The organism is Kitasatospora sp. NBC_01250, from assembly GCF_036226465.1.
Taxonomy (GTDB): Bacteria; Actinomycetota; Actinomycetes; order Streptomycetales; family Streptomycetaceae; genus Kitasatospora.
Genome location: NZ_CP108476.1, coordinates 6,225,242 through 6,282,402, shown reverse-complemented (window position 1 = coordinate 6,282,402; position 57,161 = coordinate 6,225,242). Strand labels below are relative to the sequence as shown.

49 protein-coding genes and 3 tRNA genes (1 of these 52 cut by a window edge) are annotated in these 57,161 nt (G+C 73.3%); 29 read left to right on the top strand and 23 right to left on the bottom strand.

Annotated elements, in window-relative coordinates:
• Positions 1-945, top strand: the 3' portion of a protein-coding gene (locus tag OG500_RS26535; RefSeq protein ID WP_327069373.1) for an alpha/beta hydrolase. Its footprint begins 234 nt before the window's first position; 945 of the gene's 1,179 nt are visible here — the last part of the coding sequence; its start codon lies off the left edge, out of view; it ends in the stop codon at positions 943-945.
• Positions 946-964: 19 nt separating this feature from the next.
• Here the strand turns inward: OG500_RS26535 and OG500_RS26530 are convergent, their stop codons facing one another.
• Together OG500_RS26530 and OG500_RS26525 are read right to left on the bottom strand one after the other, a co-directional pair.
• Complete coding sequence (locus OG500_RS26530) at positions 965-2,008, bottom strand: aldo/keto reductase (RefSeq protein WP_329583873.1); 1,044 nt, start codon at positions 2,006-2,008, stop codon at positions 965-967.
• Positions 2,009-2,013: 5 nt separating this feature from the next.
• Entirely contained in the window at positions 2,014-2,463 is a 450-nt protein-coding gene (locus tag OG500_RS26525) for a MerR family transcriptional regulator (protein WP_327069371.1), read from the bottom strand.
• A 101-nt stretch (positions 2,464-2,564) separates the two neighbouring features.
• Between OG500_RS26525 and OG500_RS26520 the strand changes: the two genes are divergently transcribed.
• On the top strand, positions 2,565-3,398 hold the full coding sequence (locus OG500_RS26520) for a serine hydrolase domain-containing protein (RefSeq protein WP_327069370.1): 834 nt from the start codon (positions 2,565-2,567) through the stop codon (positions 3,396-3,398).
• A 3-nt stretch (positions 3,399-3,401) separates the two neighbouring features.
• On the opposite strand, the gene OG500_RS26515 is transcribed toward OG500_RS26520, so the two are convergent.
• On the bottom strand, positions 3,402-4,175 hold the full coding sequence (locus OG500_RS26515; RefSeq protein WP_327069369.1) for a pirin family protein: 774 nt from the start codon (positions 4,173-4,175) through the stop codon (positions 3,402-3,404).
• A 235-nt stretch (positions 4,176-4,410) separates the two neighbouring features.
• Between OG500_RS26515 and OG500_RS26510 the strand changes: the two genes are divergently transcribed.
• The 5 genes from OG500_RS26510 to fabF all read left to right on the top strand — a co-directional run bounded on the left by OG500_RS26510 (position 4,411) and on the right by fabF (position 9,327).
• Positions 4,411-5,559: a PucR family transcriptional regulator gene (locus OG500_RS26510; protein ID WP_327071699.1), complete on the top strand. Its 1,149-nt coding sequence runs from the start codon at positions 4,411-4,413 to the stop codon at positions 5,557-5,559.
• 95 nt (positions 5,560-5,654) lie between these two features.
• On the top strand, positions 5,655-6,599 hold the full coding sequence (locus OG500_RS26505) for an ACP S-malonyltransferase (protein ID WP_327069368.1): 945 nt from the start codon (positions 5,655-5,657) through the stop codon (positions 6,597-6,599).
• Positions 6,596-7,642 carry a beta-ketoacyl-ACP synthase III gene (locus OG500_RS26500; protein ID WP_327069367.1) on the top strand — a complete coding sequence of 349 codons (1,047 nt, stop codon included), beginning with the start codon at positions 6,596-6,598 and terminating at the stop codon, positions 7,640-7,642. Before OG500_RS26505 ends, OG500_RS26500 begins: the two co-directional genes overlap by 4 nt.
• A gap of 81 nt (positions 7,643-7,723) precedes the next feature.
• Positions 7,724-7,963: an acyl carrier protein gene (locus tag OG500_RS26495; RefSeq protein WP_327069366.1), complete on the top strand. Its 240-nt coding sequence runs from the start codon at positions 7,724-7,726 to the stop codon at positions 7,961-7,963.
• A gap of 95 nt (positions 7,964-8,058) precedes the next feature.
• Complete coding sequence (gene fabF / locus OG500_RS26490) at positions 8,059-9,327, top strand: beta-ketoacyl-ACP synthase II (protein ID WP_327069365.1); 1,269 nt, start codon at positions 8,059-8,061, stop codon at positions 9,325-9,327.
• A 119-nt stretch (positions 9,328-9,446) separates the two neighbouring features.
• Here fabF and OG500_RS26485 read toward each other — a convergent pair whose 3' ends face one another.
• Entirely contained in the window at positions 9,447-9,941 is a 495-nt protein-coding gene (locus OG500_RS26485) for a DUF3145 domain-containing protein (protein ID WP_329583868.1), read from the bottom strand.
• A gap of 400 nt (positions 9,942-10,341) precedes the next feature.
• Complete coding sequence (locus OG500_RS26480) at positions 10,342-11,367, bottom strand: NADP-dependent oxidoreductase (RefSeq protein WP_329583866.1); 1,026 nt, start codon at positions 11,365-11,367, stop codon at positions 10,342-10,344.
• Positions 11,368-11,469: 102 nt separating this feature from the next.
• On the opposite strand from OG500_RS26480, the gene OG500_RS26475 reads away from it, so the two are divergent.
• On the top strand, positions 11,470-11,913 hold the full coding sequence (locus tag OG500_RS26475; RefSeq protein WP_327069362.1) for a MarR family winged helix-turn-helix transcriptional regulator: 444 nt from the start codon (positions 11,470-11,472) through the stop codon (positions 11,911-11,913).
• 24 nt (positions 11,914-11,937) lie between these two features.
• On the opposite strand, the gene OG500_RS26470 is transcribed toward OG500_RS26475, so the two are convergent.
• On the bottom strand, positions 11,938-14,637 hold the full coding sequence (locus OG500_RS26470) for an HAD-IC family P-type ATPase (RefSeq protein WP_329583864.1): 2,700 nt from the start codon (positions 14,635-14,637) through the stop codon (positions 11,938-11,940).
• Complete coding sequence (locus OG500_RS26465) at positions 14,630-15,010, bottom strand: ArsR/SmtB family transcription factor (protein ID WP_327069360.1); 381 nt, start codon at positions 15,008-15,010, stop codon at positions 14,630-14,632. Before OG500_RS26465 ends, OG500_RS26470 begins: the two co-directional genes overlap by 8 nt.
• Before the next feature lie 229 nt (positions 15,011-15,239).
• Between OG500_RS26465 and OG500_RS26460 the strand changes: the two genes are divergently transcribed.
• The 4 genes from OG500_RS26460 to OG500_RS26445 all read left to right on the top strand — a co-directional run bounded on the left by OG500_RS26460 (position 15,240) and on the right by OG500_RS26445 (position 21,146).
• A complete protein-coding gene (locus OG500_RS26460; protein ID WP_329583861.1) occupies positions 15,240-17,252 on the top strand; it encodes an FtsW/RodA/SpoVE family cell cycle protein in 2,013 nt (670 codons plus the stop codon).
• Positions 17,253-17,447: 195 nt separating this feature from the next.
• Complete coding sequence (locus OG500_RS26455) at positions 17,448-18,974, top strand: LCP family protein (protein WP_327069358.1); 1,527 nt, start codon at positions 17,448-17,450, stop codon at positions 18,972-18,974.
• 74 nt (positions 18,975-19,048) lie between these two features.
• The gene (locus OG500_RS26450; protein WP_327069357.1) at positions 19,049-19,330 is read left to right on the top strand and encodes a hypothetical protein; all 282 of its coding nucleotides are present in this window, start codon (positions 19,049-19,051) and stop codon (positions 19,328-19,330) included.
• 94 nt (positions 19,331-19,424) lie between these two features.
• Positions 19,425-21,146: a hypothetical protein gene (locus tag OG500_RS26445; RefSeq protein WP_327069356.1), complete on the top strand. Its 1,722-nt coding sequence runs from the start codon at positions 19,425-19,427 to the stop codon at positions 21,144-21,146.
• A 148-nt stretch (positions 21,147-21,294) separates the two neighbouring features.
• Here OG500_RS26445 and OG500_RS26440 read toward each other — a convergent pair.
• A tRNA-Ile gene (locus OG500_RS26440) sits at positions 21,295-21,368 on the bottom strand.
• 244 nt (positions 21,369-21,612) lie between these two features.
• Here OG500_RS26440 and OG500_RS26435 point away from each other — a divergent pair.
• Positions 21,613-22,473 (top strand): trypsin-like serine peptidase, encoded by an 861-nt coding sequence (locus OG500_RS26435; protein ID WP_327069355.1) that lies wholly within the window; start codon positions 21,613-21,615, stop codon positions 22,471-22,473.
• Between the two features lie 121 nt (positions 22,474-22,594).
• Complete coding sequence (locus OG500_RS26430; protein WP_329583857.1) at positions 22,595-23,362, top strand: trypsin-like serine peptidase; 768 nt, start codon at positions 22,595-22,597, stop codon at positions 23,360-23,362.
• A 113-nt stretch (positions 23,363-23,475) separates the two neighbouring features.
• Here the strand turns inward: OG500_RS26430 and OG500_RS26425 are convergent.
• Positions 23,476-23,548: transfer RNA gene (locus OG500_RS26425), tRNA-Asn, on the bottom strand.
• A gap of 50 nt (positions 23,549-23,598) precedes the next feature.
• Positions 23,599-23,671 (bottom strand) — tRNA-Asn (locus tag OG500_RS26420).
• Between the two features lie 252 nt (positions 23,672-23,923).
• Here OG500_RS26420 and OG500_RS26415 point away from each other — a divergent pair.
• The 4 genes from OG500_RS26415 to OG500_RS26400 all read left to right on the top strand — a co-directional run bounded on the left by OG500_RS26415 (position 23,924) and on the right by OG500_RS26400 (position 30,111).
• Positions 23,924-24,217: a hypothetical protein gene (locus tag OG500_RS26415; RefSeq protein ID WP_327069353.1), complete on the top strand. Its 294-nt coding sequence runs from the start codon at positions 23,924-23,926 to the stop codon at positions 24,215-24,217.
• Positions 24,218-24,373: 156 nt separating this feature from the next.
• Positions 24,374-25,810, top strand: a complete 1,437-nt coding sequence (locus OG500_RS26410) for an FGGY family carbohydrate kinase (protein WP_327069352.1) — start codon at positions 24,374-24,376, stop codon at positions 25,808-25,810.
• A gap of 39 nt (positions 25,811-25,849) precedes the next feature.
• Positions 25,850-27,256 carry a glutamate decarboxylase gene (locus OG500_RS26405; protein WP_327069351.1) on the top strand — a complete coding sequence of 469 codons (1,407 nt, stop codon included), beginning with the start codon at positions 25,850-25,852 and terminating at the stop codon, positions 27,254-27,256.
• Positions 27,257-27,375: 119 nt separating this feature from the next.
• On the top strand, positions 27,376-30,111 hold the full coding sequence (locus tag OG500_RS26400; protein WP_329583855.1) for a GH92 family glycosyl hydrolase: 2,736 nt from the start codon (positions 27,376-27,378) through the stop codon (positions 30,109-30,111).
• A 14-nt stretch (positions 30,112-30,125) separates the two neighbouring features.
• Here the strand turns inward: OG500_RS26400 and OG500_RS26395 are convergent, their stop codons facing one another.
• The 3 genes from OG500_RS26395 to OG500_RS26385 all read right to left on the bottom strand — a co-directional run bounded on the left by OG500_RS26395 (position 30,126) and on the right by OG500_RS26385 (position 34,697).
• On the bottom strand, positions 30,126-31,289 hold the full coding sequence (locus OG500_RS26395; protein ID WP_442907150.1) for an RNA polymerase sigma factor: 1,164 nt from the start codon (positions 31,287-31,289) through the stop codon (positions 30,126-30,128).
• A gap of 146 nt (positions 31,290-31,435) precedes the next feature.
• Positions 31,436-33,334, bottom strand: a complete 1,899-nt coding sequence (dnaG, locus tag OG500_RS26390) for a DNA primase (protein WP_327069348.1) — start codon at positions 33,332-33,334, stop codon at positions 31,436-31,438.
• A 22-nt stretch (positions 33,335-33,356) separates the two neighbouring features.
• Positions 33,357-34,697 carry a deoxyguanosinetriphosphate triphosphohydrolase gene (locus tag OG500_RS26385; protein WP_327069347.1) on the bottom strand — a complete coding sequence of 447 codons (1,341 nt, stop codon included), beginning with the start codon at positions 34,695-34,697 and terminating at the stop codon, positions 33,357-33,359.
• A gap of 119 nt (positions 34,698-34,816) precedes the next feature.
• On the opposite strand from OG500_RS26385, the gene OG500_RS26380 reads away from it, so the two are divergent.
• Positions 34,817-35,467, top strand: coding sequence for an ArsR/SmtB family transcription factor (locus OG500_RS26380; RefSeq protein ID WP_329583850.1), 651 nt, complete (start codon positions 34,817-34,819; stop codon positions 35,465-35,467).
• The gene (locus OG500_RS26375; protein ID WP_329583848.1) at positions 35,464-36,777 is read left to right on the top strand and encodes an MFS transporter; all 1,314 of its coding nucleotides are present in this window, start codon (positions 35,464-35,466) and stop codon (positions 36,775-36,777) included. Before OG500_RS26380 ends, OG500_RS26375 begins: the two co-directional genes overlap by 4 nt.
• Here OG500_RS26375 and OG500_RS26370 read toward each other — a convergent pair.
• Positions 36,729-37,961 carry an MFS transporter gene (locus OG500_RS26370; RefSeq protein WP_327069344.1) on the bottom strand — a complete coding sequence of 411 codons (1,233 nt, stop codon included), beginning with the start codon at positions 37,959-37,961 and terminating at the stop codon, positions 36,729-36,731. The two genes, OG500_RS26375 and OG500_RS26370, sit on opposite strands and share 49 nt — an antisense overlap.
• A 54-nt stretch (positions 37,962-38,015) precedes the next feature.
• On the opposite strand from OG500_RS26370, the gene OG500_RS26365 reads away from it, so the two are divergent.
• Positions 38,016-38,750: an AraC family transcriptional regulator gene (locus OG500_RS26365; RefSeq protein WP_329583846.1), complete on the top strand. Its 735-nt coding sequence runs from the start codon at positions 38,016-38,018 to the stop codon at positions 38,748-38,750.
• A gap of 56 nt (positions 38,751-38,806) precedes the next feature.
• On the opposite strand, the gene OG500_RS26360 is transcribed toward OG500_RS26365, so the two are convergent.
• Together OG500_RS26360 and OG500_RS26355 are read right to left on the bottom strand one after the other, a co-directional pair.
• Positions 38,807-39,793: an SGNH/GDSL hydrolase family protein gene (locus OG500_RS26360; RefSeq protein WP_329583844.1), complete on the bottom strand. Its 987-nt coding sequence runs from the start codon at positions 39,791-39,793 to the stop codon at positions 38,807-38,809.
• A gap of 117 nt (positions 39,794-39,910) precedes the next feature.
• The gene (locus OG500_RS26355) at positions 39,911-40,858 is read right to left on the bottom strand and encodes a PAC2 family protein (protein ID WP_329583842.1); all 948 of its coding nucleotides are present in this window, start codon (positions 40,856-40,858) and stop codon (positions 39,911-39,913) included.
• 718 nt (positions 40,859-41,576) lie between these two features.
• Here OG500_RS26355 and OG500_RS26350 point away from each other — a divergent pair.
• Both OG500_RS26350 and OG500_RS26345 read left to right on the top strand, forming a co-directional pair.
• Positions 41,577-42,320: a GNAT family N-acetyltransferase gene (locus tag OG500_RS26350; RefSeq protein WP_327069340.1), complete on the top strand. Its 744-nt coding sequence runs from the start codon at positions 41,577-41,579 to the stop codon at positions 42,318-42,320.
• 102 nt (positions 42,321-42,422) lie between these two features.
• Complete coding sequence (locus tag OG500_RS26345) at positions 42,423-43,427, top strand: hypothetical protein (protein WP_327069339.1); 1,005 nt, start codon at positions 42,423-42,425, stop codon at positions 43,425-43,427.
• Between the two features lie 6 nt (positions 43,428-43,433).
• On the opposite strand, the gene OG500_RS26340 is transcribed toward OG500_RS26345, so the two are convergent.
• The 6 genes from OG500_RS26340 to OG500_RS26315 form a co-directional block, all read right to left on the bottom strand.
• Positions 43,434-43,859, bottom strand: a complete 426-nt coding sequence (locus OG500_RS26340; protein WP_329583840.1) for a ribonuclease domain-containing protein — start codon at positions 43,857-43,859, stop codon at positions 43,434-43,436.
• A 125-nt stretch (positions 43,860-43,984) separates the two neighbouring features.
• A complete protein-coding gene (gene ppdK / locus OG500_RS26335; RefSeq protein WP_329583838.1) occupies positions 43,985-46,804 on the bottom strand; it encodes a pyruvate, phosphate dikinase in 2,820 nt (939 codons plus the stop codon).
• Between the two features lie 451 nt (positions 46,805-47,255).
• Complete coding sequence (gene dusB, locus OG500_RS26330; protein ID WP_442789364.1) at positions 47,256-48,329, bottom strand: tRNA dihydrouridine synthase DusB; 1,074 nt, start codon at positions 48,327-48,329, stop codon at positions 47,256-47,258.
• Positions 48,330-48,591: 262 nt separating this feature from the next.
• Complete coding sequence (locus tag OG500_RS26325) at positions 48,592-49,398, bottom strand: DUF4097 family beta strand repeat-containing protein (RefSeq protein ID WP_329583835.1); 807 nt, start codon at positions 49,396-49,398, stop codon at positions 48,592-48,594.
• A gap of 2 nt (positions 49,399-49,400) precedes the next feature.
• Positions 49,401-50,045, bottom strand: coding sequence for a response regulator transcription factor (locus OG500_RS26320; RefSeq protein WP_327069334.1), 645 nt, complete (start codon positions 50,043-50,045; stop codon positions 49,401-49,403).
• Complete coding sequence (locus OG500_RS26315; protein ID WP_329583832.1) at positions 50,033-51,373, bottom strand: sensor histidine kinase; 1,341 nt, start codon at positions 51,371-51,373, stop codon at positions 50,033-50,035. Before OG500_RS26315 ends, OG500_RS26320 begins: the two co-directional genes overlap by 13 nt.
• A 225-nt stretch (positions 51,374-51,598) precedes the next feature.
• On the opposite strand from OG500_RS26315, the gene OG500_RS26310 reads away from it, so the two are divergent.
• The 4 genes from OG500_RS26310 to OG500_RS26295 all read left to right on the top strand — a co-directional run bounded on the left by OG500_RS26310 (position 51,599) and on the right by OG500_RS26295 (position 53,964).
• Entirely contained in the window at positions 51,599-52,087 is a 489-nt protein-coding gene (locus OG500_RS26310; protein WP_329583830.1) for a hypothetical protein, read from the top strand.
• Positions 52,088-52,161: 74 nt separating this feature from the next.
• Positions 52,162-52,578 (top strand): hypothetical protein, encoded by a 417-nt coding sequence (locus OG500_RS26305; RefSeq protein ID WP_327069331.1) that lies wholly within the window; start codon positions 52,162-52,164, stop codon positions 52,576-52,578.
• Positions 52,579-52,620: 42 nt separating this feature from the next.
• Complete coding sequence (locus OG500_RS26300; protein ID WP_329583828.1) at positions 52,621-53,322, top strand: hypothetical protein; 702 nt, start codon at positions 52,621-52,623, stop codon at positions 53,320-53,322.
• Between the two features lie 111 nt (positions 53,323-53,433).
• A complete protein-coding gene (locus tag OG500_RS26295) occupies positions 53,434-53,964 on the top strand; it encodes a GNAT family N-acetyltransferase (RefSeq protein WP_329583827.1) in 531 nt (176 codons plus the stop codon).
• Between the two features lie 6 nt (positions 53,965-53,970).
• Here OG500_RS26295 and OG500_RS26290 read toward each other — a convergent pair whose 3' ends face one another.
• A complete protein-coding gene (locus tag OG500_RS26290; protein ID WP_442907063.1) occupies positions 53,971-54,876 on the bottom strand; it encodes a helix-turn-helix transcriptional regulator in 906 nt (301 codons plus the stop codon).
• Between the two features lie 112 nt (positions 54,877-54,988).
• Here OG500_RS26290 and OG500_RS26285 point away from each other — a divergent pair, with 112 nt between their 5' ends.
• On the top strand, positions 54,989-56,443 hold the full coding sequence (locus tag OG500_RS26285; RefSeq protein ID WP_442789232.1) for an MFS transporter: 1,455 nt from the start codon (positions 54,989-54,991) through the stop codon (positions 56,441-56,443).
• A 129-nt stretch (positions 56,444-56,572) separates the two neighbouring features.
• Complete coding sequence (locus tag OG500_RS26280) at positions 56,573-57,151, top strand: NADAR family protein (protein ID WP_329583825.1); 579 nt, start codon at positions 56,573-56,575, stop codon at positions 57,149-57,151.
• Positions 57,152-57,161: the final 10 nt, after the last annotated feature.

Below are 57,161 nucleotides of genomic sequence, written 5' to 3'. Positions count from 1 at the left end.
GCCGCCCAGCAGGACCGCCTGGCGAACGCCTACCCGCTGGTGGTGGGCAATCTGGACGGCGCCCCGCTGCAGCTGCGCTACCGGGCCAACGCACTGGCGCTGGCGGCCGAGGTGGCCCGGGCCAAGGCCCAGGCCGCGGACCGCAGGGTGGACCCCACCACCCACGCGCTCGCCGTCTCCCGGGCCAACGACTGCCAGGCGCTGCTGGCCCCGGGCCGCCAGATCCTGGCCTTCGACCCGCGCGGCCGCGGCCTGGTCACCGAGGTCTTCGGCGACCTGGCGAGCGCCCAGCGCGTCTCGGTGATCGTGCCCGGCTCGGACACCGACCTCGGCCACCACGACCGCGCGGTCGACCCGCTGCGCTCGCCGGCCGGGATGGCCCGCGCGCTGCAGGCCGAGGAGCGCAGCCAGGAGCCGGGCGTGAAGACCGCGGTCATCGCCTGGACCGGCTACGTCACCCCGGTGGGCCTGGGCCCCGACGCGGTCACCTCCCGGCTGGCCGACGCCGGCGCGCCCCGGCTGGCCCGGCTGCTCGACGGCCTGGCCAGGACCAGCTCCCCCGTCGCCCCGCCGACCCTGATCTGCCACTCCTACGGCACCGTGGTCTGCGGCACCGTGGCGCCCGGGCTGCACGGCCGCACCACGGACATGGTGGTGCTGGGCAGCCCCGGCATGGGCGTGCAGAACGTGGACGAGCTGGGCGCCGGGGTCCACCTGTGGGCCACCCGCAACCCGAGCGACTGGATCGGCAACGTCCCCTACCTCCAGGTCGGCGGCCTGGGTCACGGGGCCGACCCGACCAGCGCGGACTTCGGCGCCGAGCAGATCTCCTCGGCCGGCGCCGCGGGCCACGTGGGCTACTTCGACCCCGGGACCACCAGCCTGCACAACTTCGCGGCGATCGCGCTGGGCGACTACCGGTCCGTCGTCTACCGCACGGGCTGACCCACCGCCAGGCGGGCGGCTACTCGCGGGCGGTGGCCGTGAAGGCCATGTCCGGGTAGCGGGTGCCGGCGACCTCGGCGGCCAGCGGCTCCAGCGCGGCGAGTTCGGCCGCGTCGAGCAGCAGGGTGGCGGCGGCGGTGTTCTCGGCCAGCCGGCTGCGCTTGCGGGTGCCGGGGATCGGAACCACCGTCAGGCCGTGCACCGCGGCGCGCTGGTGGACCCAGGCGAGCGCGACCTGAGCCGCCGTCACCCCACGCTCGGCGGCGATCCGCTGGATCGGGGCGATCAGCGCGGCGTTGGCGGCCGCGTTGTCCCCGCTGAAGCGCGGCTGGTGGCGACGGAAGTCGTCCTCGGCCAGCTCGGTGGCGCTGGCGAAGGCGCCGGTCAGGAAGCCCCGGCCGAGCGGCGAGTACGGGACGAAGCCGACCCCGAGCTCGGCGGCGGCCCCGACCACGCTCTGCTCCACGTCGCGGGAGAAGAGCGACCACTCCTGCTGGACGGCCGCGATCGGGTGCACCGCGTGCGCCTCGCGCAGCTCGGCCCCGGTCACCTCGGACAGGCCCAGGTGGCGGACCTTGCCGGCCTGCACCAGCTCGGACATCGCGCCCACCGACTCGGCCAGCGGGACCTGCGGGTCGCGGCGGTGCATGTAGTAGAGGTCGATCACCTCGACGCCCAGGCGGCGCAGCGAGGCGTCCACCGCGCTGTGGATGTAGCCGGGGTCGTTGCGGATGGCGCGGTAGTGCGGGTCGTCGGCCCTGCGCTCGATGGCGAACTTGGTGGCCAGCACCACCTGGTCGCGGTGGGCCCGCACGAACGGGCCGATCAGCTCCTCGTTGTGGCCCGAGCCGTAGATGTCGGCGGTGTCGAAGAGGGTGACCCCGGCGGCCAGTGCGGCCTCCAGGGTGGCCAGCGCCTCGGTGGTGTCGGTCGGGCCGTAGAACTCGCTCATGCCCATGCAGCCCAGGCCCTGGACGCCGACGAGCGGTCCGTCCGTGCCCAGGCGGGCGGTGGGGAGGCCGGCCGGGAGGTCGGCGGGGAGGGGGGACGTCGACTGCGTCATGCGGATTACTTCCCTGAGTAGAGGTCGATCTTGTGCTCGATCACCGCGAGGGTGGCGTGCAGGTCGGCGATCTTCTGCCGTACCCCGTCGCGGTGGGCCACCAGCAGGTCACGCCGCTCGTCGAAGGTGCGCTCGCCCCCGCGGGCGAGCTCGACGTAGCGCAGCATGTCCGCCACCGGCATGCCGGTCAGCCGCAGCCGGCTCAGGAAGGCCAGCCGGTTGAGGTCGGCGTCGCTGTACAGGCGGCGGCCCGAGTGCGAGCGGTCCACCGGGTCGAGCAGACCGATCCGCTCGTACCAGCGCAGCGTGTGCGCGGTCAGCCCGGTGCGGGCGGCCACCTCGCTGATGGTGTGGCGCAGCCGGTCGGTGGGTTCGGCAGGCGCGTGGTACTCGGCCAGGCCACAGCTGTTCAGCACCGGGTCGAGCGCGGACTCCACGGCGGGCAGGGCACTCATGACGGACTCCCCCGAAGGTGTGCGGCGTGATGCACTCGACGTTATCGAGTTCGAGTGCACTCGAAGCAAGCGGCTTCGGCCGCCGCACTACAGTTCCTGCCATGCAGAGCTTGCGGATGATCGAGGACTGGCCGGTCGACACGGCGGCGGTGGCGGTGGTGCGGGGCGCGGACGGCGCGCTGCTGGGCGCGCACGGCCCGCAGCACCACCGTTTCCCCCTGGCGTCGGTGACCAAACCGCTGACCGCCTACGCGGCGCTGGTCGCGGTCGAGGAGGGCGTCTTCGAGCTGGACGACCCCGCCGGCCCGGCCGGCTCCACGGTGCGCCACCTGCTGGCCCACGCCTCGGGGCTGGCGTTCGACGACAACCGGCCGATGGCCGAGCCGGGGACCAGGCGGCTCTACTCCAACGCCGGCTTCGACGTGCTCGCCGACACGCTGGCCAAGGCGGCCGGGATCCCCTTCGAGCAGTACGCCGCCGAGGCGGTCTTCGAGCCGCTGGGCATGACGGACACCGTCATCGAGGCGACCCACCGCACCCCGGCCGGGGCCGGCGGCGTCTCCACCGCCGCCGACCTGGCCAGGTTCGCCGCCGAGCTTCAGGCCCCCCGGCTGCTGCACCCCTCGACGCTGGCCGCCGCCACCCGCGAGGTGGCCTTCCCCGGGCTCGGCGGGGTGCTGCCCGGTTTCGGGCACCAGAAGCCCAACGACTGGGGCCTAGGCTTCGAGATCCGCGACCACAAGGCGCCGCACTGGACGGGCGGCACCAGCTCACCCGAGACCTTCGGCCACTTCGGCCAGTCCGGCACCTTCCTGTGGGTGGACCCGGCCGCAGGGGTGGCCTGCGTGGCGCTGGCCGACCGGGACTTCGGGCCGTGGGCGGCCGAGGTGTGGCCGGTCCTCACCGACGCGGTGCTCGCCGAGCTGCGCGGCTGACGGCTACCCGACCTTCAGGTCGGAGTGCATCTCCCAGAGCAGCAGCTCGGCGCCCGCGGGTCCGGCCACCGGGCTGGCGAAGGCCTCCCCGGTGAGCCGCAGGCTGTCCCCCGGCTCCATCGAGCGGCCCACTCCGCGCGGGCCGGGGATGGTGCGGTAGCCGAGCGAACCCGCCGTCAGGTGCGCGTAGCGCCACTGGGCCTCGGGCAGGTCGGGCAGCGCCCGCCCGGGGCCGGCGGTGACCAGGTGCAACGCGGCGTCCGAGCGGCGCAGCCGCAGCGCCTCGGTGCCGGCGTCGCGCTCCATCCCGGAGGCGAGCAGGGTGACCGCGTCCGCGGTCCGCGCCACCCGGCGCAGGCCGTAGGACGGCTCGGAGTCGAAGACGTCGGGCTGCAGCCACATCTGGACGAACCGGACCGGGACGTCGGCCCCGCCGACGTTGCGCTCGGTGTGGCTGGTCCCGCGCCCGGCGCTCAGGTGCTGGACCATCCCCGGGCGCACCACCCCGGCGTGCCCGTCCCCGTCCCGGTGCGCCAGTGCGCCCTCCAGTACCCAGGTGACGATCTCCACGTCACGGTGCCGGTGCGCCTCGAACCCGGCGCCGGGCTGCAGGGTCTCCTCGTTGCAGGCCTGCAGCGCGCCGAAGTGAACGTTCTTCGGGTCGTAATGCCCCGCGAACGAGAAGGCGTGCCGGGTTTCGACCCCGGGTGCGGGCGTCGAGCGGTAGCGTTCGGCGGTACGGCGCAGGTCGGCCCTAGGGCGCGCGGGGTCGGTCATCTGACCCACCGTAGCGGTTGTGCGCGGCCCCATCCGCGTGCAGCGCGAGGGGGGCGGGCGCGAGGTCGGCGCGCGGTGAGGCAGTCTTGTCCCTGTGCCAGCCCCCTCAGATCCAGAAGCTCCAGCGGGCCCGGCGGCGAGCGAACAGTCGCCGCCCGCCAAGCGGCCCGTACGCAAGACCGCCACCTCCGGTGCCACCGCCACCGAGCGCCGGCTCGCCGCCGAGCGTGCCGAGCTGCGGGCCGCCACCCTGAAACGGCTGGAGAAGTCGGCCGGCAAGCTGGCGACCGCCGCCATCGCCCGGATGGACGACCAGCTCGGCTGGTACCGGCGCATGCCACCGGAGCACCGCTCCTGGATCGGCCTGGTCGCCCAGGCCGGTATCGCCGCGTTCACCGAGTGGTACCGCCATCCCGAGGCCCCCCAGGCGATCAGCACCGACGTCTTCGGCACCGCACCGCGCGAGCTGACCCGGGCGATCACGCTGCGCCAGACCGTGGAGCTGATCCGCACCACGATCGAGGTGATGGAGGAGGCGATCCCTGAGGTCGCCGCGCCCGGCGACGAGGACGGCATGCGCGAGTCGGTGCTGGTCTACGCCCGCGAGATCGCCTTCGCCACCGCCCAGGTGTACGCCCAGGCGGCCGAGGCGCGCGGCGCCTGGGACGCCCGGCTGGAGGCCCTGGTGGTGAACTCGCTGCTCTCCGGCGACGCCGACGAGGGCGTGCTGTCCCGGGCCGCCGCCCTGGGCTGGGGTCAGCCCAGCCAGGTGCGGGTGGTGATGGGCAGCGCCCCGGACGGCGACAGCGAGGCAGTGGTCGAGGCGATCCGGCGGGCCGCCAGGTACGCCCGGCTGCACGTGCTCACCGGGGTGCTCGGCAAGCGCCTGGTGGTGGTGGTCGGCGGCGAGAAGGAGCCGGTGCACGCCGCGCGCGCGCTGATCGGCCAGTTCGCGCCCGGTCCCGTGGTGATCGGCCCGACCGTCGGCGACCTGCTCTCGGCGACCCGTTCGGCCCATGCCGCAGCCGCCGGTCTGCGGGCCTGCGCCGCCTGGCCGGATGCCCCGCGCCCGGTGCTCGCCGACGATCTGCTCCCGGAGCGCGCGCTGGCGGGCGACCAGGTCGCACGCCGTCAGCTGGTGGAGGAGATCTACACACCGCTGAACGAGGCCGGCTCGGCACTCCTGGAGACGCTGAGTGTCTATCTGGAGCAGGCGTCCTCCTTGGAGGGTGCCGCACGGATGCTCTTCGTCCACCCGAACACCGTGCGCTACCGGCTACGTCGTGTGACTGACGTCACCGGCTACGCACCCTCGGATGTGCGTTCGGCCTTCACGCTCCGCATTGCGCTGGCCCTGGGTCGGCTGGACTCCACCGGGGATTGAGTCAGTCCTCCTGTAGAGACTCCACAATCCGAGGTCCTTATCTTCGTTACCGTCGCCTACCCGCCCACGGGCGCCTGGCGAGAGAGGGTTGAACCGTGCTCGTAATCGTCGCCCCTGGACAGGGTGCCCAGACCCCCGGATTCCTCAGCCCCTGGCTCGAGCTGGACGGCGTTGCCGACCAGCTGCGCGCCTGGTCCGAGGTGGCCGGCCTCGATCTGGTGCACTACGGGACCGAAGCCTCGGCCGAGGAGATCAAGGACACCGCCGTCGCCCAGCCGCTGCTGGTCGCCGCCGGCCTGGTCACCGCCCGTGCGCTCGTCCCTGATGAGCAGGACGCCGGCAAGCTGATCGGCGCCGTGGCCGGCCACAGCGTCGGTGAGATCACCGCCGCGGCCGTGGCCGGCGTGCTCGGCGCCGCCGACGCGCTGACCTTCGTCCGTGAACGCGGCCGGGCGATGGCCGAGGCCGCCGCGGTCACCGAGACCGGCATGCTCGCGGTGCTGGGCGGCGATCCGCAGGAGGTCGCGGCCAAGCTGGCCGAGCACGGCCTGACCGCGGCCAACAACAACGGCGGCGGCCAGATCGTGGCGGCCGGCACGCTGGACCAGCTGGAGGCGCTGCGCGCCGACCCGCCGGCCAAGGCGAAGCTGGTCGCGCTCAAGGTGGCCGGTGCCTTCCACACCGAGCACATGGCTCCGGGCGTGGCCCGGCTGGCCGAGCTGGCCCCCAGCCTGACGGTGGCCGACCCGGCGCTGCCCTACATCTCGAACAAGGACGGCGAGGTCGTCCAGTCCGGCGCCGAGGTCCTGGCCCGGCTGGTCGCCCAGGTCTCCAACCCGGTCCGCTGGGACCTGTGCATGGAGACCATCGAGCAGCTCGGCGCGACCTGCGTGATCGAGCTCTCCCCCGCCGGCACGCTGACCGGCCTGGTCAAGCGCAACGTCAAGGGCGTCGCCACGCTGGCCCTGAAGACCCCGGCCGACCTGGAGAAGGCTGCCGCCCTGGTGGCCGAGCACGCCGGTGAGGAGAACGCCGCATGACCGCCGCCCAGCAGATCCGACCCGTCGGCGGTGCCGCGTTCGCCCGGATCCACGGTGTCGGCGGCTACCGTCCGGTCCGGGTGATCCCCAACAGCGAGGTGCTGACCTGGATCGACTCCTCCGACGAGTGGATCCGCACCCGCAGCGGCATCACCGAGCGCCGCTGGGCCGGCCCGGAGGAGACCGTCACCGAGATGTCGGTGCAGGCCGCCGGCAAGGCGATCGCCCAGTCGGGCATCGACCCGGCGCAGATCGGCGGCGTGATCGTGGCCACCGTCTCGCACTTCAAGCAGACCCCGGCGGTGGCCACCGAGATCGCGCTGCGGCTGGGCTGCGGCACCGCGCCGGCCTTCGACATCTCCGCGGCCTGCGCCGGCTTCGGCTACGGCCTCAACCTCGCCGACGGCATGATCCGCGGCGGCAGCGCCGAGTACGTGCTGGTGATCGGCGTGGAGCGGCTGAGCGACCTGACCGACGTGCATGATCGTTCCACCGCCTTCATCTTCGGTGACGGCGCGGGCGCGGTCGTGGTGGGCCCCTCGGACACCCCGGGCATCGGCAAGGTCATCTGGGGTTCGGACGCCTCCCAGAAGGACGTCATCACCCAGACCGAGGCCTGGGACACCGCCTTCGCCAAGCCGGACGCCGTCAACGGCCACAGCGAGCACCCCGAGGCCGGCCCCCGGTGGCCCGCGCTGCGGATGGACGGCCAGCCGGTCTTCCGCTGGGCGGTCTGGGAGATGGCCAAGGTGGCCCAGCAGGCGCTGGACGCCGCCGGGGTGAGCGCCGACCAGCTCGGCGCCTTCATCCCGCACCAGGCCAACATGCGCATCACCGATGCCATGATCAAGGCCCTCAAGCTGCCCGACTCGGTGCCGGTCGCCCGCGACATCGCCGAGACCGGGAACACCTCGGCGGCCTCCATCCCGCTCGCCATGGAGCGGATGCTGGAGAGCGGCGAAGCCAAGAGCGGAGACCTCGCCCTGATCATCGGGTTCGGGGCGGGTCTGGTCTACGCTGCGGCAGTCGTTACCCTCCCATAGGCACACATAGCGCCTTACGTACCGTCAAACCGGCGCCGAGCATTCCGCCTGGCGCCACCATCACTCAGAGGAGCAGCCAAGATGGCTACCAAGGATGAGGTCCTGGAAGGTCTCGCGGAGATCGTCAACGAGATCGCCGGGATCCCGACCGAGGATGTCGCACTCGACAAGTCCTTCACCGATGACCTGGACGTCGACTCGCTGTCCATGGTCGAGGTGGTCGTGGCCGCCGAGGAGCGCTTCGACGTCAAGATCCCGGACGACGAGGTCAAGAACCTGAAGACGGTCGGCGACGCGGTGGAGTACATCCTCACCCACTGACCCGTTCCGGGTGGGGGCGGCCGATCCGCCGCCCCCGCCCGGGCCCCCTCCGGCCGGCCCCACCCGCCCCCGCACACGTGAGAGAAGAAGAACCAGTGACCGCTGAAAACCGCACCGTGGTAGTCACGGGTATCGGCGCCTTCACGCCGCTGGGCGGCGACGCCGCCACCACCTGGGAGGGACTGCTCGCCGGCCGTTCCGGGGTTGCCGCCCTGACCGAGGAGTGGGCCGCCGACCTGCCGGTCCGGATCGCCGCGCGCACCGCGGTGGACCCCGGCGAGGTGCTGCCCCGGCCGCTGGCCCGCAAGCTGGACCGCTCGGCCCAGTTCGCGCTGATCGCCGCCCGTGAGGCCTGGGCCGACGCCGGCTACCAGGTCGCGGCCACCGACGAGGCCTCCACCCTGAACCCCGAGCGCCTGGGCACCGTGATCGCCTCCGGCATCGGCGGCGTGACCACCCTGCTCGACCAGTACGACGTGCTGAAGGAGAAGGGCGTTCGCAAGGTGTCCCCGCACACCGTGCCGATGCTCATGCCCAACAGCCCCTCCGCCAACGTGGGCATCGAGGTCGGCGCCCAGGCCGGCGTGCACACCCCGGTCTCGGCCTGCGCCTCGGGCGCCGAGGCGATCGGCTACGCGATCGAGATGATCCGCAGCGGTCGCGCCGACGTCGTGGTGGCCGGCGGCACCGAGGCGGCGATCCACCCGCTGCCGATCGTCGCCTTCGCCAACATGATGGCGATGTCCAAGAACAACGACGAGCCGCAGCGCGCCTCGCGCCCCTTCGACAAGGGCCGCGACGGCTTCGTGCTGGGCGAGGGCGCCGGCGTGGTGGTGCTGGAGTCGGCCGAGCACGCCGCCGCCCGTGGCGCCAAGGTCTACTGCGAGGCGGTCGGCCAGGGCCTGTCCTCGGACGCCCACCACATCGCGCAGCCGGAGCCGACCGGTTCGGGCATCGCCCGGGCGCTGGCCCACCTGTTCGCCTCCACCGACCTGGACAAGGCCGAGGTGGTGCACGTCAACGCGCACGCCACCTCGACCCCGCAGGGCGACGTCGCCGAGATCAAGGCGCTGCGCAAGGAGCTCGGCGAGCACCTGGACCACGTGGCCGTCTCCTCCACCAAGTCGATGACCGGCCACCTGCTGGGCGGCGCCGGCGGCATCGAGACGGTGGCCACCGTGCTGGCACTCGCCACGCGCCAGGCCCCGCCGACCATCAACGTGGACGACCTGGACGACGACGTGGACGCGGACATCGTCCGCTTCGAGCCGCGCGAGCTGCCCGCCGAGGGCCGGATCGCCGCGCTCAACAACTCCTTCGGCTTCGGTGGTCACAACGTGGTGCTGGCCTTCCGCACCGTCTGACCGACCGCCTGACGAAGACAGGGACCGGTCCGCCCGGCAACCGCACCGCCTGACGGACCAGCACGCGAAAGGGGCCCCCTCGTGGGGCCCCTTTCGTATCGGGTCCTCGCCCCGCGCCCTCAGACCACCTGGTGCAGCCAGCGCACCGGTGCCCCCTCGCCGGCGTACCGGAACGGCTCCAGTTCGTCGTCCCAGGGCTTGCCGAGCAGCCGGGAGAGCTCCGCCTCCAGGTCGCTGCCCTCGCTGCGGGCCCGCAGGAGCACCGCGCGCAGCCGGTCCTCGGGGATCAGGATGTCGCCGTGGATGCCGGTGACGGCGTGGAAGATGCCGAGCGTGGGGGTGCTGCTGTAGCGCTCGCCCTCGGCGCCGGTACAGGGCTCGCTGGTCACCTCGTAGCGCATCAGCTGCCAGCCGCGCAGCGCGGAGGCGAGCTTGGAGGCGGTGCCCACCTCCCCCTGCCAGGACAGCTCGGAGCGCCACTGGCCGGGGGCGACCGGCTGGCGGATCCAGTCAAGGCTGACCCGCACGTTGAGCACGCCCGCCACCGCCCATTCGACGTGCGGGCACAGCGCGCGGGGCGCGGAGTGGATGTACAGGACTCCACGTGTCGTCACCGGGACCTCCAGGCTGTGGACGAGGGTCGCCTTCCCCAGCTGCCTCGTGCCGGTGGCCGGTTGGTCCTGGGCGCCACACTTGGCCGACTCCTGTCCGATTCTGATCCTGTTGTGACTCAGATCAACCGACATTAAGTCACTAACTTGAGCAAAACGGACAAGCTTCCACCATGGTAGTCAGTTCCGAGGAGAGGTCTACCCCTGATCGGGATCTCTCCCCCGAACGGCCCCATCGGGTGGCGCTTCGGCGGTGTCCTCACGCTATCGCGCCGCACCCGGGGTCGTCTGACGCTCCGTCGGAACCGGCTGGAACACGCCTTCCGGGGTCGCGCGCGACAACGCCGCGCGCCCCGAGCGGCCTTGACGGCCGATCGGGGCGCGGGCAGATCCTGACGTCGGATCAGGGGGCGAGGCTGACGACCATCTTGCCGGTGTTCTCGCCGTGCATCAGGCCGAGGAAGGCGTCCATCATGTGCTCGACGCCGTCCACCACCGTCTCGTCGTAGTGCAGGCTGCCGTCCTTCAGCCAGCCGGCCACCTCGGCCACGAACTGCGGCTGCAGCGCGGTGTGGTCGCGCACCAGCAGGCCCTGCAGCCGCAGCCGCTTGCCGATCGCCAGCGCCAGGTTGCGCGGACCGGTCGGCGGGGCGGTCTCGTTGTACTGGGCGATCGCCCCGCAGAGCACCGCGCGGCCGTGCACGTTGAGGGCGCCGATCGCGGCCTCCAGGTGGTCACCTCCGACGTTGTCGAAGTAGACGTCGATGCCCTCGGGCGCGGCCTTGGCGAGCTGCTCGGCCACCGGGCCCTGCTTGTAGTCGAAGGCGGCGTCGAAGCCGTAGTCGTCCACCAGCTTGGCCACCTTGGCCGCCGAACCGGCCGAGCCGACCACGCGGGAGGCGCCCTTGACCCGGGCGATCTGACCGACCAGCGAACCGACCGCGCCGGCCGCGCCGGAGACGAAGACCGCATCGCCCGGCTTGATGCCGGCCACCTCGACCAGACCCGCGTAGGCGGTCAGGCCGGGCATGCCGAGCACGCCGAGGTAGTAGGAGAGCGGCGCGTGCGCCGGGTCCACCTTGACCGCGTGCGCCGCCTGCACGGTGGCGTACTCGCGCCAGCCCAGGCCGTGCAGCACCGCGTCGCCGACGGCGAAGCCCTCGGCGGCCGAGGCCACCACGTAGCCGACCGCGCCGCCGTCCATCGGCTGGTCCAGCTCGAACGGCGGGACGTAGGACTTGACGTCGTTCATCCGGCCGCGCATGTACGGGTCGACCGAGAGGTAGGCGTTGCGCACCAGGATCTCGCCCGGCTGCGGCTCGCGGACCGGCGCCTCGACCAGGGCGGCGTCGGAGGGCACCGGCCAGCCGTTGGGCCGGGCCTTGAGGTGCCACTCGCGGGCGGTTGCGGGCACGGACTGCTCAGCCATCGGTTCGCTCCTTGCTGTCGTTCCACCTGAAAGGTTGATGCAATGAAGTAACCATGACCATGAAAGGTTCACTGTGTCAAATATTCAGGTAGACTGACCAGCATGTCGAACGAGGAGCTGACCCGCGAGGACGCCCTGACCCGCGAGGTGGTCGACCTGATGGCCGGCCTGGTCGCGATCTTCCACCGCGAGTACGAGGAAGCCGCCGCCGCCCGCTCGCTGACCGGTGCCCAGGCCAAGGTGCTCGCGCTGCTGCGGCACGGCCCCAGGCCCATGCGCCACATCGCCCAGACGCTCAGCTGCGAGCCCTCGAACATCACCGGCATCGTGGACCGGCTGGAGGCGCGCGGCTTCGTGACCCGGGAGAGCGATCCGCAGGACCGCCGGGTCAAGCTGGTCGCCGCCACCGACCAGGGCCGGGCGGCCTCCGCGGAGCTCCGCGAGTCCCTGAACTTCGCCCGCGAGCCGCTGGCCACCCTCGGCCCCGAGGAGCGCCGGACGCTGCGCGACCTGCTGCACCGGATGCTGGTCGGCGCGAGCGGCTGACCCCGCCGCTCCGGCGGATCCGGCTCAGAACGCCTCGCGCCCCAGCCACCGCCACCAGAGCCAGCGCCCCGCCCCGAGCAGCAGCGCGTACCCGGTCACCACCAGCGCCAGCGGTCCGTAGGCGGCCAGCGGCAGCTCCTCGAAGCCGAGCCGCTCGCCCAGCGCGCTCGGCGGCAGCAGCAGTCCGACGACCGCGAGCAGCCCCGCCGCACACCAGACCGGGCGCGGCGGGCGCAGCCGGGTGCGGCTCAGCCGGTAGAGCACCGGCAGCGCTATCGCCTGGGTGACCAGGTTCTCGGTGAACCAGGCGGTGTGGAACACCGACTCCGAACTCGCGGCCGTGAAGCCGTGGGTGACCGCCCGCATCGCCTGGAACATGGCGATGTCGGAGAGCGAGTTGAGCAGCCCGAAGACGGCTGCGAAGCCGGCCAGGACGCCCCAGCGCAGCTTGACCGGCCGCTCGCCCGGCCCGGCGGCCCGGCCGCTGACCGCGAAGGAGAGCTGGGCCGCGTCGAAGCAGAGGTTCTGCAGCAGCACCTGGGCCGGCTGCATCGGCAGGAACGGCAGCAGCACCCCGCCGGCCAACATCGAGACCGCGTTGCCCAGGTTGCAGGAGAGCGCGATCCGCAGGTAGGCGGCCACCCGGGCGGTGGCCTCCCGGCCCACCGCCAGCGCCCGGCCGAGCGGCACCAGGTCACGCCCGCCGAGCACCAGGTCGGCCCACTCGCGGGCGGCGCCGACCGCTCCGGCGGTGCCGATCCCGAGGTCCGCGGCGCGCAGCGCGGGGACGTCGTTCACCCCGTCGCCCAGGAAGCCGACCGAGCGGTGCGCCCGCCGCAGCGCCCGCACCACCCTGGCCTTCTGCTCGGGTGTGCAGCGGGCGAAGACCGCCTGCTCGGCTGCCGCCGCGGCGATCGCCGCCTCGCTGAGGCCGGCCAGCTCGGCACCGAGCAGCACCCGCCCCGGGGCCAGGCCGAGCCGCTCGGCCAGCCGCAGCGCGGTACTCGGGTGGTCGCCGGTCAGCACCGTGAGGGTGACACCGGAGCGGCTCAGCAGCGCGAGCGCCTCCTCGGCCGAGTCCACCGGCTCGTCGGAGAGCTCGACGAAGCCGAGCAGGGTCAGCTCCTGCTCGTCCGCGAGCCGGTGCGCCCCCAGCCGCGGCTCGTGCTCGGCGCGGGCCACCGCGATCAGCCGCAGACCCCGCCCGGCCCGCTCCTCGATCAGCCGTGCCAGCCCGGCGCGGGCCGAGGGGTCCAGCGGGCGCGGCGGCCGGCCCGGCTGCGCCCCGGCCAGCGTGGTGCAGCGCTCCAGCACGGCCTCCGGCGCCCCCTTGATCACCAGCAGCCGGCGGCCCGCCTCGCGCAGCACCGCACCGGAGCGCCGCCGCTCCGGGTCGAAGGGGATCACCTCCAGCACGCTCGGGGCCGGCCCGGCCAGCAGACCGGCGGCCTCGGCGGCGTCCAGCAGCGCCTCGTCCAGCGGGTCCAGCAGGCCCGGCTCGTCGTGCAGCAGCGCGGCCTCGCCCAGCAGCGCGGCCCAGCGCAGCGGCTGCGGGTCCGGGCGGCCGGCCGGGTCCAGCGCGCCCGCCACGACGAGCTCACCGGTGGTCAGGGTGCCCGTCTTGTCCAGGCAGAGCATGTCGAGGGCGCCCAGCTCGCTGATCGCCGGCAGCCGGCGCACCAGCAGCCCCTCGGCGGCCAGCTGCCTGCTGCCGCGGGCCAGCACCGAACTGACCACCAGCGGCAGCAGCTCCGGGGTGAGCCCGACCGCCGCGGCCACCGCGAACGGCAGCAGCGCGCCGCTCCAGCCGTGCAGCAGGGTGTCGGTGCCGATGGTGACGGGGACGGCGGCGATCATGAAGAGGATCAGCGCCAGCACCGCGCGCCGCACCCCGCGCTCGACCACCGAGGGGCCCTGGTCGACCGGGGTGCCCGGGGCCCCCGGCTGGTGCGCGGCACCGAAGCGGGTGGCGGCGCCGGTGGCCAGCACCACTCCGGTGCCGCTGCCGGTGACCACCGTGCTGCCCGCGAAGCAGAGCTGCGGTTCGTCGAAGGGGCCGCCCGGCGGCTCGGCGGGCGGCAGGTCGAGCGCGTGGCGCGGCACCGCGGCGGCCTCGCCGGTGAGCGCCGACTGGTCCACCGTCAGGCCCTGGGCGCGCAGCAGCCGCAGGTCGGCCGGGACGGCGTCACCGCCGGCCAGCTTGACCACGTCACCGGGCACCAGCTGCTCGGCCGGCACCTCCCGGGCGGTCGGCAGTTCGCTGTGCCCGGCCCGGCGCAGCACGGTCGCGGTGCCCGGTGCCAGGGCGCGCAGCGCCCGCAGGGCCGCCGCGGTGCGGCGCTCGCCGTGCAGCCGCAGCAGGCCGGCGGTCAGCACCAGCAGGGTCAGTATCAGCACGCTGCCCCAGGAGCCGATCAGCGCGCAGACGCCGGCCAGCGCGGCCAGCAGGGCGGCGAACGGGTCACCGAGGGCGGCCCGCAGCCGGCCGGGCCAGGTGGGCTCGAGCAGCGGCAGGACCAGGTTGTCGCCGTGCTCGGCGAGGCGGGACTCCGCCTCGCCCTCGGTCAGGCCGCGCGGGGTGGCGGCCACCGCGCGCAGAGCGGCCAACCGGCTGAGCCGGGCGGGGTCGCCGGGCAGCGGCCCGTGCGGCCCTCCGGGCAGCGGGCGCCGGCCCGGCGCGCGACCGCCGGGCAGCGGGAGCAGGCGCGCCCCCTGGTCAGGCACCGCTGCTCCGGAACCGGTACACCTCGCCGCCGCCGGTTCGCGGCGGCTGGTGGGGCAGGGCGCCGGGGCCCGCGAGCTTCTCGATCATCAACCGCACCAGCGTGGCCACCTGGGGGTCGTCCACGCCGTAGACCTGGCGGCGGCCCTCGCGGCGGTTGGAGACCATGCCGGCCAGCTTGAGCTTGGCCAGGTGCTGGCTGACCGCCTGCAGGGTGCCGCCGACCCGCTCGGCCAGCGTGCCCACGTCGGCCTCGCCCTGGCTGAGCACCCAGACGATGTGCAGCCGCATGGTGGAGGCGAGCAGGCCGAAGGAGGCCGCCGCCGCTTGGAGCAGCTCGGCGGACGGGTCGTCCGATCCGCTGACGCCCGCCATCCGTACCGCCCTCTTTCTGGTCGCCCCTGGTCCCCGCGTGGCCCGTGCATGCGCCCGGGCCGGCCACCCGGGCCGACCACCCATGGTCGCGAAGGCGCTCAGTCTAACCGCGCCGCCCCCCGGCGCGAAGGGTCCCGCACACCACCCCCGAGCGGACCGGTGGCTCGGCGGTCCCTCGGTTCGTGCGAGAATTCGGCGGTCCAGAGTGCCGTGCCGGTGGGGAGTTCGTGTGATAGGCAGCCAGCGGACCGAGGGCCAACGCGGAGCTGATCGCCGCCGCAACATCGAGCTGGTGATGCTGCTCTTCGCCCTCGCGGTCTGCTTCTTCGCCTACATCTACGCCGACGAGGCGTTGAACGACAAGCTGCCGCCGGGCCTGCTGGTCTACGGGGTGTCGTTCACCGTGCTCACCCTGGGCGTCCACCTGGTGGTGCGGCGCTTCGCGCGCTACGCCGATCCGCTGATCCTGCCGTGCGCGACGCTGCTCAGCGGCTTCGGCCTGGTGCTGCTCAACCGGCTGGACCAGTCGTACGCGATCGCGCACGCCGTCAAGGGCGACTACCAGAAGCTGCCCTCCGCACCGTCCCAGGTGATGTGGCTGTTCATCGCGGTGCCGGTGTCCATGGGGCTGGTCGTGTTCATCAAGCACCACCGCTTCTTCCAGCGCTACGTCTACATCCTGATGATCGGCGCGCTGATCCTGCTGGCCGCGCCCGCGTTCTTCCCCGGCGACGACTTCGGCGCCAAGCGGTGGATCCACCTGCCCGGCATCCAGGTGGAGCCGGACGAGTTCGTCAAGCTCGCCATCTGCGTCTTCTTCGCCGGTTATCTGACGATCAGCCGGGACGCGCTGGCGCTGGTGGGCCGCAAGGTCTGGGGCCTGAGCCTGCCGCGCGGGCGGAACGCCGGGCCGGTGCTGGCGATCTGGCTGATCAGCCTGCTGGTCCTGATCTTCGAGCGCGACCTGGGCACCTCGCTGATCTTCTTCGGCGTCTTCATCGTGATGCTCTACGTGGCCACCGAGCGGACCAGCTGGGTGGTCATCGGCCTGGTCATGGCGGTCGGCGGGGCGGCCGTGGTCGGCACCCTGGAGCCGCACGTGCACGGCCGGGTCACCGCCTGGCTGGACCCGCTGGAGTACTACAAGACCAACCCGCCGGGCACCGGGGCGGTCCCCTCCAACCAGCCCGCCGAGGCGCTGTTCAGCTTCGGCAGCGGCCACATCCTGGGCACCGGGCTCGGCTCGGGCTACCCGTGGCTGATCGGCTTCGCCGGGCGCAGCGACTTCATCTTCACCACGGTCGCCGAGGAGCTGGGCCTGGCCGGGGTGACCGCGATCCTGCTCATCTACGCGCTCTTCTTCCAGCGCGGCCTCAAGACCGCGCTGATGCTGTCGGACCCGTTCGGCAAGCTGCTGGCCGCGGGCCTGGCGAGCGCGGTGGCGCTGCAGGTCTTCGTGGTGGTCGGCGGCGTCTCCGGGCTGATCCCGCTGACCGGCAAGGCGCTGCCGTTCCTGGCCGCGGGTGGCTCCTCGACACTGGCGAACTGGCTGCTCACCGCGCTGCTGATCAAACTGAGCGACGCCGCCGGGCGCACCGAGCTGGAGCCCGAGCCGGAGCCGACCGGCAGCATCGCACCGCCGAAGCCGGCCGTGACCGGCGAGGGCGGCGTGCCCGGCCAGCAGGGCGGCACGCTGCACGGCTCGGCGGTCCCCTACGGGTCGCCGACCCTGCACGGGACGGCGACGGGCGGCGGCACCGCGGGCAACGGCGACGGCGGCACCCCGGGGACCGAGACGCCGGACGGCGGGTCACCCGCCCCCGGCACGCCGGCACCGGCCGCGCCCACGGGCGTCGGGATCCCGCAGCCGGCCGCGCCGCTCGGCGGGCCGGGCGACCAGCAGCCGGGCTACCCCGGCGCGCAGCCGGACCAGGCCGGCCACCCTGGCACCCTGCCCGGCCACCAGACGGCGGGCTACCCCGGCGCCCAGGGCGGTCAGGCGCTGATGCCGGGCTACCCAGGTGCCCAGCCGACCCAGCCGGCGGCGCCCGCATACCCGGGCGGGGGCTGGCCCACGGGACAGCAGAACCCCGGCTACCCCCCGCCGGCCAACACCCCCACCGGCTACCCGGCGTACCCCAACTCCGGCTTCCCGACCGGCAGCCACCCCGAGTACCTGACCGGCTCGGCGATGGAGTTCCCGCCGCGCTCCGAGCCGGGCGCACCGATGCCGGGCTTCTGAGGCCTGCTCACCTGACGCGGCGGCCGGGGATCCACCACCCGGCCGCCGCTGTCGCCCACCCGTCTGGCGGTGTTGCCAACGTGTCTTCCATGGCCAATACTTGCTAAATTGCGCAACTGTGCAACCGGCCATCCGGCCGAGCCGTCCTATCGAGCACCCGAACCGGCTCGCCGGCGACCGCGCGGAGACCGCCCCATGACCGATCCCGAGGGCCACCTCGGACCACAGCGCTCCCGTCCCACGGCCGAAGACCCCACCTTACGGCCCGACTCCGGACCTGCCCAGCCGCGACGCCGCCGGCTGATCAGGATCGCCGCCGCGACCGCCGCCGGCCTGGTGCTGCTCACCGCGGGCGCCGGCTTCTGGCTCTACCAGCACCTGACCGGCAACCTCAGCACCTTCGACAGTGCGGGCGTCGCCGCCAGCCGCCCCCCGGCCGGCCCCAGCGACGCCTCCGGCGCGACCCCCGTCAACGTGCTGCTGCTCGGCTCGGACAGCCGGGCCAACGGGAACCAGGAGCTGGCGGGCGGCGAGTCGGGCACCGGCAACTCGGACACCGCGATCCTGCTGCACGTCTACGCCGACCACCGGCACGCCGTCGGGGTCTCGATCCCGCGCGACTCCCTGGTGGACATCCCGCCCTGCCTGCTGCCGGGCGGCCGGTGGACCGCTCCGCAGCACAACCAGATGTTCAACTCCGCCTTCTCGGTCGGGGGCGCGCCGAACGGCAACCCGGCCTGCTCGCAGAACACCGTGGAGACGCTGACCGGTCTGCGGATCGACCACACCGTGGTCGTCGACTTCAAGGGCTTCGCCGCGATGACCTCGGCGGTCGGTGGTGTGCCGGTCTGCGTGCCCAACGACGTGGACGGCTTCGGCATCCGGCTCAGGAAGGGCCGTCAGAACGTCTCCGGCCAGCAGGCGTTGGCCTTCGTGCGGGCCCGGCACGGGATCGGCGACGGCTCGGACATCGGCCGGATGCGGCGTCAGCAGGCCTTCCTGTCCGCACTGATCCAGAAGATCCAGGCCCAGGGCTTCGACCTCACCACGCTGCTCCCGCTGGCCGACGCGGCCACCAGGTCGCTCACCGTCGACCAGGGACTCGGCAGCCCGCTGAAGCTCGCCTCCTTCGTCCAGTCGCTGCACGGCGTCAAGTTGGCCGACATCACCTTCGTCACGGCGCCCTGGCGGTACGCCGGCGACCGGGTCGCACTGCTCCACCCCGACGCCGATACTCTGTGGACGCTGCTGCGCCAGGACCGCACACTGGACGGCCGGAGCACCGGCCGGGCGACCGCCTCCGCCCCGGCCGGCGCGAGCGCCACCCAGCCCGCCGATCTCACGGTGCCGATCGCCGTGCAGAACGGCACGCACACCCCCGGAGTGACCCTCAAGGCGATCCGCGACCTGCGGGCCCAGGGCTACCAGCAGGTCACCGAGGAGGACGACGGCATCGACCGCGCCGTCACCAGCATCGGCTACGGCCCGGGCCACCAGGCCGACGCCGAGCGGCTCGCCCGGCTGTTCCCGGGCGCGGACGTCCGGGCCGACTCCGAGAGCACCACGGTGACGATCACCCTCGGCACCGACTACGCCACGGCGCTCGCCGCCGCGGGCCCCAGCAGCACGCCGAACGCCTCACCGGGCACGGTGCCCGGCGGGATCGCCCAGAACACCCGTCCCGCCGACGCCGACGCCTGCAGCGGACTCAGCTATGGCTGACCCGCCCGCGCACCACCCTTCGAGCCGTTCGACCCCGTTGACCTGTCCGAGCTGCGAAAGGAACGACGCTGACCATGTCCTGGGGGGACCACGCGTCCACCGACTCCGCCACCCTGCGCCTGGCCGCGGCCGTCGCCGAGATCGAGGGCCTGCACGCCGCCCTGGCGCACACCGGCGAGCCGGAGCGCCGCCGTCGGCTGCTGGCCGAGCTGGCCCGCTCCGCCACCCGGCTCGCCGACCTGGCCGCCACCCCGCCGGGCCGGATTCCCGCCCAGGCGCGCCTCAACTCCCGGCGCCAGCGCCGCCGGGCCGCTGTGCTGCGCGGCGCCCGCTGGCTGACCGACCGGCTCAGCTAGTGCCCGGCCGGACACCGCCCGGGCCTGACGCCCGCTCAGGGATGTGATCCTCCCGACGCCGACGGCGTCGGCGGGATGCGGCAGCATGGTCGCCATGAGCCGTATCCGCCATCCCAGGACCAGTGAGATACCCCGTCGACTCGGCCGGCTCAGCGCGGTCGAGCGGCGGGTCTGGCAGGCCTTCCCGCACGGCGACCTGGTCGACCTGCGCTCCGGGGACGAGGAGTTGGACCGTCCGGCGCAGGCGCACCGGTGGGGTGCAGAGCGAGTGGTGCGAGGGGAGGTGATCGCCGCGCTGCTGCTCGGCGCCCGGCCGGCGGTGGCCGGAGCGGTCTCGGCGCTGCGGCTCGCCGGGGCCCTGATCACCGGTCGACTCGACGGGGCACACGGGCAGTTCAGCTCCCAGCTGCTGCTGCAGGGCTGCCGGTTCGAGGGGCCGATCACGCTGGACGAGGCGACCACCGGGCCGATCGATCTGAGCAACTCCCACCTGACCACCCTCAGTGCGTACGGCGCCCAGGTGCACGGCACCCTCGACCTGCGCGACGCGGTGGTCGAGGGCGGCGAGCACTTGGCGGTGCACGCCGACGGCATCATGGTCGAGGGCAGCCTGCTGGCCAACCGGATCACCGTCACCGGTTCGTTCAGCCTGATCAACGCCGTGGTCAACGGCCAGGTGACGGTGAACGACGCGAAGCTGCGCAACACCGCACCCGACGGCAAGTCCCTGAACGCCGGTGGCGCCCGGATCGGCCGAAGCCTGCTGGCCCAGCGTTTGGAGGCGCTCGGCGAGGTGCGGCTGCCGGGGGCGCACATCGGCAGCGCCCTGCTGTTCGACGGTGCCACGCTGACCGGCCCGCAGGGCGCGTTCAACGGCACCTCGATGACCGTCGCCAGTGAGGCCTCCTTCCGCCCCGACCGCAGCACCGCCACAGCGCCGGTCTTCACCGCCCACGGCTCGATGAGCCTGATCGGCGCGCGGATCGGCGGCAGCCTGATGATGAACGGGGCGATCCTGCACCGCCCCCCGCTGACGACCGGCGAGCGGCCGGTGCTGAACGCCGGCCGGATGGTGGTGGCCGGCACCGTGTACCTGAGCAACGGCTTCAGCACCGACGGGGAGATCCGGCTGAACGGGGCCCGCTTCGGCCACCTCGACCTGGGCGGAATGACCAGCCCCGACGCCCTGTTGACCCTCTACGGTGCGACCGCCGAGTCCGGCATCCGCGACGACCTGGCCTCCTGGCCGAACCGGCTGAACCTGGACGGCTTCAGCTACGGCTCCTTCGCCCGCTACCTGGAGGCCCGCGAGCGGCTGCAGCTGCTGCGCCGCCAGGTACGCACCGACCGGACCAGGACCGGCGGCTACCGCGCCCAGCCCTACGAGCAACTGGCCGCCTACTACCGCGCGCTCGGCAACGACGGCGAGGCCCGGACCGTGCTGCTCGCGAAGATGCGCTCGCTCAGCGCCCAACTGCCCTGGTACCGGCGGATACCCGGCCGGCTGCTGGACGCCCTGGTCGGCTACGGCTACCGGCCGATGCGCGCCTTCGGCTGGGCGATCGGCCTGCTGGTCGTGGCCAGCTGCTACTTCAGCACCGTGCGGCCGCAACACATCAGCACCGAGGACGAGTCGGCCTTCAACCCGGTGCTCTACGCCGCCGACCACCTGATCCCGATCATCCACTTCGGCCAGTCCGACGCGTGGCAGTACCACGGGGTCCCGGCGGTGGTCACGGTGGTGCTGACCGTCCTCGGCTGGAGCCTGGGCCTGGCCATCGCCGCCGCGGCCACCCGCACCTTCACCCGGAGCTGACCGGCGCCAACGGTTCGGCCAAGGAGGTGAATTCCGGCGTGGCACCGGGCCCGAAGGCAACCCGGTGCCCTATGCTCTGGCCTGGCGAGCGAGGGTTTCCGCAGGTCAGCCACCGGGATTCGATGGATGGACCCCGAGGATCCTGGAGTAGGGCGGGTGGGACTCGAACCCACGACCCAGGGATTATGAGTCCCCTGCTCTAACCGGCTGAGCTACCGCCCCGACTCACCGCGTCGGTACTGGCCACCACAGTGGCTGTCCATCGCAGCACAGACGGCCCTGCTGGGCCGCCTCGGGCAGCATATCCGGTCGATCAGCCGTGGTGCGCGCCGGGGGCGCACCACGAATGCGCTCCCGGGCCCGGTCCCGCTGGTCACGGGTCGCCCGGAGCCCGGCCGGCGCCGGGGTGGCAGGGCACTGCCGCCCGAGTGAAGCTGGTGCCTCAGGAGCCCGTGGAGGGAGTCTTATGACGGCGCGTAGCGTGCCGCTCGGCCTGGCGGCCGTCATGGTGATCTCGGTCACGGCGACGGGCTGTGGTTCGTCCGCCGGGAGACCGGGCCAGGCGCTCTCCCTCAGCCCCTCGGCCGGTGCGAGCGCCTCGCCGGGCGCGCACCACCACGGCTGGAACAAGCAGCGGTTCCTGGCCGCCTTCGACAAGCACAAGGGCACCACCCGGACCGCCTCCCCCACCCCGGTCAACGCGCTGGTCGGCGCGGTCTTCACCAATGACGCCTCGGGCGACCACTTCTGCACCGCCAGCGTGGTGGACAGCGCGGGGCAGAACCTGATCGTCACCGCCGCGCACTGCGTCTACGACCCCGGCGTGGGCCAGCGGGCCGACCTGGTCTTCGTCCCCGGCTACCGCGGCGGGGACGCACCGAACGGCGTCTGGCCGCTGACGGCGATCACGGTGGACCCGAGCTGGGCGCAGCAGGGCAACCCCGACCTGGACGTGGCCTTCGCCGTCGTCCAGCCGCAGGGCGGCAAGCAGGTGCAGCAGGTGCTGGGGGCCAACAAGCTCGGCGTCGACAAGGGCTACCAGCTGCCGGTGCGGATGACCGGCTACCCGAGCACCGCCGACGTGCCGATCACCTGCATGAACACCACCGCCGAGCAGAGCGCCACCCAGCTGAGGATCGCCTGCCCCGACTACACCGGCGGCACCAGCGGCAGCCCGTGGGTGACCGGCTTCGACCCGCGGACCAAGACCGGCACCGTGGTCGGGGTGATCGGCGGCTACCAGCAGGGCGGGAACACCCCGGACATCTCCTACACCAGCTACTTCGACGACGCCGTCCAGACGCTCTACGACCGCGCCACCGGCTGAGCCGGCGCCGGTCGCCCGCCCCGGACCGGACCGCACCTGGCGTGGGCCGGTGTCGGCCTGGTAGATCTTGAGGCTGACGTCCGGCGCGACCGCGCCCGGAGCGGACCGAAGGGTGCGGCGGATGACCGGGCGGGGGCAGGCGCGCCGCGCGCTGACGATCGGCGCCGCGCTGGCCGGCGTCCTGGTCGCCGCGGGCTGCCGGCCGCCCGGCGCCCACCCGCCGCCCGGGCTGAGCGCCAGCGCCGCCCCACCGGACGCGCTCGACCAGCGGGTCGGGGTGCTGCTGGCCGACCAGGGCACCAGCCGCTCCTGCACCGCCAGCGTGGTGACCAGCCCGGCCCGCGACCTGCTGATCACCGCCGCGCACTGCGTCACCAACGCCGACGGCACCCCGATGACCGGCCTGTCCTTCGCGCCCGGCTACCGCAACGGCGACACGGCGCTCGGCACCTGGACGGTGGACCGGGTGATCACCGACGAGCGCTGGCAGCAGGACGCCGACCCGGAGTACGACGTGGCGTTCCTCACGGTCGAGCCCGTTGACGGCAAGCAGATCGAGGACGTGGTGGGCGGCAACCGGCTGGGGGTGAACCGCGGCTTCGACCTGACGGTCACGGTCACCGGCTACCCGTACGACCACGAGGCGCCGATCACCTGCTCGACCAGGACCACCGCGCAGAGCGCCACCCAGGAGCGCTTCGACTGCGGCGGCTTCTCGGACGGCACCAGCGGCAGCCCCTGGCTCACCGACCTGGAACCGGGCGGGGGCGGCGGCACGGTGGTGGGCGTGATCGGCGGCTACCAGCAGGGCGGCGACAGCCCGGACGTCTCCTACAGCGTGAGCTTCGACGACCGGGTCTCGGCGCTCTACCAGCAGGCCACCGCCTGAGACCGGCTGACGGCGGGTCGGCCCCCTCGGGCCGCCGCCCCGGGGCGGCAGGAGCCGGCGGCGGGGGCGGGAACGACGAAACGCCCCCCGGCGGACCGGAGGGCGTCTGACTGCTCCCCCAATTGGACTCGAACCAATAACCTGCCGATTAACAGTCGGCTGCTCTGCCAATTGAGCTATGGGGGATCACTGCGCCAAGCGACCCGAACCGGATGACACCGGCTCAGTTGCTTGAGCTCCCGCAATTGGACTCGAACCAATAACCTGCCGATTAACAGTCGGCTGCTCTGCCAATTGAGCTATGCGGGATTGTGTTGTTCGCAGCGCACACTGTCGGGCGCTTGCTGCGGGACATACATTAGCGCATCCAGGGGGGTGCTCCGCCAATCGCTTTCGCGGAGCGGCCCCGCCCCGGGCCGGCTTCGCCCCCTCCGGCGTGCCCCGGCGCGCCGCGCGGGTCCGGGGCGGGGATGCTGGACGGGACGCGGGGCGGTTCGCCGGCCGGCGGGACGGGTAGGGCATCGCGGCAGGCGCCGCGTGGAGAGGGTGGAGGCCCAAGAGATGTGGAAGCTGACGTTCGTCGTGGGGGCCGCGACCGGCTACGTGCTGGGAGCCCGGGCCGGCCGGCAGCGCTATGAGCAGATCGCCGCCGCCGCCCAGAAGGTCGCTCAGCACCCGACGGTGCAGAGCGCGACCCAGCGGGCCAAGGAGTCGGCCGGCTCGGCGGCGGGCAAGGCGGTGGGCGCGGTCACCGGACGGGTCGGCGAGAAGCTGCCGAACGCGCTCACCGACCGGGTGTCCTGCTTCAACCGCAAGCGGGAGGCGGACGACAGCTGGGGCACCGTGCGCCCCTGAGCGGGTCCGCCCGTGGGGGCCGGCTCTCGCCGTGCGCTCACGGGCGGCCGCCGTGGGTGACGGCCGGGGCCCACCGGCCGTGGCGGGCGTACCGAGTGGGCAACACTTGCCCGGGACGGCGGAACGAGCGGCCCCGGCTGCGGCATGATCTCTCTCATGGCCATCGTCGCGGGCATCGACAGCTCGACCCTTCGCACCCGGATCGTCGCGTGTGACGCCGACACCGGGGCCGTGCTGCGCTCCGGCAAGGCCCCGCACCCGGCCTCCGAGGCCTCGCAGGCCCGCGCCACCGAGGCGGACCCGCAGTCCTGGCTGCACTCGCTGGGCGAGGCGGCCACCGGCGGCCTGCTGGAGGGTGTGCGGGCGATCGGCGTCTCCGCCCAGCAGCACAGCCTGATCGGCCTGGACGCGGGCGGCGTGCTGGTGCGCCCGGCGCTGCTGTGGACCGACCCGCGCTCCTCGGGCGCCGCGGCCGCGCTGGTGGACGCGCTCGGCGGCCCGGCCGCCTGGACGGAGGCGATCGGCGCGGTCCCGGCCGCCACCTACACCATCGCCAAGCTGCGCTGGCTGGCCGAGTTCGAGCCGGCCAACGCCCGGCGGATCGCCGAGGTGCTGCTGCCGCACGACTGGCTGGTGTGGCAGCTGCTCGGCCACCCGCAGCGGCGCACCACCGACCGCGGCGACGCCTCCGGCACCGGCTACTGGTCGCCGATCACCGGCGAGTACCGGCAGGACCTGATCAAGCTGGCGCTCGGGCACGAGCTGCTGCGGCTGCCCGAGGTGCTCGGCCCCAACGAGCCCGCCGGGCACACCCCCGAGGGCCTGCTGATCTCGGCCGGCACCGGCGACAACATGGCCGCCGCCCTCGGCCTCGGCCTGCGGCCGGGCGACGCGGTGGTCTCGCTCGGCGCCTTCGGGACCATCTTCGCGGTGCACGAGCAGCCGGTGGTGGACCCCAGCGGCACCGTCTCCTCGTTCGCCGACGCCACCGGTCACCACCTGCCGATGATCGGCACGCTCAACGCCGCCCAGGTGCTGCGCTCCACCGCCAACCTGCTCGGGCGCGACCTGGAGGGGCTGAGCGAGCTGGCACTGCGCTCCTCCCCCGGCGCCTACGGGATGGTGCTGCTGCCCTACCTGGAGGGCGAGCGCACGCCCCGACTGCCGCACGCCGCAGGCACTTTGACGGGCCTTCGGGCCGAGTCGATGACGCCCGAGCACCTGGCCAGGGCGGCCGTGGAGGGCATGCTCTGCAACATCGCCGACGCGCTGGACGCGCTGCGCGCCAGGGGCGTGACGGTCCGTCGGGTCTTCCTGCTCGGGGCGGTCGGGCGACTGCCGGCAGTGCGCGAGATCGCCCCGGCGATCTTCGGCGTACCGGTGCTGATCCCGCCGCCGGGCGACCACGCGGCGCGCGGCGCGGCCCGGCAGGCCGCCTGGGCACTGGCCGGCACACCCGAACCGCCGCAGTGGGAGCTGCCCGAGGCGCAGACCTTCGAACCAGATCCTGATCAGCCGTTCGGCACCGCCATTCGGCAGCAGTACGGCGTGGTGCGGGACCAAACCCACCCGGAGATCGCTGAGATGGCCTAGCGTGGAAAGCCCTGGTCTCCCACGAAGGGCTTCTGAGGCATGGCGCTGCACCCCGGCTCGAGCGCGGACCACCGACTGGCCGTCAACGCCCTCCTGGGCGAGGCCGATCCGGTCGGAGCGATGCGGATGGCTCCGCCCAAACACCGGCTGCACCACGCACCGCTGCCGCCGCACATCGCCTACCAGCTGATCCACGACGAGCTGATGCTGGACGGCAACGCCAAGCTCAACCTGGCGACCTTCGTCACCACGCAGATGGAGCCGGAAGCCGACCGGCTGATGGTCGAGTGCGCCGACAAGAACATGATCGACAAGGACGAGTACCCGCAGACCGCCGAACTGGAGCGGCGCTGCGTGGCGATCCTGGCCGACCTGTGGCACGCACCGGACCCGGAGCAGGTGGTCGGCTGCTCCACCACCGGCTCCAGCGAGGCCTGCATGCTCGCCGGCCTGGCGCTCAAGCGCCGCTGGATGCGCCGCAACCAGGACCGGTACGACGCCGGGGCCCGGCCGAACCTGGTGATGGGCGTCAACGTCCAGATCTGCTGGGAGAAGTTCTGCAACTTCTGGGAGGTGGAGTGCCGGCTCGCGCCGATGGAGGGCGAGCGGTACCACCTGGACGCCGAGTCGGCCCTGGCGCTCTGCGACGAGAACACCATCGGCGTGGTGGGCGTGCTGGGCTCCACCTTCGACGGCTCCTACGAGCCGGTCCAGGAGATCTGCGCGGCGCTCGACGAGTTGCAGGAGCGCACCGGTCTGGACATCCCGGTGCACGTGGACGGCGCCTCCGGCGGCATGGTGGCGCCGTTCCTCGACCCCGACCTGCTCTGGGACTTCCGACTGCCCCGGGTCGCCTCGATCAACACCTCGGGACACAAGTACGGGCTGGTCTACCCGGGCGTGGGCTGGGCGCTGTGGCGCGACCACGAGGCACTGCCCGAGGAGCTCGTCTTCAAGGTCAACTACCTGGGCGGCGAGATGCCCACCTTCGCGCTCAACTTCTCCCGGCCCGGTGCCGAAGTGGTCGCGCAGTACTACAACTTCCTGCGGCTGGGCCGCGAGGGCTATCGCGCGGTGCAGCAGTCCTGTCGCCGAGTGGCCCGCCATCTGGCCGCCGAGGTCGAGAAGCTGGGCTCCTTCCGACTGCTCACCCGGGGTGACGAGCTGCCGGTCTTCGCCTTCACGGTGGCCGACGAGGTGACGGCCTTCGACGTCTTCGACGTCTCCCGGCGACTGCGCGAACGCGGCTGGCAGGTGCCCGCGTACACCTTCCCGGACAACCGGACGGACCTGTCGGTGCTCCGGATGGTCTGCCGCAACGGGTTCACCATGGACCTGGCCGACATGCTGCTCGCCGACCTCGCCCGGCTGCTGCCCGAACTCTCGCGCCAGCCGGGCCCGGCACAGGAGCGGGGCATCGAGCCGGAGAGCGGCTTCCACCACTGACCGGACGGGAGGCAGGGGTGGCGGCGTAGTGTACCGAAGATTCGCCGATTGCGTGGGAGATCCTCAGATTTACTACCCTCCGCATGGGAACACTGACGGGGAGTCAGTAGGAGGAACCCGTGCGCATCCTGAGATCCCATCGGCGCCCCTGCCCCGTGCGCCCACCGTCCCGCCCGTCCAACCCCACCCGGCCAACCGGTCCCTGTCGCACCAAGCGCACAACCCGCCCCTGGCGGCGGCAGGGCCCGGCCACCCTGGTCGCCTGCGCCACACTCGTCGCGGCGAGCTGCGCAGGGCGCCCCGCCACCCAGCAACCGGTCGTCGTCCACACAACCGCCGCCTCGGGCGGAGCAGTTGCCGCGACCACGGTCGACGACCCGGCTCAGTACGTGAACCCCTTCGTCGGCACGCAGTCACCCACCGACGACTACGGCGGCGGGGGTATGGCGGGCAATACCTTCCCCGGCGCCGTGGCCCCGCTCGGGATGGTGCAGTGGAGCCCGGACACGGTCAGCAGGCAGCCAGGCGGCTACGTCTACGACGACAACCGGATCCACGGCTTCAGCCTCACCCACATATCCGGCGCGGGCTGCGGCGACTACGACAACGTCCCGTTCATGCCGTTCCTGGGCAGCACACCGGTCGCATCCTCGACCTTCTCGCACACGAACGAGTCCGCCTCGCCGGGCACCTACTCGGTCACCCTGGACGACGGGATCCGCACCGACCTGGCCGCCACCCCGCGCTCGGGCATCGCGCAGTTCAGCTACCCGGCGGGCCAGCAGGCCTCGCTCACCGTCGATGCGGGCACCGCGGCCAACGCCGCCACCGGCAGCATCACCCTGGGCAGCGCGCAGCTCTCCGGGTACACCGACAGCGGCAACTTCTGCAACAGCGGCAACCACTACCGGCTGTACTTCACGGTCGCCTTCGACCACCCCTTCAGCCAGGCCAGCGTCTCCGGCGGCTCCCTGGTCCAGCTCTCCTTCGACACCACGACCAGTCAGACCGTCACCGCCCGCGTCGGCCTCTCCTTCGTCAGCGTCGCGGGCGCCCAGGCCAATCTGCAGGCCGAGCAGGGCTCCGACACCTTCGGGCAGGTGCAGACGGCCACCCGGGCGAGCTGGGACAGCATGCTGAGCCGGATCGCGGTCTCCGGAGGCAGCAGCACGGACACCCGGACCTTCTACACCGCGCTGTACCACGCGCTGCAGGACCCGAGCGTCTTCAGCGACGTGAACGGCCAGTACATCGGCTTCGACGGCCAGCAGCACACGGTCGCCGCCGGGCACACCCAGTACGCGGACTTCTCGGGGTGGGACATCTACCGCTCCCAGATCCAGTTGCTGGCGCTGCTGGCGCCGCAACAGGCCTCGGACATCGGCCAGTCGATCGTCAACCAGGGACAGCAGGACGGCTACCTGGACCGCTGGACGCTGGCCAACACCGGGACCGGGGTGATGGTCGGGGATCCGATGACGATCATCGCCAGCGATCTGTACGCCTTCGGCGCCACCGGCTTCGACGCCCAGACGCTGCTGCAGCTCGCGGTGACCGGGGCCGAGAACGACAAGGAGCGCGGCGACCACGAGGGGTACGACGCGATGGGCTACGTCCCCGCCAGCGCCGACTCGGAATCGGCCTCGGTGACCCTGGAGTACGCCAGCGCCGACTTCGCGATCTCCCAGCTCGCCCAGCGCCTGGGCAACTCCACGGTCTGGCAGGAGTTCCTGCACCGGGCGCAGGACTGGCGCAACCTGCTCAACAGCGGGACCGGCTACATCGGTCCGCGCAACACCGACCACAGCTTCCAGGCCCAGGACCCGACCTCCTCGAGCGGCTTCGCCGAAGGCACCAGCTCGCAGTACACCTGGCTGGTCCCGCAGAACCTGCAGGGCCTCATCGCCACCCTCGGCGGCGACAGCGCGGTGAGCAGCCGGCTCGACGCCTTCTTCGGCCACCTCAACGCGGGCACCAACGCGCCCTACGCCTACCTGGGCAACGAGCCCTCGGTGGCCACCCCCTGGATCTACGACTACGCGGGCAGCCCCTCCCGCACCCAGGCCGTGGTCCGCCAGGCGCTGACGACCCTCTTCTCCGACGCTCCGAACGGCGAGCCCGGCAACGACGACCTCGGGGAACTCTCGTCCTGGGCCGTCTGGGCCGCGGTCGGCCTCTACCCGGAGGTGCCGGGGCGCTCCGAACTGGCCATGGCCAGCCCGCTCTTCCCCGCCGTCACGATCACCCGCGGCAACGGCGTGGTGATCAACCTCAACGCCCCGGCCGCCGCCGACAACGCGCCCTACGTGACCGGACTGACGGTCAACGGCGCCCCCTCCGACCAGCCCTGGCTGCCGGAGAGCCTCATCAGCAACGGGGGCACCCTGCAGTACGCGCTGAGCAGCACCGCCAGCTCCTGGGGCTCGGCTGCGGCGGACGCCCCACCGTCCTTCGACGTCGGTCCTGCCACCCCGGTCACCGGGCAGGTGACCGGACTGGCCGGCAAGTGCATGGACGTGCTGCACAGTCAGACCGCCAGCGGCACCCCGGTGCAGATCTGGGACTGCAACGGCACCGCCGCCCAGCAGTGGACGCTCGCCTCCGACGGCAGCCTCCAGGCCTTCGGCAGCTGCCTGGACGTCACCCAGAGCGGAACGGCCGACAACACCAAGGTGCAGCTGTGGACCTGCAACGGAACCGGGGCCCAGCAGTGGTGGCCGCGGCCGGACGGCTCGCTGCTCAATCCGCCCTCCGGCCGCTGCCTGGACCTGCCGAACAGTGACACCACCGACGGCAACCAGCTGCAGATCTACGACTGCAACGGCACCGGTGCGCAGAAGTGGACCGTGCCGTAGCAGGTGACGGACGGTCAGTCCAGATAGCCGCGCAACTGGTCGGCGAACGCGTGATCACGCAGCTTGGCCAGGGTCTTGGCCTCGATCTGGCGGATCCGCTCCCGGGTCACCCCGAAGAGCGCGCCGATCTCCTCCAGGGTGCGCGGCCTCCCGTCGGCGAGCCCGTAGCGCAGTTCCACCACCTTGCGCTCGCGCTCGCCGAGCGTGGCCAGCACCGCCTCCAGGTGCTCGCGCAGCAGCAGGAAGGCGGCACTCTCGGCCGGGGAGGTGGCGTCGGCGTCCTCGATCAGGTCGCCGAGCGCCACCTCCTCCTCGTTGCCGATCGGGGTGTGCAGCGAGACCGGCTCCTGGGCCAGCCGCAGCACCTCGCGCACCCGTGCCTCGGACAGCTCCAGCACCAGGCCCAACTGGGCGGCGGTGGGCTCGGTGCCGTGCTCCTGGAGCAGCCGGCGCTGCACCCGCAGCACCCGGTTGATCAGCTCGACCACATGGACCGGGACCCGGATGGTGCGCGCCTGGTCGGCGAGCGCGCGGCTCATCGCCTGACGGATCCACCAGGTCGCGTAGGTGGAGAACTTGTAGCCGCGGGTGTAGTCGAACTTCTCAACGGCCCGGATCAGTCCGAGGTTTCCCTCCTGGACCAGGTCCAGCATGGTCAGGCCGCGGCCGATGAAGCGCTTGGCGACCGAGACCACCAGACGCAGGTTGGCCTCGATCAGCCGCCGCTTGGCGATCCGGCCGAGCACCACCAGCTGATCCAGCTCGTCGGCCAACGGGCCCTCGGGCAGGCCGTGTTCAGCGAGGTGCTGCTCGGCGAAGAGGCCGGCCTCGACCTGCCGGGCGAGCTCCACCTCCTCGACCGCGGACAGCAGCTTGATCCGGCCGATCTCGCGCAGGTACTGGCGGAACAGGTCGGCGGCGGGGCCCTGGGCGTCCTGGGCCGATGCCGCGGACGGGCCGCGATCGTCCGGCTCCTCGCCCTCGGACTCGGGCTCCGTCTCGACCTCGGTCTCGGGCTCGGGCTCGGTCTCGGTCTCGAACGCGTCGGCCTCGTCCGCCTCGGGCTCGTCGGCGTCCGACGCCGGCCCCGCCGCGGTGGGGCCGGGATCCGGCGCGGCGGGGCCGAATCCGGCCGCGAACCCGGCGGTCGGCGGCACCGCCTCGGGCGCTCTGACGATCTCCAAGGGGCCCACCCTCCGCGGGCGAGGACGCCCGGACGTCGACGGACTAAGACCCCTTCAGTGTGGGGTACGCCACAGGCCGACGCCGAGAGGGGCGCTGCTGAAAATCCGTCACCAACCGCCCGGCCGGGCAGCCGTGCGGCTCACAGCCCGGCGGATCCGCGCGTCTTGAGGTTGTCGTCGTACTGCTGCAGCGCCCACAACTCCTGCTGAACCGGAGCGAGTTCCTCGGCCGTGGCGCGGCTGCCCAGCCGCTGGAGCTGGGCGCGGACCTCCTGGACCCGGCGGCTGACCGAGGCCCGGCGCAGCTTGACCAGGAACTCGCCCGCGTAGATCTCGTCCGGCTTGCGCCGGGTCCGCACCGGCTCGACCGTCAACTCGTTGATCAGCGAGCGGATCTGGTCGTTCTCGGCGTTCTCCTGGACCTGGGTGAGGAAGTGCGGCAGCGCGGCACCGTAGGTGGTGCCGCCGGCCTTGCCGATCGACCGGCGCACGGCCGCGTACGGCGGCGCCGTGAACTCCTCCTCGCCGTACTGGTCGAAGGCCGGGCTCACCAGCTCCGGGTGCTGCATCGCGAGCTTGAGCAGCTCGCGCTCGACGAACTGCGCCGGGTCGCGCGGGTCCAGGCGCAGCACCGGCCGCGGCGGCGCGGCCTGCGGCTCGATCCGGCGCTGCTGCTGACCGCGGCCCTGCTGCGGCGACTCGCGCTGCCAGCGGGCGATCTGACCCACCCGGCGGACCACGAACTGCTCGTCCAGGATGCCGAGCAGGCCGGCGAGTTGGACCGCGTACTCGTGCCGGATCGACGGGTCCTTGATCTTGGCGACGATCGGGGCCGCCTCCTCCAGCGCGGCCGCGCGACCCTCGGCCGCGTCCACCCGGTGCCGGGCGACGGTGGAGCGCAGCGCGAACTCGAAGAGCGGCACCGGGTTGGCGATCAGCTCGCGGACCGCCTCCTCGCCCTGGGCCAGGCGCAGTTCGCACGGGTCCATGCCGCCGGGGGTGATCGCGATCGAGGTGCGGGCGGCGAACTTCTGGTCGTCCTCGAAGGCGCGCAGCGCGGCCTTCTGGCCGGCCGCGTCGCCGTCGAAGGTGAAGACCGTCTCGCCGCGGTACTGGCTGGTGTCCATCAGCAGCCGACGGATGATCTTGATGTGGTCCTCGGCGAAGGCGGTGCCACAGGTGGCCACCGCCGTGGTGACACCGGCCAGGTGACAGGCCATCACATCGGTGTAGCCCTCGACCACCACCGCGCGCCCCGACTTGGCGATCTCCTTCTTGGCGAGGTCGATGCCGTACAGCACGTGCGACTTCTTGTAGATCGGCGTCTCGGGGGTGTTGAGGTACTTGGGCCCGTTGTCGTCCTCGCGCAGCCGGCGCGCGCCGAAGCCGACCACCTCGCCCGCCACGTCCCGGATCGGCCAGACCAGGCGACCGCGGAAGCGGTCGATCAGCCCGCCGCGCTGGCCCTGCGAGGCCAGGCCGCCCTGCAGGATCTCCCGGTCGGTGAAGCCCTTGCCGCGCAGGTAGCGGACCAGGTGCTCCCAGCCGGCCGGGGCGTACCCGACGCCGAACCGGGCCGCCGCCTCGGCGTCGAAGCCGCGCTCGGCCAGGAAGGTGCGGCCGATCTGGCCCTCGGGCGTCTCCAGCTGCTCGCGGTACCAGGCGGCGGCCACCTTGTGGGCCTCCACCAGCCGGGTCCGCTCGCCCTGCTGCCCGCGCGAGGAGTAGCCGCCCTCCTCATAACGCAGCGTGATGTTGGCCTGCGCGGCCATCCGCTCGACGGCCTCGGCGAAGGAGAAGTGCTCGATCTTCATCAGGAAGGAGATCGTGTCGCCGCTCTCCTGGCAGCCGAAGCAGTGGAAGACACCCTTGCTCGGACTGACGTAGAAGGAGGCGGACTTCTCGTCGTGGAACGGGCAGACGCCCTTCAGCTGACCCCCGCCACCGTTGGTGAGCTGCACGTAGTCGCCGACGACCACGTCGATGGGCAGCGCGTCGCGCACCGCCTGCACGTCTTCATCCCTGATCCGTCCCGCCACCTTGGAAGTGTACGGGGTCGGTTCACGGTCGGGCGGCGGAAACCAGGCGGCCGTGCCAGGCCAGTGCCGAGGCATCGGTGAGGGTGGCGATCTGGTCGATCACGGCGCGTAGCGCCCCCTGGTCGTCCTCGGCCTCGGCGTACTGGGCGGCGAAGACCGGGTCCAGCTCGGCCGGGTCGCCGGCGGCCAGCAGCTCGGCCAGTTCGGCGATCACGATCCGCTGCCGGGCCCGCAGCTGGGCCTGCTCGTCGCGCTGCATCACGTAGCGCACGGCGACCGCCTTGAGCACCGCGCACTCCAGCCGCACGCCGGTGGGGACCACCAGCTCGGCCGCGTACCTGGTCAGCCTCCCCGGGCCGTAGCGCGCCCGGGTGGCCTGCTCGGCGGCCAGGCAGAACCGGCCGATCAGCTGGCTGGTCATGTCCTTGAGCCCGGCCCGCCCGCGCGGCGTGCCGTCGTAGGAGGCGGGCCACCACTCCTCGGCCTGCAGGCGGTCCAGCGCGGCGCCGAACTCCTCGGGCTCGGCGCCGGGCGCGTACCGCTCGGCCACCTTGAACAGCTCGGCCCGCTCGTCCGCGCTGCGCAGCGCGGCCGGGTCGATGTGCCCGGCGTACAGGCCGTCCTCCACGTCGTGGGTGGAGTAGGCGACGTCGTCCGACCAGTCCATCACGGTGGCCTCGAAGCACCGGCGGCCCTGCGGGGCCCCCGAGCGCAGCCAGCGGAAGACCGGCAGGTCGTCGGCGTAGACGCCGAACTTGGCGGAGTCCGGATCGAGCGGGTGGGCGCCGCGCGGCCAGGGGTACTTGGTGGCGGCGTCCAGCGCGGCCCGGGTCAGGTTGAGGCCGACGCTGCGCCCGGGGCGGGGGGCCAGCCGGGCCGGGGCCTCGTCGAGCGGCGCGAAGCGCTTGGGCTCCAGGCGGGTCAGGATGCGCAGCGACTGGGCGTTGCCCTCGAAGCCCCCGCACCGCTCGGCGGCCTGGTCCAGGGCTTCCTCGCCGGTGTGGCCGAACGGCGGGTGGCCGATGTCGTGCGCCAGGCAGGCGGTCTCCACCAGGTCCGGGTCGCAGCCCAGCGCAGCGCCCAACTCCCGCCCCACCTGGGCGCATTCCAGCGAGTGGGTGAGCCGGGTACGCGGGAAGTCGCTGCGCATCGGGACCACCACCTGGGTGGTGCCGGCCAGTCGGCGCAGCGCGGCGGAGTGCAGCACCCGGGCCCGGTCGCGCTGGTAGGCGGTGCGGCCCGGGCGCTTGTCCGGCTCGGGCACCCAACGGGCCTCGGCGTGCTCGTCGGGTCGGCCGCCGGATGGGCCGTTCGGTCGGTCGTCGTGCGGGTCCTGGTGCGCGGCAGCGTACGTGGCGTCCATAGGACAGCTACCGTACGCCGCCGCTGTGACGGTTCCGGAGCAGCGCGCTCGAAATGTTGCAGAGAACTCTCTGCAGAATCTCCTATGCAGAGAACACTCTGCAAGCTAGGGTCTTCACCGTGACCAACGAAACCCCCGCCGGGCCCACCGAGCCCACCCCGACGCCCGGCTCCCGGACCGTCGACCCGCGCAGCCTGCGCGCCCTCGCCCACCCGCTGCGGATGCGGATCCTGGACCTGCTCAGCGACCAGGGCCCCGCCACCTCGGCCAGGCTCGCCGCCCAGCTCGGTGAGAACACCGGCACCGTCAGCTGGCACCTGCGCCACCTGGCCGAGCACGGCTACATCGAGGAGGAGGAGGGGCGCGGCACCAAGCGCGAGCGCTGGTGGCGGCGCAAGGACCGCACGCTGGTACTCAGGACCCGCGACATGCAGGGCGATCCGCAGACCCGCCAGGCCCTGGAGGCCTACCAGCGGCACTACCTGGAGCGGACCTTCCAGCGGGCCGCCCGGGCGCTGTCCGTGCCGCTCACCGGCGACTGGGTCGGCGCCGGTCAGATGTCGGACTGGGGCGACGTACGGATGACGCCCGATCAGCTGCGGGCGCTGAACGCCGAGCTGACCGCGGTGGTCAAGCGCCATGTCCCCGGTCCGGACGCACCGGTGCCGCCGGACGCCCAGCCCGTCCTGATCCAGTTCCAGAACCTGCCCATGCTGCCCGAACCGACCGCGCCGACCGAACCGGCCGCGCCGACCGAGGAGTCCGAGTGAAGACCTCCACCGCCACCGCTGATGTCGCCGACACCTCCTGGGCCGCGGTGCCCCAGCGCAGCCTGCTGCGCCGCCACCGCGACTTCAGGCTGCTCTTCACCGGCGAGGTGGCCGGCAAGTACGGCTCCTCGGTCACCGGCCTCGCGTTACCGCTGATCGCCGTCACCGCACTGCACGCCACCGCCTTCGAGGTGGCCGCGCTGACCGCCGCCACCTGGCTGCCCTGGCTGCTGATCGGCCTGCCGGTGGGTGCCTGGGTGGACCGGCTGCGCCGGCGGACCGTCATGCTGGCCTCGGCCGCCGCCTCGCTGCTGCTCTACCTGACCGTTCCGGTGGCCGCCGTCCTCGGCCTGCTGAGCTATCCCCAGCTGCTGCTCGTCGCGCTCTGTGCCGGCACCAGCGCCGTCTTCTTCCAGACCGCCTACACCGCCTACCTGCCGAGCCTGGTGGCCGCGGCGGACCGCGCCGAGGGCAACGCCAAGCTGCAGGGCAGCGCCTCGGCGGCCCAGATCGTGGGCCTGGGCACCGGCGGCGCCCTCGCGCAGGTCTTCGGCCCGGTGGACAGCCTGCTGGCGAACACCGTGACCTTCGTGGTCTCACTGCTCTGCACCGGCTCGATCCGCCAGCGCGAGGCGCTCACCCCACCGGGCGACCGCAAGCGGGCGACCCTGCTCAGCGAGGTCGGCGAGGGACTGCGGGTGATCGCCCGGGACTCCTGGCTGCGCTGCTTCATGATCTACGGAGCACTGGCCAACCTCTCCCTGACGGCCACCCAGTCGATCCAGGTGGTCTTCCTGCTCGGCCGTGCCCAGCTGCCGGAGAGCGCGCTCGGCACCCTGATCGGCGCCGCCAGCATCGGCGGCATCGTGGGCGCGCTGGTGGCCCGCCGGGTCGGCGCCGCGCTCGGCACCGCCCGGGCGCTGCTCCTCTTCCTGATCGTGCTGCCCGCCCTGGAGCTGCTCGTCCCGCTCACCGGCCCGGGCACCGGGATGCTCTGCTACCTGGTCGGCGCCGCGGCCGTCTCGGCGGGCGTGGTGGCGGGCAACGTGCTGCGCGCCACCTTCACCCAGAGCTACATCCCCACCGAGTTGCTCGGCCGGATCACCGCGAGCGGCTCGTTCGTCAACTACAGCCTGATGCCGCTCGGGGCACTGGTCGGCGGGGCGCTGGCCGGCTGGCTCGGGGTGCTGCCCGCGATGTGGCTGACCTGCGCCGCGCTGCCGCTGGCGGGACTGACCCTGTGGTTCTCCCCGCTGCGCCGCTACCGCGACCTGCCGGCCGGATCGCTCGTCCGGGCCGTGGCCGCCTGAGCCGTCGCTCCGACCGCTGGCGCCGGCTCGACCAGGAAGCACCCGAGCGCCACGCCCAGCAGCGGCACCGCCCAGAGCACCGCGAGCACCCCCTGCGGACCGTGCCGCTCGGCGATCAGGCCGAGCAGCGGAGCGACCAGGCCGCCCACGCTGACGGCCAGGCCCAGCGTCACCCCCGCCGCGGTACCGGGGCGGCTCGGCAGGTAGTCCTGCCCCAGCTTGACCTGCACCGCGAACGGCAGATTGAGCGCCGCACCCGCCAGCAGCGCGAATAGCAGCGGCGGGTACTGCCCCGGCGTCAGCCGCAGGGCCAGCAGCGCCGGCACCGTCAACGCGGTGCCCAACTGGATGGTGCGCACCAGGCCGATCCGGTCCGCGAGCCGCCCGCCACCCAGCGTGCCGGCCACCCCGCCGCCCAGGAAGCAGGCCAGCGCGACGCCGCCGAGCAGGTGCGAGGCGTGCAGGTGGCGCAGCCAGTACAGCTCGACGAAGGTGCTGACGCCGAAGAAGACCACCGAGCGGACCACGTCCACCGCGGTCAGCACCGCGAACGGTCCCCAGCGGTCGCTGCCCGCGCGCACCCCTGCGGCAGCGGTGGCCGCGCCGTGGTGACGCCGCCCGGCCCGCAGCAGCGCACAGGCCATCAGCAGCGCGGGCGGCAGGAAGAGCGCGGTGGCCCCCACGCCCCAGGCCACCAGCGCGGGGGTGGCCAGCACCGGGGCCAGGAAGAAGCCGACGCTGCCGCCGGCCGCGAAGACGCTCATCGCGGCAGCGCTGTCACCGGCCGCCACCCGGGCCGCCTTGCCCGCCGCCGGGTGGAACATCGCCACCCCGAGCCCCGAGAGCAGCACCAGCAGCCAGACCAGTGGATAGGGGCGCACCAACCCGGACAGGCCGAGGCCGAGCCCGGCGACCGCGACCCCGGCCGGCGCGAGCCGGGGCAGCGCGAACCGGTCCACGGCCAGGCCGATGAACGGCTGCGGCACCGAACTGCCCAGGGTGGCGGCCAGGGTGAGCCCGCCGGCGGCCAGGTAGCCGTAGCCGCGGTCGAGCACGAAGTAGGGCACCACGGCCGGGACCAGGCCCTGGTAGAGATCGTCGACGGCATGGGCCAGGCCCCACAGGCGCATCCGGCGCCAGCCGGTCCCCCCGGGTGCCGCCGTACTGGTGGCTGGTGGATTCATACCGCCAGCCTGGCCCGGCGAGGTGGCTGCCGGCTTCCGCTACTCTGCCAACATATGTCGCCAACCCGCCATGACCCGGCCGGACCCGTCCGGCGGCCGCTCACCCACGGGGAGCGGGTCGACTGGCACCTGCACTCCGACAACCAGCTGATCTCGCCGGGCCTCGGAGTGCTGCGGGTCTTCACCCCCGCGGGCAGCTGGGTGGTCCCGCCGCACCGCGCGGTCTGGGTGCCGGCCGGCGTCGCGCACGCCCACCAGGCGCACGGCCCGGCCGAGTTGCGCTGCCTGGCCTTCGCGGCCGCACTCAATCCGCTCAGCCTGGACCGGCCCACCGTGCTGGCCCTCACACCCCTGCTGCGCGAGCTGATCGCCGCCCTGACCGGGCCGCAGGCGCTGGGGCGGGCGACCCTGGAGCAGGCCGTACTGGAGCAGTTGCGGGCCGCCCCGGAGCTGCCGCTGGGCCTGCGCACCCCGCGCGACCCGCGGCTGCGCGACCTGGCCGGGCTGCTGGCCGCCGACCCCGCGGATCCGCGCACCCTGGCCCAGCTCGGCGCGGCGGTCGGGGCCGGCGAGCGGACCCTCAGCCGGCTGTTCCGGCGCGAGACCGGCCTGAGCTTCCCGCAGTGGCGGGCCCAACTGCGGCTGCAGCACGCGCTGGCCCTGCTCGCCGAGGGGCGCTCGGTGACGGCCGTGGCGGCGGCGGCCGGCTACCGCTCGCCGAGCGCCTTCATCGAGGCGTTCCGGCTGGCCTTCGGCACCACCCCGGGGCGCTACCAGCGCGAGTCCTGAGCAGCCGCACCCGGGCGGCGCCGCCCCATCGCGCCCTGAGCCGCCGTCAGCCGCCGTCAGCCGCCGCGGACGCTCCGCAGCACCGCCACCGCCATCCCCTGCTGGCCCGCCGCGTTCGGGTGCAGCGGGGCGCGCCCGGCGGCGGGGAACGGCGGCTCGATCCAGCGGGTCGACTGGCCGGAGCACATGTCGTGGCCGAGCGAGGGCGTGTAGGTGTCCACGAACACCGCGCCGGCCGCCTCGGCCCGGTTCTTGAGCTCCGCGTTCAGCCGCTGCTCCTGCGCGGCCAGGAAGGCCAGATCACCGGCGGTGACCGCACCGCCGAGCAGCGAGCCGCAGCGTGCCGGATCGGCGGGCAGCAGCGCCGGGTAGCCGACCAGGTACACCTTGGCGTGCGGGGCCCGGCGGGTGACCTCGCCCAGCACCCCGGCGACGTTCTGCCCGACGGTGCCGATCACCCCGGTCAGCTTGTCGCTGCCGTCCGCCGCGGTGTACGAGTCCCGGCAGGGCGAGTCCTTGGCGCCCTTGGGATCGACCGCCCGCAGCAGCGAGGCGGCCACGCCCTGCTCGGCGCAGTGCTCCATCACCTTCATGAAGCCCGCGTCGTTGCCGCCGATCCCGATGGTGACCAGCCCGGTCGCGGCGCTGAGCGCGTCCAGCTGCGGCGGGTTGCTGCCGCCGGCCACCTGCTGGGCGGCCGTGAGGTCGGCCGTGGTGGCGGAGGAGCAGCTCACGTCGGTGAACCGGCCCGGCGCCAGGTGCAGGTCCGCGGCGACCAGCGAGGGGTAGTTGGCCGCCGAGCGGGAGCAGCCGCGCACTCCGCCGCCGGCCGGGTCGACCTTCAGCCCGGCCGTGTAGGAGTCGCCGATCGCCACGTACGGGCCGCTCGGCACGGCGGGCCTCGACACGGTGGCGCCCGGTGCGGAGGCCGCCCCGTGCGGGGCCGGCTTCGCACCGCCGGAGCAACCGGCCAGCGCCAGCAGCACGGCCAGCGTGCCCGCGCCCGCACCGGTGATACGGCCACACCTGGCTCGGCCGTTCACCCCCGCCTCCCGAAGGCCGTCGCCATGGAGGTCATGGCCACCCGGTCGTGACGGTCGGTCACCACCACCGAAGCAACGAACGACCGGGCGCCGATGACTCCCGGCGCCCGAGCGGCCCTACTGCTCGCCGCGCTCGTGCTCGGCCAGGAACTCCTCGAAGCGGCGGCCCAGCTCGTCGGCCGACGGGAGCTCGGCGGCCTCCGCCAGCAGGCTCTCGCGGCCCTCGGCGCCGGCCACCGCGTCGTACTGGCCCTCCATGCCGCGGATCGCCGAGCGCAGCTCGCCGTCGCCCTGGGCCAGCTGCTCCTCGATGTCGGCGTAGACCTCACCGACCCGCTCGCGCAGCTGGTGCCCGGGCAGCACCAGGCCGGTGGCGGACTGGACGGCCTCCAGGATCAGCACGGCGGCGGCCGGGTAGGCGGAGCGGGCCACGTAGTGCGGCACGTGCACGGCGAAGCCCAGCACCTCGTGGCCGGCCTCGGCCAGCCGGTACTCGACCAGCGCCTGCGCGCTGCCGGGCACCTGGGCCTTCTCGAACCACTGCGGGTAGCCGGCGGCCAGGTCGAGGCGGTTGCCGTGCGGGGTCAGCCCGACCGGGCGGGTGTGCGGCACGCCCATCGGGATGCCGTGGAAGTCCACCGCCAGGCGCACCCCCAGCTGCTCCACCAGGCCGGCGATCGCGGCGGCGAAGGCCTCCCACTCGACGTCCGGCTCCGGGCCGGTGAGCAGCAGGAACGGGGTGCCGGTGGCGTCCTGGACCAGCTGGAGCAGGATCTGCGGCGGCTCGTAGGAGGTCCAGCTCTCGCGGTCGAAGGTCATCGCGGGCCGGCGGGCCCGGTAGTCGACCAGCCGGTCGTGGTCGAACCTGGCCACCACCTGCGGGCTGCCCTGGGCCAGCAGATGGGCCATCACCTGCTCGCCGGCCTCCCCCGCGTCCATGAAGCCCTCGAAGTGGTAGAGCAGCACCAGTCCGCCCTCGGCGGTCGAGGTCACGGCCGCGTTCGCAGCCGCCACCGCCGCCACGCCCTGCGGTTCAAGCTCGTACAGCGCCTCGGGATCACGCACCGCGCACCCAACCGTTTCTCGTCGTCGGCTCTGACCTGCCCGGAGCGCCGCCCCGCCGTACCGATCCCGGCCGGCGGTGGCACTCCGGTCTACACACCAGCGTGCCGCGCGGCACCGACATTCCCGGCCGCCGGGGCAACGCTGGAATCCTCTCATCCCCGGACCGGGCCCGATGTCCGGCGCCCGGCCGCCACCCGGGCCATCGGTGCAGGTCAGAGCGGGGAAAGTCGGCGGGCCGCTGGCCTTCGATGCCCGGCGGGGCGTAGCATCGGCACACTCGCGCAGCCGACCCGCGTGCCGCGAAGTGACGCACGGGGCCAAGCCGGGTATGGTCCTCTCGCTGCCACGCATCATCGCGTCGTCGCCACGTCGTCTGTCACGCCGTGGGCCGCGGTCCCGATCCATGCACGAGCAGCCACCCACATCGCACCTTGCCTTCACCTGGCCGCCTGCTTCCCTTCGCGCACTCCTTCCCCTCTCGGCCATCTCGCGGACGCACACTGTCCCCCCGCACCTCCCCGCCGGACCGGTTTCGTGAACCGTGCCCGCTCCGGCACCGCGCTGCCTGCCTTCGGGCCACCCCCACCCCGCCGTACGGCCGAGCTCCGGCGTACCCGGGGCGTGGTGGAACACCTCGGGGCGGGGCGAACTGTCCACTCCCGGACGCCCGTCACCCGGGCGCGAGGGTCCCTCCGACTGCCGAAGGACCGAAGGTTCCGTGCCAGCACCTGTCACCCTCACCGGCCGCACCGTTCGGCTGGAGCCCCTCTCCGAGCAGCACGCCGAAGCCCTGGCCGCGGCCGGCTCGAAGGACCGCACGACGTACGCCTTCACCGCCGTCCCGCAGGACCTGGCCGCCGCGCGCGAGTTCATCGCCACCGCGCAGGCCGACCAGGCCGCCGGCCGCTCGCTCGCCTTCGCCACCGTGCGCGCCTCGGACGGTCTGGTGGTCGGCTCCACCCGGTTCCTGGAACTCGACTACTGGCAGGGCCCGGTGGTCTGGCCGCCGCTGCCCGCCGGCCCGATCGGCGACCCGGACACCGCCGTGCCGGACGCCGCCGAGATCGGCCGCACCTGGCTGTCGCCGCTCGCCCAGGGCACCGGGATCAACACCGAGGCCAAGCTGCTGATGCTGCGCCACGCCTTCGAGGCCTGGGGCGTGCAGCGGATCTCGCTGCGGGCCGACGCCCGCAACCTGCGCTCGCGCGCGGCGATCGAGCGGCTCGGGGCCACCTCCGAGGGGGTGCGCCGGGCCCACAGCCGGGGGCTGGACGGGGTGGTGCGCAGCACCGCCTTCTACTCGATCCTGGCCGACGAGTGGCCGGCCGTGCGCGACATCATCGAGCTGCGGATCGCGGCGGCGATCGCGCCGAGCGCGCCGGAGCGGCGGATCGACCGGGGCATGGGACGCGAACTCGACCAGGAGTGCGTCAGACACGCCGGCTCGCTGATCGCGGTCTGACCGGGCCCGGCCCCGCGCGGGGCCGGAGTCAACCTGCGGCGACGGTGACCCCCTGCGGGGGATATTTCGCATACCCACGGTTCTGTTGGGCACCACCCCGCCATGACTGCCCTCGATTCCGTCCGGCTGCTCGGCGCCGACCAGCAGCACATCGTCACCCGCGCGCAGCTGATCGAACACGGGGTCCCGTCGGGGACCATCGCGCACCGGCTGCGCCCGGGCGGGCCCTGGCAGCGGGTCCTGCCGCGGGTGATCTGCCTGCAGAGCGGACGGCTGACACCGCATCAGCGGCTGCGCGCCGCGCTCAGCTACGCCGCTCCGAAGGGCGAGCGGCCGATGCCCGGCTCGGTCCTGCTCACCGGGCTCGCCGTGCTGGCCGACGCCGGGCTGGCCAGCGCCGGGCACCCCTCGGACGTCGAGGTGGTCGACGTCCTGATCCCGGCCGGGCGGCGGGTGGCCAGCCGGGACTTCGTCCGGGTGCACCGCTCCCCCGCGAGATCGAGCGCCTTGCCGGCCGGCTTCGAGCGGGACGACGGCCTGTGGAGCGTCGGGGTGGGGCGCGCGCTGGCCGACGTCGCGCCGCACCTGACCAGCACCCGGCAGTTCCGGGCGCTGTGCGCGGAGGCGGTGCAGGGCCGGCACTGCGAGCGGGCCGACCTGCTGGCCCGGCTGCTGGGCGGACCGCCGGCCACCGTGGCACTGCCCCAGGTGCGGCAGGTGGCCGACGAGCTGACCTGCGGGATCTACTCGATCGCGGAGAGCGAGGCGCGCGAGGTGCTGCGCCGCGGCGGCCTGCCCGAGCCGCTGTGGAACCCGGTGCTGCTGCTGGACGGCCGGTTCCTGGCGATCCCCGACGCGTTCTGGCCGCAGTCCTGCGTGGCGCTGGAGATCGACTCGCGGGCCTGGCACCTGCGTCCGGCCGACTACGAGCGGACCCTGACCCGGGGCAACCGCCTGCAGGCGGCCCGGCTGCCGGTGGTCCGCGCCACCCCGCACCAGCTGCGCACCGACGCGGCCACGGTGCTGCGCGAACTGCGCACCCTGCTGGCGACGGGGCCGCACGGGCCCTACCACCGGATCACCTGGACCCGGTCCCGGGTCGGGTAGCGGGCCTCAGCAGCGGGCGTCGATCCGCTGGAAGGTGGCGTAGTGGTCCGACGTCCAGTACTCCTCGCCCGCGCCGCCGGTGACGATCCGCCGGGCGCCGCGGTCCCCCGAGCCCGGGGTGACCACGGTGTACTCGTGGTAGTAGCCGCTGGGCTCCTTGGGCAGCCGCTTCTCGCGGTTGTCGAAGACCACGCCGTCGGTGCGGTACGGGTAGGGGCCGCCCTTGCCGATCAGCACCAGGGTGTCGCGCGCCTGGCCGGGCAGCCGGCTCTGGCAGACGGTGCCCGCGGCGGCCGTGCCGGCCGTGCGGGTCGCGGCAGCGGGCCCGGACGGGCCGTGGTGGCGCCCGGTCGCGTACAGGGCGGTGGCCGCCAGCGCGCCCAGCAGCACGAGGGCGAGGGCGATCAGGCGGAGGCGGCTGGAGATGCGCATCCGAACAGCGTAGAGCCGGGGCGGGTACGGACGCCGTTGTCCGTACCCGCCCCGGCTCTGTACGGCCGGCGGCTCTCCTGCGCCGAGCGCCGCCGGTCGCCCCTCCCCGTTGGAGGGGGCGCGGGTCAGCGGGAGTCGCTGCCCGCAGTCTCAAGGGCGGCGCGACCGGCCTCCAGGCGCGCCACCGGGATCCGGAACGGCGAGCAGGAGACGTAGTCCAGGCCCGCCTCGTGGAAGAAGTGCACCGAGTCCGGGTCGCCGCCGTGCTCGCCGCAGACGCCGAGCTTCAGGTCGGGACGGGTCGCCCGGCCCTCCTTCACGGCGTGCTTGACCAGCGAGCCGACACCGTCGCGGTCGATGGTCTCGAACGGGGAGACCCCGAAGATGCCCTTCTCCAGGTAGGCCGTGAAGAACGAGGCCTCCACGTCGTCCCGGGAGAAGCCCCACACCGTCTGGGTGAGGTCGTTGGTGCCGAAGGAGAAGAACTCGGCGGCCTCGGCGATCTGGCCGGCCGTCACGGCGGCGCGGGGCAGCTCGATCATCGTGCCGAGCTTGATGTCCAGGCTGACGCCGGTGGACAGCGCGACCTCGGCCAGCACCCGCTCGCACTCGTCGCGCACCAGCTCCAGCTCCTGGACGGTGCCGACCAGCGGGATCATCACCTCGGGACGCGGGTCGCCGCCGGCCAGCCGGCGCTCGGCGGCCGCCTCGGCGATCGCCCGCACCTGCATGCCGAACAGGCCGGGGATGACCAGGCCCAGGCGAACCCCGCGCAGGCCCAGCATCGGGTTCTGCTCGTGCAGCTTGTGCACGGCCTGCAGCAGGCGCAGGTCGTTCTCGTTGGGGTCCTTGCGGGCCTCGGCGAGGGCGACGCGCACCGACAGCTCGGTGATGTCGGGCAGGAACTCGTGCAGCGGCGGGTCGAGCAGGCGGACCGTCACCGGCAGCCCGTCCATCGACTGGAAGAGCTCGACGAAGTCGCTCTTCTGCAGCGGCAGCAGGGTGGAGAGCGCCTGCTCGCGGTCCTTGTCGTTGTCCGCCAGGATCAGGTGCTCGACCTCCTTGCGGCGCTCCTCGCCGAGGAACATGTGCTCGGTGCGGCACAGGCCGATGCCCTGGGCGCCGTAGCGGCGGGCCCGGTTCGCGTCCTCGGCGTTGTCGGCGTTGGCCCGCACCGCGAGGCGGCGGCGCACGTCGGCGTGCGACATCAGGCGGTGCACCGCCTGGACCAGGCCGCCCTGGACGTCGGCGCCGGCGTGCAGGGTGCCCTCGAAGTACTCGACCACGGGGGACGGCAGGACGGGTACCTCGCCCAGGTAGACCTTGCCGGTGCCGCCGTCGACCGAGACGACGTCGCCCTCCTCGATGACCAGGCCGTCGGCGGTGGTCATCTTGCGGCGCTTGGTGTCGACCTCCAGCTCCTCGGCACCGCAGACACAGGTCTTGCCCATGCCGCGGGCCACCACGGCGGCGTGCGAGGTCTTGCCGCCGCGCGAGGTGAGGATGCCCTCGGCGGCGATCATGCCGTCCAGGTCGTCCGGGTTGGTCTCGCGGCGGACCAGGATGACCTTCTCGCCGGACCGCGACCACTTGACCGCGGTGTAGGAGTCGAAGACGACCTTGCCGATCGCGGCGCCGGGCGAGGCGGCCAGGCCCCGGGCGATCTGCTTGGAGGTGGCCTCCGGGGCGAAGCGCGGGAACATCAGCTGGGCCAGCTGGCCGCCGGTCACCCGGTGCAGCGCCTCGTCCAGGTCGATCAGGCCCTGGTCGACGAGCTGGACGGCGATCCGGAAGGCGGCGGCGGCGGTGCGCTTGCCGATCCGGGTCTGCAGCATCCACAGCTTGCCGCGCTCGATGGTGAACTCGATGTCGCACAGGTCGCGGTAGTGCAGTTCGAGCTTGTGCATGATCGCCATCAGCTCGTCGTACGACTTCTTGTCCAGCTGCTCCAGCTCGGAGAGCGCCAGCGTGTTGCGGATGCCCGCCACCACGTCCTCGCCCTGGGCGTTGGAGAGGTAGTCGCCGTAGACGCCGACCGCACCGGTGGAGGGGTCGCGGGTGAAGGCGACACCGGTGCCGGAGTCCTCGCCGAGGTTGCCGAAGACCATGGAGCAGATGTTGACGGCGGTGCCCAGGTCGTTGGGGATCCGCTCCTGGCGGCGGTAGAGCCGGGCCCGGTCGCCGTTCCAGGAGTGGAAGACGGCGTGGATGGCCAGGTCCATCTGCTCACGCGGCTCCTGCGGGAACTCCCGCCCGGTCTCGCGCAGCACGATCGCCTTGAAGGTCTCGACCAGCGCCTTGAGGTCCTCGGCGTCCAGGTCCAGGTCGCTGCCGGTGCCCTTGGCGTGCTTGGCCTCCTCCAGCGCGTCCTCGAACAGCTCGCCGTCGACGCCCAGCACGGTCTTGCCGAACATCTGGACCAGACGGCGGTATGAGTCCCAGGCGAACCGCTCGTTACCGGACTGGGCGGCCAGGCCCGCGACCGAGACGTCGGACAGGCCGATGTTCAGGACCGTGTCCATCATGCCGGGCATGGAGAACTTGGCACCGGAACGGACCGAGACCAGCAGGGGGTTGTCGGCCTGGCCGAGCTTCTTGCCCATCTGCTGCTCGAGCGCTGCCAGGTGGTCGCTGACCTCACGGTTCAGCGAAGCCGGCTCGGCCCCGGTCTCCAGGAAGACCTTGCAGGCCTCGGTGGTGAGGGTGAACCCCGGAGGAACCGGGAGACCGAGGTTGGTCATCTCGGCCAGGTTCGCGCCCTTGCCGCCCAGCAGGTCCTTGAGGTCCTTGTTTCCTTCGGTGAAGGAGTAAACAAACTTCTGCGTCGCCGCCACGGGTCGGTCTCCTCGCACGGGGTTGCCCTGACGCCGGAGAACATACCCATTTCGAAGGCGGTTTCGCGCCGTCGATAGGCCGTCCGATCCCGAGGGCCAGGCTCGACCCATGAGATCAAAAGCTTGTGAAGGCGTTCACCTCTGTTGCTGAAATCGTCCGGCTGACGCTAGCGATCGTTCAAGTCTTGAACGCATTGCCACTGAAGATCGCGTGGAGCGGACGGAGGGTAGCGATGAGAGGACCGCCTCGATTCCCCGGCTTGATTTCCTGCAGCCAAGCGCGCAATCGGCCGCGATGCCCGTTCGGGAAGCGATTTGGACACCGTGGCACTTTCGACACCCCTGACGTGCCGTCAGCCGTGCCACGGTGTGGCCAGTGTCACGGACGCGGCTCGCTCATCGTACGTATCGAAACTCGTCCATTCGTTGCCCAACGCGCCGGTTTGACTGCTCTCCGTGATGAAAATCTGCCAGAAAGGAGCCCTCTTGGCCAGATTGGCCAAGAGGGCTGGGACACCGCGTCCCGCCGCCTTCGCGTGGCTACTTGGACGCTATGGATGAATCATCCGCCAGAGGTGTCCAACTCGGCCTCAACGCTCGGAATGGCGCAGTCGTACGGATCGTCCAACCAGCCGTCCGGCAGAACCACCCGTCCGTTGCCGCTGGTGCGCCCGCGCGGGCCGTCGGCACCGGCCGGCCAGCGCTGCTCCTGGTCCACCTCGGCGAGCAGCCCGGCCAGCTCGTCGAGCGAGCTGGCCGTGGCGAGCCCGACCCGCAGCTGGGAGCCGACCGAGAAGCCCTTGGTGTACCAGGCCACGTGCTTGCGGAAGTCCACCACGCCGCGCTGCTCGTCCCCCATCCAGCGGCCCAGCAGTTCGGCGTGGCGCAGCATCGCGGCGCCGACCTCGGCGAAGCTCGGGCGGACCGGGTCGGTGACGCCTTCGAAGACGGCGACCAGGTCCTTGAAGAGCCAGGGCCGGCCCAGGCAGCCGCGGCCGACCACCACGCCGTCGCAGCCGGTCTCGCGCATCATCCGCAGCGCGTCCGGGGCCGACCAGATGTCGCCGTTGCCGAGCACCGGGATGTGCGCCGGGACCGCCTCGCGCAGCCGGGCGATCGCCGACCAGTCGGCGGTGCCGCCGTAGTGCTGGGAGGCGGTGCGGCCGTGCAGCGCGATCGCCGAGACGCCCTCCTCGGCGCCGATCCGCCCGGCGTCCAGGTAGGTCAGGTGGTCGTCGTCGATGCCCTTGCGCATCTTCATGGTGACCGGCAGCCCGCCCGCGCCCGCCACCGCCTCGCGCAGCAGCTCGCGCAGCAGGTTGCGCTTGTAGGGCAGGGCCGAGCCGCCGCCCTTGCGGGTCACCTTGGGCACCGGGCAGCCGAAGTTGAGGTCGATGTGGTCGGCCAGGTCCTCCTCCGCGATCATGCGCACGGCCTTGCCGACGGTGGCCGGGTCCACGCCGTAGAGCTGGATCGAGCGCGGCTTCTCACTCGGGTCGAAGTGGATCAGCTGCATGGTCTTGGCGTTGCGCTCGACCAGGGCCCGGGTGGTGATCATCTCGCTGACGAACAGCCCCTTGCCGCCGGACTGCTCACGGCACAGGGTGCGGAACGGCGCGTTGGTGATCCCCGCCATCGGCGCCAGCACCACCGGGGGCCAGACCTGCAGCGGGCCGATCGAGAGCGGGGCGAACTCGCCGCCTGGGGCGGGCCCGGCGCCCTGGACGGGCGCGGCGGGCTCGGTCGCGGCAAGGGCGTTGGGGACTTCGGGCGTGGCGGTCATGCGCAGCGGGTCCTCGGCGGGAGCGGGCGGAGTGGACTCTCCATTGTCCCCCACCCGGAGCAGCACCCTTCGGGACCCGATCGGCCAGCCGGCTCGGCCGGCCCGGCCCGGCCCGTCAGCCGCCGGCCGTGTAGTCCAGGCTGGCGTGCCCCGAGCCGACGCTCGCCGTGATCGACCGCGCCGAGGCCGAGTCGTTCAGCGCCGGGTTCGTGTCGGCCGAGCCGCGCACGTTGACCCGGTAGGTGCTGCCCGGCGGCAGCCCCGCGGTGAGCGAGCCCGAGGTGGCGGTCACCGACAGGTCCTGCGGCGGCGCGACGAACTGCAGGTTCAGCGATCCGGAGGTGGTGTGGGCCTGCACCTGGGCGGAGGAGACCCGCTGGGCGTTGAGCGTGCCGCTGGTCAGCTGCGCGGCGAGCCGGCCCGAGACGTCGTCCAGTTGGAACGAGCCGGAGGTGGTGCGCAGGCTCAGGTCACCGCTCAGGCCGCGGATCCTGGTGTCGCCCGAGGTGCTCCGGACCGTGACGGCGGTGCTCGCCGGGGCGCCGATGTCCAGGTCCACCGAACAGGAGGGCTCGTCGATCCCCAGCACCTTCGGGCAGCGGGCCGAGATCTTCAGCGTGTTGCCCACCACGACGCGGCTGATCTGCGGCTGCCGCACCGTCCAGCGCTCGGCCTGCTGGACGGCGATCTGGTCGTCACCGCCGGCGGTGACCGTGGCGCTGGCGTTCTGCAGGTCCAGTTCCAGCGCCGTGACCGTGCTCGGGTAGCGGTCGGGGCGGATGCTGGTCTGGCGCACCAGGCTGGTCCAGGTCTGGCCGGCGCCGAAGAGGATCACCGCGGCTCCGGCCAGCGTCCCGACCACCCGCCAGGCGCGCCGCTCGGCGCCCTGAGGCCGTGGTTCCCCCTGCTGCGCCGCCGTCACGGCTAGCCCTCCCCGAGGAAGCGGAGCACCGCGAGCACCCGGCGGTGGGTCGCGTCGGCGGCCGGCAGGTCCAGCTTGGTGAAGATGCTGTTGATGTGCTTGGCCACCGCGCTGTCGCTGACCACCAGCGACCCGGCGATCGCGGCGTTGGAGTGGCCCTGGGCCATCAGCGCCAGCACGTCCCGCTCGCGCGGGGTCAGCCGCTCCAGCGGATCGCGGTGCCGGCGCACCAGCAGCTGGGCGACCACCTCGGGGTCCAGCGCGGTCCCGCCGGCCGCGACCCGCTCCAGTGCCTCCAGGAAGTCGTCCACATTGGCCACCCGCTCCTTGAGCAGATAGCCCACCCCGCTGGTGTTGGTGGCCAGCAGGTCGGCCGCGTACCGCTCCTCCACGTACTGGGAGAGCAGCAGCACGGCTACCTGCGGCCACTGCCGGCGGATCATCAGGGCGGCCCGGACACCCTCGTCGGTCATGCCGGGCGGCATCCGCACGTCGGTCACCACCACCTGCGGCTGGTGCTCCTCGACGGCGGCCAGCAGCGCCTGCGCGTCACCGACCGCGGCGGCCACCTCGTACCCCACCGCTTCCAGGACCTTGACCAGGCCCACCCGCAGCAGGACCGAGTCCTCGGCGATCACAGCTCGCACGGCAACTCCACAGTGATGATGGTGGGGCCCCCGAGGGGGCTGCTGATGGCGAGGGTGCCGTCCACCGAGGCGGCGCGCTTGCGCAGCCCGGTCAGGCCGGTCCCCCGGGAGGCGTCGGCGCCGCCGACGCCGTCGTCATGGATCACGATCCGCAGCTTCGGGCCCAGCTGGCGGACCGACAGGTCGACCCGGGAGGCGCGGGCGTGCTTGGCCACGTTGGCCAGCGCCTCGGAGACCACGAAGTAGGCGACCGCCTCGACGGTGGGCGACATCGGCGCCGCCAGGCCGACGGTCAGCCGCACCGGCAGCGGGGCCCGGGCCGCGATGCCGGAGAGCGCCGCGTCCAGGCCGCGGTCCTCCAGCACCACCGGGTGCAGGCCGCGCACCAGGTCGCGCAGCTCCACGATGGCCGCCTGCGCCTCCTCGTGCGCCTCGATGATCACCCGCATCGCCTCCGGCGGGACGTCCTTGAGGGTCTTGCGGGCCAGGCCCAGGTTCATCGCGAGCGAGACCAGCCGCTGCTGGGCGCCGTCGTGCAGGTCGCGCTCGATCCGGCGGCGCTCGGCGTCGGCCGCGTCCACCACGCCGGCCCGGCTCTCGGCCAGGTCCTCCACCCGGCGCTCCAGCTCGCGCGCCCGGCTCGGCCCCAGCAGCGCGCGGGCCGCCCGCCGGTCCACCCGGGCCGCGCGCACGGCCAGCCAGGGGCCCACGAAGAGCAGCAGCACGCCGACGGCGGTGAGCGCCAGATCGATCACGCCGTGCCCGCCGCCGCCGCGCACCAGGCTGCCGCGCGGCATCAGCCCGTGCCAGGCGAAGACGGTCGCCATGGCGAGCCCCGCGCCCAGCCCCAGCAGGCCGAGCAGCCCGAACAGGGCCACGGTCGGGCCGATCAGCACGTGGTAGCCCACCTGACGCCAGGTGGACTCCGAGCCCAGCCAGGTCAGGCAGCGCACCCCGGCCGAGGTGCCCGGCGGTGTCAGCGGCGGGCGCTCGGGTATCTCCAGGCCGCCCAGCGCCCGGAACCGGCTGCGCTGGGCGCGGGTCAGCAGCGGCAGCAGGATCAGCAGCAGGACGCAGACCGCGGTGACCAGCTCGGTAAAGGTCACCAGGATCAGCAGCGGCAGCAGGAACGGCAGCCCCGCCGCCACCAGCCGCAGGTCGCGCAGCGCCCGGGCGGACCAGTCCCCGGGTACGTGAGGTCGCTCGCCCCGCTGTCCGGGGGCCGGGTGCCGCTCGTCGTGACCGGACCAGAGCCAGGCCAGGCTGGGGTGCGCGGTGCCCCGGCGCATCCACTCGCGCAGTCGGCGCCGCCAGCTGGTCCTGATCACCCGGACAGCTTAGGGCGCGTGCCCGAGGGCCGGCAGTGCAGCTGGATGCCGCCCGGGGGTGTAGCCAGGTACACCCCCAAGACGGCAGTGCACGACAACGACGGCGGCACCCCTCGGGCGGGAGGCTGGAGCCTGTCGGCGCCCGGAGCGCGCCGCGCCGCACCGGCCGGACGCGGCACACGACGCGACGACGGACGGGGCAGGGACGTGAACGGGGTGGCTCGGATGGACACCGCGCACGAGGTCGCCGGGGACGGGCCGACCGGGGACGCTGCCCGGGACGGCTGGACCTGGCCGGTGGACGGGCCGTGGTCGATCCGGCTGGCCGACGGCGGCGCGCGCCCCGCCCTGGAGGTCTACGAGCACGGCGAGCTGATCGACGTGCTGGTCGCCAGCAGCCTCAGCGAGCACCTGCTGCGCGGGGCGCGGCACCTCGACGGCTCCGGCGTGCTGGACGAATCGGGCGGGCTGGAGGTCGCCGGACCGGGCGACGGGACGGTGGCCGGCTTCGCCTGGGGGCGGGTGGACGCCGACGGCAGCGCGCCGGAGGTCGACTTCGCCGGTGCCCGGCTGCGCCGCACCTGGCGGCCTGCCGAGGTGGTGGTGGTCGGCGGCGCGTTCTGGCTCGGCTGGGCGCCCGGGCCGCTGGTGGACGTGCGGGCCCGCCGGGCCGACGGCGGCACCGAGCGGCTGCGGGCCGGGCGGGCTCGCTGAGCGCCGCGGAAGCAGGACGGGCCCGGGGGCGGGCCTTGGGGACACACCTCGTCGAGGGAGCGGGAGGAAGCGTCATGGGAATCGGGAGCGAGTGGACGGCGGCGCGTCGCCAGGCGCGGCTGCTCGGCGCCGCGGGCCTGGTGCTGCTGCCGTGGATCGCGGTCCTGCTGCTGGCGCTGCGCGACTCGGCGGGCTGGGCCGCGCTCGACCTGGCCGAGGCCGGCTGCCTGCTCGGCACCGCCGTGCTGCTGAGCGCCGGCCACCGGCTGCACCGCCCGCTGGCCGGGTGCGCGGCGCTGCTGCTGGTGAGCGACGCGCTCTGGGACCTCGGCACGGCGAACACGGCCTCGGGGCTGCTGGTCGCGCTCGCGATGGCCGTGCTGGCCGAGCTGCCGCTGGCGGCGCTCTGCGCGGCGCTCGCGCTGCGCGGGCCGGGGCGGATGCCGCGCCGCCGGGTGGCCGGGGCAGCGGTGCTGGCCCTGGCGGCGTAGCTGTTAGCGTCGCCCTGCCGTGCGAGTCGCAGGAGGGGTGTCATGGCGATGGACCACGCGATGGACTCCGAGCCGGGCCCCGGGCTGCACTACGCGACGGACTCCGGGCTGGACGAGGAGGACGCCCAACTCGTCGCCGAGCGCGGGCGGGTGGACCGCCCGCCCACGGCGGCCGAGCTCACCGTGCCCGCCCTCAGCCGCTTCCTGGTGGAGGTCGCCGGACCGGCCACGGTCGAGGAGTACCAGGCCCGGCTGCGCGCGGTGCTCGGCAGCGCCCTGGACCACACGGTGGCCGGGCTGGACCTCGACCACCTGCCGGACTCCGCGGCCCTGGCGCTGGACCGGTCGGTCCGGCCGGTGCCACCGTGGTTCGCGGCGATCAGCACCGGCCCCGGCGCGGCGCACGCCGCACGGGAGACGGCGCCGGAGTTCGCCCGTCAGGGCGCCGGGCGGTTCGTCGCCGCCGGGCACGGGACCGGGTGGCGCCTGGCCGGGTGGCTGGAGCGGTTCGACTGGGACAACACCTTCCGCACCTGGCAGTGGTGGGACGTCACCCGGACCGGCGGGCGGACGGTGAGCATCTGGGTCGACGCCCACGGCGAGGACTTCTTCGCCTGCCAGGAGTTGCGCTGGGCCGCCTGGACCGCCGGGGCCGCCCGGGTCGACGGTCCGGCGCTGGTGGACGCCCGCGTCTGGCTGGCGGAGCGCTCCGGTCATCCGCTGAGTCCGTCCGCCGGACGCTGAGTCCGTCCGCCGGATTCGTCCGCTCATCCGCCGGGACCGGACCCTCTGCCCAAGAAGCCGGCAGCGTAATAGACTGACTGCGCCAGTGACTATTACACCGGGGGATCCGCCATGCTCGTCGACACCACTCCGATCGCCACCACCGACCGCCTGCTGCTGCGCCGGCCCGCACCCGGCGACGGGGCCGCCGTCTTCGCGGTGCACGGCGACCCGGCCACCAACCGCTACAACCCCACCGGCCCGCACCCCGACCTGGCCAGGAGCGAGGCGACGCTGCGGATCTGGCTCGACGACTGGGCGGAGCGGGGCATCGGCTACTGCACGGTGAGCCTGCGCACCGACCCCGAAACGGTGATCGGCTTCACCGGGACGCGGCTGTTCGAACTCGACGGCACGCCCACGCTCAACCTCTACTACCGCTACTCCCCCGCCGCCTGGGGCCGGGGCATCGCCGCCGAGGCCGCCCGGGCCACGCTGGAGCTGGCCGGCGAACTGCGCCCGCAGACGCCCGTGGTGGCGCTGATCGACGCCGCCAACCTGCCCTCCCGCCGCCTCGCCGAGAGCCTCGGCCTGCGCCACTCGGGCGTCGACGACCGCGAGGGACGCGGCATCTACCGCTTCCCGGGCCGGCCGGTGGCGTAACCGGCTTCAGTCCCCCGCCAGTTGCTCCAGCTTGACCCGCCCCTCCTCGTCGCTGGGGCTGTACACGACCAGCCGGGTGCCCTCGCGCGGGCCGAACCACATGTTGGTGTAGTCCATCCGCAGCACACCGACCTCGGGGTGCAGGAAGCCCTTGTTGCCGTTCCCGCGGCCCAGCACCTCGTGCCGCTGCCAGCGCTCCTCGAACTCCGGTGAGGCCTGCCGCAGTCGGGCCACCAGGGCCTTCCAGGCCGGATCGGCCACGTGGTCGGCCATCGCACCGCGCATCCGTCCCACCACCTGCTGCTGGGCCGCCTCCAGGTCGAGCCAACGCGACTGGTAGGCCGGGTTGGTGAAGATCAGCCAGACCACGTTGCGCTCTTCGGGGGGAAGTTGGCCGAAGTCGCCGAGCAGTCGCACGCACATCGCGTTGTAGGCGAGGATGTCGTAGCGGCTGTTCAGCACCCAACTGGGCAGCAGCGTCATCTGGTCGAGCATCTGCCGCACCGCCGGGGTGATCACCGGGCAGTCCTTGCTGGGCGTGGGGTTGCCGGCCCCGGCCAGGATGTAGAGGTGCTCGCGCTCGTTGGGGTCGAGCAGCAGCGCGCGGGAGACCGCCTCCAGCACCTGCCCCGACACCTGGATGTCGCGCCCCTGCTCCAACCACGTGTACCAGGTCACCCCGACCGCGGCGAGCTGCGCGACCTCCTCGCGCCGCAGGCCCGGGGTGCGGCGGCGCCCGGTGTTCGGCAGGCCGACCTGCTCGGGCGAGATCCGCTCGCGGCGGCTGCGCAGGAAGGCGGCCAGCTCCTGGCGACGCATGTCCGGCGCGTCGGACACCGGGGTGGCGGCGCCGGTGCGAGGGGGTTCCGCGGCTGGAACGCTGACTGTGGTGGGCGAGTTCGCGATGCGCATGCCCCCAGCATGCGCCCGGCGCGCGCCCGGGGCGACCCTGGTGCCTGGTAGTCGTTATAACAGGATAACGAGACTCTGGTACCAGGGTGGGAACTGCCGGATCGTAGGACCCGTGACTCAGCAACTGGAACGCCCACAGGCTCTCCCCATCAGCTCATCGCACCTGACCACAGCGGCTCCCGTCCGTCACACCCTGACGACGGCCGGCCTGGTCACCGTCCTGCTCGGCGCCTTCCTGCCCATGCTGGACTTCTTCATCGTCAACGTCGCACTGCCCAGCATCGACCACCAGCTCTCGGCCGGCCCCGCCGTCCTGGAGCTGATCGCGGCCGGCTACGGCATCGCCTTCGCCGTCCTGCTGGTGCTCGGCGGCCGCCTCGGCGACAGCCTGGGCCGCCGCAAGCTCTTCCTGATCGGCGTCACCGCCTTCGCCCTCACCTCGCTCGCCTGCGGCCTGGCCCCCACCGCCTGGACGCTGGTCGCCGCCCGGGTCGCCCAGGGCGCCTCGGCCGCGCTGCTGGTCCCGCAGGTGCTCGCCATCATCACCGCGACCACCGAGGGCGCCCACCGCGCCCGCGCCCTGAGCATCTACGGCGCGGTCGGCGGGATCAGCGTGGTGATCGGCCAGGTGCTCGGCGGCATGCTGGTCCAGGCCGACCTGCTCGGCAGCAGCTGGCGCTCGGTCTTCCTGCTCAACGTGCCGTTCGCGGTGGCCACCGTGCTGCTGGCGCTGCGCTTCGTCCCCGAGAACCGCTCCGCCGCCCCCAGCCGGGTCGACCTGCCGGGCACCGCGCTGCTCAGCGTCGCGCTGCTCAGCCTCTTCGTCCCGCTGATGGAGGGCCGCGCCGTCGGCTGGCCGCTGTGGACCTGGCTGCTGCTCGCCCTCTTCCCGTTCGCGGCCTGGGCGTTCGTGGTCGTGGAGCGCCGCACCGAGCAGGCCGGCGGCAGCCCGCTGGTGCCGCTGTCGCTGCTGCGGATCCCCGACATGCGGCGCGGCCTGGGCATCGCGGTGCCGTACTTCACCAACTTCGGCGCCTTCATGTTCATCCTGGCCATCACCCTGCAGCAGGGCCTCCAGCTCAGCCCCGTCAACGCGGGCCTGGCCCTGGTCCCGCTGGCCGTCGGCTACTTCGCCTCCTCGCTGGCCGGTCCGCGGCTGATCGGCCGCTTCGGCAGCCGCGTCATCACCGCCGGCTCGCTGATCAACCCGCTGGGCACGGTGGTGCTGCTGGTCACCGTCCTGACCGACTTCCACGGCCTGAGCGTCCTCACCCTGCTGCCCGGCATGGCCCTGACCGGCCTGGGCAACGGCCTGATCGGCACCCCGCTGTTCCGGGTGGTCCTGGCCAAGGTCCCGCTGGAGCGGGCCGGCGTCGGTAGCGGCGTCCTGGCCACCACCCAGCAGTCGAGCCTGGCGCTCGGCGTCGCGACGCTCGGCACGCTCTTCCTGACGCTGGTCCCGTCGATCGGCATGGCCCACGGGCTCGCGGTGGTGCTGGGCATCGAGCTGGTGGGCGCGGTGGTCATCACCTACCTGAGCACCCGGCTGCCGCGCAGCATGAACTGAGTCACACACAGCTGATGGGCCATCCGCTCGGCCCTCGTCCGGCCCCGCCCTGCGGGCCCCGGGCGAGGGCCGAGCCGTCTCCGGTTTTCCATTCGCCCTCCCCCGCCCCGCCCTGCGACGATTCCCCCCATGAACCGCCCCGCCGAAGTGAGCCACCCAGCCGACACCCGCACCCGTGACGACCTCGCCGGCCTGGTCGCGGCCGGTGCGCGACCCAAGTACCTCTTCTTCTGGGGCCACCAGCCGCAGCGCGACGGCCGGATCGGCTCCGGCACGCTGAGCCAGTGGTGGCCCTCGCCGTTCACCGTCGACGGCGTCGCGTACGCCTCCGCCGAGCACTGGATGATGGCCGGCAAGGCCCGGCTCTTCGGGGACGGCGGGACCGAGGAGCGGATCCTGGCCGCCCGCACCCCGGCCGAGGCGAAGAAGCTCGGCCGACTGGTGCGCGGCTTCGACGAGGAGCGGTGGACGGCCGAGCGGTTCGCGCTCGTGGTGGCCGGCAGCGTGGCCAAGTTCGGGCAGGACGAGGCGCTGCGCGACTACCTGCTCGGCACCGGCAAGCGGGTGCTGGTGGAGGCCAGCCCGGTGGACCGGGTCTGGGGCATCGGCCTGGCCGCCCACGAGCTGGGGGCCGACGACCCCCACCGCTGGCGCGGGCTCAACCTGTTGGGCTTCGCCCTGATGGCGGCCCGCGAGCAACTGGGCTGAGGCCCGTTGG

Bases quoted from the DNA above. Each gene is read 5' to 3' on its own strand.
- OG500_RS26345 (WP_327069339.1), top strand. From the start codon at position 42,423: ATGACTGCCCTCGATTCCGTCCGGCTGCTCGGCGCCGACCAGCAGCAC.
- OG500_RS26305 (WP_327069331.1), top strand. From the start codon at position 52,162: ATGGGAATCGGGAGCGAGTGGACGGCGGCGCGTCGCCAGGCGCGGCTG.
- OG500_RS26500 (WP_327069367.1), top strand. From the start codon at position 6,596: ATGACCGCCGCCCAGCAGATCCGACCCGTCGGCGGTGCCGCGTTCGCC.
- OG500_RS26450 (WP_327069357.1), top strand. From the start codon at position 19,049: ATGTCCTGGGGGGACCACGCGTCCACCGACTCCGCCACCCTGCGCCTG.
- OG500_RS26435 (WP_327069355.1), top strand. From the start codon at position 21,613: ATGACGGCGCGTAGCGTGCCGCTCGGCCTGGCGGCCGTCATGGTGATC.
- ppdK (WP_329583838.1), bottom strand. From the start codon at position 46,804: ATGGGTCGAGCCTGGCCCTCGGGATCGGACGGCCTATCGACGGCGCGA.
- OG500_RS26385 (WP_327069347.1), bottom strand. From the start codon at position 34,697: ATGGACGCCACGTACGCTGCCGCGCACCAGGACCCGCACGACGACCGA.
- OG500_RS26530 (WP_329583873.1), bottom strand. From the start codon at position 2,008: ATGACGCAGTCGACGTCCCCCCTCCCCGCCGACCTCCCGGCCGGCCTC.
- OG500_RS26365 (WP_329583846.1), top strand. From the start codon at position 38,016: ATGTCGCCAACCCGCCATGACCCGGCCGGACCCGTCCGGCGGCCGCTC.
- OG500_RS26280 (WP_329583825.1), top strand. From the start codon at position 56,573: ATGAACCGCCCCGCCGAAGTGAGCCACCCAGCCGACACCCGCACCCGT.
- OG500_RS26415 (WP_327069353.1), top strand. From the start codon at position 23,924: ATGTGGAAGCTGACGTTCGTCGTGGGGGCCGCGACCGGCTACGTGCTG.
- OG500_RS26455 (WP_327069358.1), top strand. From the start codon at position 17,448: ATGACCGATCCCGAGGGCCACCTCGGACCACAGCGCTCCCGTCCCACG.
- OG500_RS26475 (WP_327069362.1), top strand. From the start codon at position 11,470: ATGTCGAACGAGGAGCTGACCCGCGAGGACGCCCTGACCCGCGAGGTG.
- OG500_RS26495 (WP_327069366.1), top strand. From the start codon at position 7,724: ATGGCTACCAAGGATGAGGTCCTGGAAGGTCTCGCGGAGATCGTCAAC.
- OG500_RS26465 (WP_327069360.1), bottom strand. From the start codon at position 15,010: ATGGCGGGCGTCAGCGGATCGGACGACCCGTCCGCCGAGCTGCTCCAA.
- OG500_RS26405 (WP_327069351.1), top strand. From the start codon at position 25,850: ATGGCGCTGCACCCCGGCTCGAGCGCGGACCACCGACTGGCCGTCAAC.
- OG500_RS26445 (WP_327069356.1), top strand. From the start codon at position 19,425: ATGAGCCGTATCCGCCATCCCAGGACCAGTGAGATACCCCGTCGACTC.
- OG500_RS26340 (WP_329583840.1), bottom strand. From the start codon at position 43,859: ATGCGCATCTCCAGCCGCCTCCGCCTGATCGCCCTCGCCCTCGTGCTG.
- OG500_RS26525 (WP_327069371.1), bottom strand. From the start codon at position 2,463: ATGAGTGCCCTGCCCGCCGTGGAGTCCGCGCTCGACCCGGTGCTGAAC.
- OG500_RS26410 (WP_327069352.1), top strand. From the start codon at position 24,374: ATGGCCATCGTCGCGGGCATCGACAGCTCGACCCTTCGCACCCGGATC.
- OG500_RS26370 (WP_327069344.1), bottom strand. From the start codon at position 37,961: ATGAATCCACCAGCCACCAGTACGGCGGCACCCGGGGGGACCGGCTGG.
- dusB (WP_442789364.1), bottom strand. From the start codon at position 48,329: ATGGCGGGGATCACCAACGCGCCGTTCCGCACCCTGTGCCGTGAGCAG.
- OG500_RS26480 (WP_329583866.1), bottom strand. From the start codon at position 11,367: ATGGCTGAGCAGTCCGTGCCCGCAACCGCCCGCGAGTGGCACCTCAAG.
- OG500_RS26520 (WP_327069370.1), top strand. From the start codon at position 2,565: ATGCAGAGCTTGCGGATGATCGAGGACTGGCCGGTCGACACGGCGGCG.
- OG500_RS26310 (WP_329583830.1), top strand. From the start codon at position 51,599: ATGGACACCGCGCACGAGGTCGCCGGGGACGGGCCGACCGGGGACGCT.
- OG500_RS26290 (WP_442907063.1), bottom strand. From the start codon at position 54,876: ATGCGCATCGCGAACTCGCCCACCACAGTCAGCGTTCCAGCCGCGGAA.
- OG500_RS26300 (WP_329583828.1), top strand. From the start codon at position 52,621: ATGGCGATGGACCACGCGATGGACTCCGAGCCGGGCCCCGGGCTGCAC.
- OG500_RS26430 (WP_329583857.1), top strand. From the start codon at position 22,595: ATGACCGGGCGGGGGCAGGCGCGCCGCGCGCTGACGATCGGCGCCGCG.
- OG500_RS26295 (WP_329583827.1), top strand. From the start codon at position 53,434: ATGCTCGTCGACACCACTCCGATCGCCACCACCGACCGCCTGCTGCTG.
- OG500_RS26515 (WP_327069369.1), bottom strand. From the start codon at position 4,175: ATGACCGACCCCGCGCGCCCTAGGGCCGACCTGCGCCGTACCGCCGAA.